Origin of the sequence: Serratia rubidaea (assembly GCF_016026735.1) — a bacterium.
Taxonomy (GTDB): domain Bacteria; phylum Pseudomonadota; class Gammaproteobacteria; order Enterobacterales; family Enterobacteriaceae; genus Serratia_B; species Serratia_B rubidaea.
This window is the reverse complement of record NZ_CP065640.1, coordinates 113,975-171,645: the sequence shown is the minus strand read 5'-3', so window position 1 is coordinate 171,645 and position 57,671 is coordinate 113,975. Positions and strand designations below refer to the sequence as shown.

Genomic DNA, 57,671 nt, shown 5'->3' with positions numbered 1-57,671 from the left:
GATCGTCATCAACTGCTGGCGCAGGCGGTGGCGCTGCTGGCCTGTTTTGCCAGCGTGTGGCTGTTTGGCGCCATCAATTTGCTGGCGATCCTGACCATTACGCTGTTGCTGAGTTATCTCTATGACCGATAGCCGCTATTTTTGGACCTTTATCCTATGCTGTGCGTTGATCTCTGCGCTATGTCGGTTACTACCGTTATTAATCAACGTCGAGACGCTGCCTGCGTCGCTGCAGTCGTTTATCACCCGGTTGGCGAAATATATTTCCGTGGCTCTGCTGGTCAATATTCTCGTGGCCGCGCTGTGGCAACTGGGGCAGTTGCAGGGGGCGCACTACCAGTGGATCATTCCGGTGGCGCTGGCGTGGCTGCTGGGTCTGACCCCGCTGAAATCGGGCTATGCTTTCCTGATCGCTCTGGCCTGCTGGGGCGGTCTGCTGTGGTGGTGAAACACGTGTGCCGCCTGCGCTTCAGAAGATTTGTCAGCTCTTACTCACGCGCTACGGCTTTCTGCCTGCCGGGGAGCAACGTGAGCAGCGCCAGCGCGACGGGGAACAGCGATCCCCACAATACCGCATTCCAGCCGAACAGATTCAGCAGCGCGCCGGAGGAGAAGGAGCCGACGATCATCACGCCGAACACCACGAAATCATTAAGCGACTGCACCTGGGTTTTCTCTTCCGGGCGGTGGAAATCAATGATCTTTGTCGACGCGCCGGTAAAGCCGAAGTTCCAGCCGATACCCAGCAGGATCAGGGAAAGCCAGTAATGGGCAATCTCGGTGCCGCTCAGCCCGACGACCACGGACAGCCCGGTCATCAGCAGCCCCGCGGCGGCCACGGGCATCGCCCCGAAGCGGTTAATCAGCCGGCCGGTAAAAAAACCGGGGCCGAACATGGCGATAACGTGCCATTGAATGCCCAGATTAGCCGCCTGCTGAGAGATGCCGTGCATATGCATTGAGAGCGGCGCGGCCGTCATCAGGAAATTCATGATCATATAGGTGACGGCGCCGCTGAATACCGTGCGCAGAAAGCCGGGCTGGCGCACAATTTCCCGCAGCGGGCGGCCGCCGCTTTTGGCAGCGGCAACCGGCTCGGTGGTTTTGACGCCCGTCAGCACCCAGGCGGAGAGCGCAGCGACCAGCGCTTGCGCAACGTAGGTGATGGCAAAGGTGTGGGGCGGCCAGAGATCCATGGTGCCGGTGACCAGCATCGGGCCGATAACGCCGGCCGCGACGCCGCCGCCCATCACCAGCGACAGCGCCCGCGCGCGCCGCGCTTTATCCACGCCGTCCGTCGCGGCGAAGCGGAATGACAGCGCCACCGCGGCGTAGGCACCCCCTAAAAAGGCGGCGAGGCAGAACAGGGCGAATGAGCCGATAACGACCGCCAGCGCGGCGGCCAGGCCGGTGACCATCCCGGCGCCGGTACCGGCCATAAAGGCCGCCTTGCGGCCATATTTGCGCGCCAGCACGCCAAACGGCAGGATACAGGCCGCCATCCCCAGCACGAACATGGTGATGGGGAAGGTGGCTAGGGAAGCGTTCGGCGCAATCGCGTTGCCGACAATCGCGCCGGTGGCGTAAAACACCACCGAGTTCGCGCCGGCCAGCGCCTGAGCCGTTGCCAGGCGCAGGATATTGCGCTGTTGGTCCTTGAGCGGCAATGTGCTCGCTGTCTGCATAAGGTTACCTTTCCTGGTTGATTGTCGGCGTGTCTCCGGTGCGCACGCGCTTTGCTTGCAGTTTCCACTAAAAATCGGCTTGTCGCACGCGTTATCAGCCATACTTCGGCTGGCAGCGAAGTATGGCCGGGTTCTTTGAGCCAGGATGTTTATCCCAAGGAAAAAGGAGCCCGTTATGTTTGCCATTAGCATCAACACCACCGCGTCCGCAGCGTTATTTCCCCTTATCGCCGGGGAGCGACATCATGACTGACTTTGATAGCGCCACGCTGCTGCTGAGCGGCGCGGTTTTCCTGCTGGCCGGGCTGGTGAAAGGCGTGACCGGCATGGGGCTGCCGACCGTGGCGATGGGGCTGCTGGGCGCGCTGATCTCGCCGGTCGCCGCAGCGGGCATGCTGCTGCTGCCCTCATTGGTGACGAATATCTTTCAGCTGGCAGGCGGCGGCAATACGGCGGCGCTGCTGCGCCGGCTGTGGCCGATGCTGTTGATGGTGACGCTGGCCACGCTCTGTACCAGTGGCTGGATCGCAGCAGGCAACAGCAGCCGCACGCAGCTGGCGTTAGGCGTGGCTCTGATTATTTACGGCTTATGGACCCTGTCAGGACGCATTTACGCCGTCTCCGCCCGCGGGGAGAAATACTTTTCGCCGGTTGTCGGGCTGGCCACCGGCATGCTGACCGGCGGCACCGGAGTTTTTGTTATGCCGGCGGTGCCCTGGCTGCAGGCGTTGGGGCTGGAAAAAGATGAACTGGTGCAGGCGCTGGGCATCTCTTTTACCTGCTCGACGCTGGCGCTGGCGGCGGGGCTATGGTGGCACGGCGCCTTCCAGGCCGGTTCGCTGGGGGCGTCAACGCTGGCGGTGCTGCCGGCGCTGGTGGGGCTGTTTGCCGGGCAGAAGCTGCGCCGGGTGATCTCACCGCTGCTGTTCCGCCGCTGTTTTCTGCTCTGCCTGATCGTGCTGGGCGTAGAGATGACGCTGCGGGCGCTCTGAAGGCGGCTGCTCGGTCGCGTTTATACCCGCAGATAGTCCGCCAGGCTGCGGGTATCGTCGGGGTTGACCCGGCGCGCCAGAACCGGGTCGAAAAACAGCGTATTACCCTGCGGATCGCTGAGTTTTAACACGGTATGGTTTTGCAGTTCGAATCTGGCATTTGGCTTCACGCCGGGAATGTCCGGGCTGTCGCCCATGGCGATGGACAGCGGCGTATCAATGGTATGCAGCTCAACCTGATGGTGGCCGGCGCTGTTTGCCAGCGTCTGAAACAGTTTGCTGATGGAGGCCGCGTCGGCCTGCTGTTCGAGAGCAATATCATAAATATCGCGCTGGCTTTCAGCCGGGTTGAAGCGGACGGCCTGGCTGCGTTTATTTTCGTCCGCTAATTTTTGCAGCAGGCTCAGGGTGCTCTCTTTGCCGTGGGTATGTTTGAACAACGGGGCGAATGCCCGCTGGATGTGCTGGCCCGCCTCCTGCTGTTTGGCCTCCAGCCCCGGTTCAGGGAAGGTGCTGATGCCCGCTCTCATCAGCGCATCCATAATGCCGCGGCCATACACGGCGGTTTCCTGCGGATGGCGCGCGCGAATATGGGCGGTTTCGTCGTTGGTGAGGGTGGCGGTGTTCAGGTAGTTTTCCATGCTGTCGCTGCGAAACGGGTTAACCGCGCGGCCCAGCAACGGATCGAAATAGCTGCTGTTGCCGTGCTCATCGCTGATTTTTAACACCGCGTGTTCGGTCAGACGATGATGTTCGCCAGGCTGGCCGGCCGAGGGCACGCTGAGATTGCCGGCGACGGGGAAGGCGTGGGTCTGCGCCTTAAAGCCTGCCGCCTGCGCCATGACCAGGTAGAAGCGGCAGGCCGCTTTGGCATCGCCGCGTTTTTCCTGCATGGCGGCCAGCAGGCCGCCCGGAAATGCCGGGTCGAAGCGGAAGGTTGCGGTTTTTTTGTCTTCCGCATGGAGTTTATGCAGCAGCTCCGCGGCGCTTTTTTCCTGCCCCGTTACGTGTTTGAACAGCGGCGCCATATTGCGCTGGAAGGTCTGGCCCATTCTGGTAGCGCTGGCGGCGTCGTGCGGGTAGGCGACCCCGCCTTCCCGCATCAGCCCGTCGAACACCTTGCGGCCAAACGCTTCCCGTGCGGCGCCAGCCGCCGGGTCCGGCCGCGTCAGTTCTTCTACCGGCTCGTTATCTTCGGTGATTGCCGGCCGTGAGGCGTGGGACGCGGCGCTGTTTGCTGCGGCAGCGGCTGGTTGGGGGGAAAAGGATTGCAGACGCTGTGCTGACGGCGCATCTGCCGTCGGGCGGCTTAGAGACGCTGGCGCTGTTTTGGCCGGGGACGCCGTCGGGGAAGCGTCCTCCTGCGCAGCGGCCGTCGTTGTATCGGCAGACGGCGGCGTTGTTTTGGCGTCCGTCGGCCGTTGCGGCTCAGCGTCGCCAGCAGGCGCCGGGTGGCTGACGCAGGCGGGGTCCTGCGTGCCGAGCTGACGCACTATCTCATCCACCACAATATTCAGCAGTTCGATCAGCGGCCCGCGCGGATGGGGTTTGCCATGCAGGCTTTCATGCTGCGGCAGTCCGGTCAGCCCTTCTAGCAGCGCGTGGAGCAGGGCGCGTCGCTTGCTCAACGGCTGTTGCCCCTGTTCGCTGGCGTAGCCGGGCGGGTTGCCGTTGAGCACCTCAAGCAGCAGCTTCAGTCCCAGCGTCTTGGCGGAGGGCTGATGCGCCGGCGTGGTGGTGGCAGCCTGTGGATTGATCTGCCAGTGAGGGGCATGGCCGCCGAATCTGACCTCGTCGCGATAGGCGTGGTTAAACGCCGCGCGGAAGGTGGCGCTGTGGGCGTAGGCCTCCTGCAGGCCGTGGGTTACCGTATGGTGCAATGCGCGCAGCGCGTTATTGCCCTGTTTGACGGCGGAGAGAAACATGTCCGGCAGTTCACCGGGGCGGAACTTATGCGTTGCGTCGCCGAGTTTGGCTGAGAATGCATGGCGCAGCGGGCTTGGCTGAGTAAATTGTCGCATCATTGCCTGAGAGTGCGCGCTTAGCAGCTGGTCGTGCGCGCGTCCCGCCATTTGGGACAGGCCGGCGAAGCCATGGCGCTGGTGGTGCAAACTTTGACTGATGCCTTTTACCGCCGCGCCAAGCAGCGCAGGATTTAACCCGACCATAAATTGCCCTCCGTTCGCTCCGCCAACGTTTCATCATTGCTATCATAGTGAGTAACCACTGCGCGGAGAGGGTTCCCTCATGGCGAAGATTTTGCGGGCCGGGCCGACTAGCTGGCGGCGCTGTGCAGCAGATAATAGGCGTCGTCGCCTTCTCCTCCCTGGCTGACAATATGCCAGCCGTGCCGCCGGTAAAACAGCAGGGCAGGTTCGTTACGGATCAGGCATTTTAACGCGCCGATGCCGCGGAAGGTGGATTCCGCCTGTTTGAGCAGGGCGCTGCCGACGCCGCGCGTTTGCTGGGTCGGATCCACAAACAGGTTGTGGATGAAATCCTCCGCCCGGTGAATGGAAACAAAGCCCAGCGGTATACCGTGCTCTTCAGCCACCCAAATCTCTTCCCCCAGCGTGGCGCGATCAAAATCTTTCGGTTGGTAATGGCGGGTATCCCGCCAGTGAAAGGCGGTTTTACGTGCTGCCAAATATATGCGGCGCAGAAAGGGACGATCGGATTGTTGGTATGGCCGTATTTGCATCATGCTCCCTCGGTGGCGGACGCGCGGAAATCGAGCAGCGTCGACACCTGAGTATGTCGGAATATCATGCCGTTGGCGAGAGATAGAAAAAAGAGCAAATATAACTATTTGCTCTTAAAATAAGACGCGTTACCGGGCGGTGAGCATGGTGCTGCCGGCCCGGTTGATATTGGCGACGTTACTTGGTGTAACGACCTTCCCAGAAACCACGGACAAGGTTAAATACGCCGTCGGTGAAGATCTTGCCTACGCCTCTGGCCGCATTGGTGATGCTGCCGAGGATGGATTCGGCGCCCTGGGTGAGAGAACCAACAACACCACCCAGGAGACCGCCGAAGATACCGTCGAGACCGGCGATACCACCTGATACTTCATTGACTTCAACGTTAGATAATTCTCTCATGGTTTGTCCTTAAACATTAAATGAGGTAGATAAAAAGGGCTGGGATAATTACGGCTTGGTAATGGCAGACGCACATTCATTCAGCTCTACGGGCTTGCTGGAGGAGGTGACGTTGCCGAATTTGTCAACGCAACCTACGGTCCGGTAGCAAACCAACCCTGAGGATGATGGCGATACGTTATGGCTGACTTTACATCCCCAAGCGCCGCCAATAACGCTCATTGCTTTGCCTTGCGCTAATTTTTGCATAACTCTTAGTTATCCTTGTTGGTTATTACGGCGACTGAGCGCCATCCGCGTCAGGCTGTGAGTAATTAGCGGCGAGCGGCTGCGCTTGGCGCGTCCGGCGCAGGCTGAGTAGGACGGTTCGGACGGAAAGCGTTGACGAGTTTGTCCAGGAAGCCCATGCCCAGGCCAATGGTGGTGCCGATAGAGTTGGCGATATTGCCGACGATGTTGCCTGCGATACCGGTCAGGGTATCAACGCCGGCGTTGATGATATTGCCGATAATACCACCGAAAATGCCGCCGGAAACCGCTTCAACTTCAACGTTAGATAATTCTCTCATGATAAATTCCTTTTTTATTGAAAATAAAAGATTGTGTGTATAAATACAACGGTGACACCTTGGCGAGAACAGCCAAGGTGTTATTTAATATTACCCTCTTTTTTAATCTTATAAATACTGTTTACAGCGTTTTGTTGGTTTTAAGGAAAATTCTTGTCAGCTGAAAATAAGCCCTCCGACTTTATCCTAAATTCATCACAATTATATTTATTTAAGTGATGTTAAAAATATTATTATCGAGATTATTGCAAGATTACCCGGCGCAGAGCGTTCTGCCAGCGTCATCGACATGCCGTTGAAAGATTTGAATCCCGAGTGGGGCGGAGTATGATGTGGGCGCAGTCGCTATCCCTGTGGGATGTGCTGCGGAGACTCGGGGTGCCCTTCACGACGCGTGAAGGCTGAGAAATACCCGTATTACCTGATCTGGATAATACCAGCGTAGGGAAGTCTTGGCGTCCTGACCGGCGCCCGCCTTCTTAACGCCGGTTGGGAGAACTATGATCGCTCGACCTGATGAATTGCCCGGCGCAACGGCCGCGGCCAGCTTACAGCTGCTCAAACAACATTCCCCGCTGATTCACTGCCTGACCAACGACGTGGTGCAAACGCTGACGGCCAACGTCTTGCTGGCGCTGGGCGCGTCGCCGGCGATGGTGGTTGAACCGTCCGAAGCGGCGCAGTTCAGCCGTCTGGCCGATGGCGTGTTGATCAATATCGGCACCCTGACCGCCGCCCGCGCGGAGTCAATGCTGGCGGCGGTGGAAGCCGCTAATCAGGCCGCGACGCCCTGGGTACTGGACCCGGTGGCGGTCGGCGGGCTGACCTTTCGCACCGAGTTTGCCCACCGGCTGCTGGCGCTGCGGCCGGCGGCGATCCGCGGCAACGCGTCGGAAATCATGGCGCTGAGCGGGCTGCAGGCTTCGGGGCGCGGCGTCGACAGCACGGCGGACTCCCTGGTCGCGCTGCCGGCGGCGCAGCAGCTGGCGCAGCGCAGCGGCGCGGTTGTGGCGGTTACCGGCGCGACCGACTATATCACCGACGGCCGGCGCAGTTGGGCGGTCAGCGGCGGCGATCCGCTGATGACGCGGGTGGTGGGCACCGGCTGCGCATTATCGGCAGTGGTGACGGCATTTTGCAGCCTGCCGGGCGAGCGGCTGGATCACGTCGCCGCCGCCTGCCGGGTAATGGCGCACTGCGGCGCGGTGGCCAGCAGGCAGGCCGGCGGACCGGGCAGTTTTACTCCTGCGTTTCTCGACGCGCTGTACCACTGGCAGGGGGAAGCGTGATGATGAAGCGTATTAACGCATTGACCATTGCCGGCACCGACCCGAGCGGCGGCGCCGGCATTCAGGCGGATCTGAAAGCGTTCTCGGCGCTCGGCGCCTACGGCACCAGCGTGATCACCGCGCTGGTGGCGCAGAACACGCGCGGCGTGCAGTCGGTGTATCAGATTGAGCCGGCGTTTGTTGCCGCGCAGCTGGATTCCGTGTTGAGCGACGTGCGCATCGACAGCGTGAAAATCGGCATGCTGGCCAATGCTGACATTGTACAGGCGGTCGCCGAGCGCTTGCGGCATTATCAGCCGCCGTTTGTGGTGCTGGATACGGTGATGCTGGCGAAAAGCGGCGATCCGCTGCTGGCGCCGGAGGCGGTGGCGTCGATCCGGCGTGAGCTGCTGCCGCAGGTGTCGCTGATCACGCCCAACCTGCCGGAGGCGGCGGCGCTGCTGGATTGCCCGCCGGCGGACAATGAGCAGCAGATGCGCGAACAGGGAAGGGCGCTGCTGGCGATGGGCTGCCAGGCGGTGCTGATGAAGGGCGGCCATCTCAGTGAAGACGAAAGCCCGGACTGGCTGTTCAGCCGCGGTGCGGAGCAGCGTTTCAGCGCGCCGCGCATTGCCACGCGCCATACGCACGGCACCGGCTGCACCCTGTCTGCGGCGCTGGCCGCCCTGCGTCCACGTTATGACGACTGGCCGCAGACGGTGGCGGCGGCGAAGGATTATCTGCAGCGCGCGCTGCAGCAGGCGGACAGCCTGGAGGTCGGCCAGGGCATCGGCCCGGTGCACCATTTTCATGCCTGGTGGTGAGCCAACTTTTTCGCGTTGCTGTGGTCTGAAGAGATCCACGCCTTTATTGATTCTCGAAGGGAGAATGACCATGACAGGAATGCATAAACTTCGTTATACGCTGTTGGGCGCACTGCTGGCCGTCAGCGCCGGCAGCTTTGCCCAGCAGGTGGTGACCACGGCGGATCTGGTTCAGCAGCCGGGTTACCAGAGCAGCTGGCAGCAAATGGTAAAAGGGCAGGCGCGGCTGCCGGGCTGGGCGCGTAAAGGCAGCGGCACTTCGACGCCGGCGGAAACGGTCAGCTGGCAGGGGCAGCAGTATCAGGTGGGCAATATCTGCAAGCCTCATGACTGCGGCAATAACTTTTTGATCGTCGCCTTCAAGGCGGACAAGTCGCAGGCCTGGGGCGTGCGGGTTGAAGTGGAAGATCGGCCGGAAGCGGTGGCGCACCCGAAAAAGTACGCCAAATACCAGTGGCTCGGCAAGCCGGACAGCAATATGCAGGCGCTGCTGCGCCAGCAGTTTGAAAACAGCCCGGACTGGCAGTAAGCGTAATTTGCAGGGACGGGCGCGCCCGTCCCCTGATGGTCAGCCGATGCCGGCCTGATGCAGGTCGTGCAGGTTCAGCGCGCCGACCAGCTCCCCCTCGACATTCACCACCGGCGCGGCGCTGATATGCTGTTCGTGCAGCGCTTCCAGCGCTTCTCCCGCGCGCCACTGTTCCGGCAGGCGATAGCCGGGACGGGTAATCGCCGGGCTTAGCGGATCCTCCAGCTTGTTCCCCTGTACCAGCCAGCGGCGCAGATCGCCGTCGGTGAAGACGCCCACCACCTTCTGCTGTTCGTCGCACACCGCCACCAGTCCCAGCCCGGTGCGGCTCAGTTCCAGCATTGCCGCCATCACGTCGGCGCTTTCCCGTACCTTCGGCAGCCGGTCGCCGGTGCGCATCAGATGGTGTACGCGGTTGAGCAGGCGCGCGCCGAGGCTGCCGCCCGGGTGTGAGCGGGCGAAGTCTTCGGCGTTGAAGCCGCGCTGGCGCATCAGCGCCATCGCCAATGCGTCGCCGATCATCAGGGTGTTGACCGCGCTGGAGGTCGGCGCCAGCCCCATCGGGCAGGCTTCACGTTCGACGCTGATATCCAGCACGCAGGCGGCGGCCTGCGCCAGCGGCGAGGCCTTGCCGCCGGTAATGGCGATCACCGGGATCCGGCTTTCGGCCAGCAGCGGCAGGATCAGATCCAGCTCTTTGGCGCGGCCGGAGTAGGAAATAAAGATCATCACGTCGTTCGGGCCGATCATGCCGAGATCGCCGTGCAGCGCTTCCGCCGGATGCAGAAAGAAGGCGGGCGTCCCGGTGCTGGCCAGCGAGGCGGCGATTTTCTTGCCGATATGGCCGGATTTGCCGATGCCGGAAATCACCGCCTTGCCGCGGCAGTTCAGCAGCAGTTCGCAGGCGCGGACAAAGTTGTCGTCCAGCCGGGCCAGCAGGCGCTTCGCTTCGGCCAGTTCAATCTCCAGCGTTTCACGGGCGAAGGTGAGCAGGGTGCTCGCGTTATCCATCAGTTTCTCCTGCTGAATGAATCAAGGCGGAAATATAGTGTGGTTTGCCGGAGGAAACACGCGATACGCCGATTTTTTTTAAACGGATCACAGTTTGCCGCATGGCGGCGGGAGGCGGAGAGAATGAAGCCGGGCGGTGCTGCCCGGCTTGTGCGGCGGCGTCAGGCGATGGTGACGCTGTCGTCGAGATAGGTATCCTGCACGGCGTTAATCAGCGCCACGCCGTCTTTCATCGATTTCTTAAAGGCCTTACGTCCCAGAATCAGCCCCATGCCGCCGGCGCGTTTGTTGATCACCGCGGTGCGCACCGATTCCTGCAGGTCATTTTCTCCGGCGGCGCCGCCGGAGTTAATCAGACCGGCGCGGCCCATATAGCAGTTGGCCAGCTGATAGCGCACCAGATCGATCGGGTGGTCGCTGGTCAGCTGGTCGTATACCCGGTCGTCGGTATAGCCGAAGTTGACGGCGCGGTAGCCGCCGTTATTTTCCGCCATCTTCTGTTTGACGATATCGGCGCCGATGGTGGCGGCGATATGGTTGGCCTGGCCGGTCAGATCGGCGCTGGAGTGGTAGTCGACGCCGTCTTTCTTGAACGCCGGATTGCGCAGATAGGCCCACAGTACGGTGACCATGCCCAGTTCGTGCGCGCGCTCAAAGGCGGCGGAGATCTCCTCAATCTGGCGGCGCGACTGCTCGGAGCCGAAATAGATGGTGGCGCCGACCGCCACCGCGCCCATCTCGAACGCCTGTTCAACGCTGGCGTACAGCGTCTGGTCGTACTGGGTCGGGTAGCTGAGGGTTTCGTTGTGGTTCAGTTTGACCAGGAACGGAATCTTGTGCGCATAGCGGCGCGATACCGCCGCCAGCACGCCGTAGGTGGAGGCGACGCAGTTGCAGCCGGCTTCGATCGCCAATTCGACGATGTTTTTCGGGTCGAAATAGAGCGGGTTGGCGGCGAACGAGGCGCCGGCCGAGTGCTCAATGCCCTGGTCCACTGGCAGAATGGACAGATAGCCGGTACCGGCCAGCCGGCCGTGGTTGAACAGGGTCTGCATCGAACGCAGCACGCTGTTGGGGCGGTTATTATCGATCATCACCCGGTCGACGAAGTCGCCGCCGGGCAGGTACAGATTCTCTGCGGGGATGGTGGTACAGCGGTGTTGCAACAGGTCTTCCGCTTCCTTACCTAACAACTGCGCAATATCAGTCATGGTGAACTCCCGTTAAAGCTAATCCCTGGGCCGGAAAGTCGTGCTGATGGTCACCGGCGTCGCGAAAAGCGGTGATTGAAACTGTAAGAACGATACTACTGAACTTGTATCGTCAGGGAGAAACAATAGATGCGATTGAGAGGAAATGCCATTTACGCGGCTCACGCGGCGGGGGGCGTGCGCCCCCGGAATTATTCGACCTCGAACCAGCTGCTGTTTTGCAGGGCGATCGGCGTGATGGAGTAAATCATCTCCTGCAGATGGTCATGGACGGCGCGTTCGGCGGCGTCCGGATCGTGCGCCTTCAGCGCGTCGAAAATGCGGTAGTGCTGCTGGATCAGCGTTTCCGGCGGCGACACTTCGCTCAGGCTGAGAAAACGCACCCGATCCATGGTGGCCTTGATGGTTTCAATGGTTTCCCAGGCCAGCGGACAGTTGGCGATCTGCGTCAGCAGGCGGTGGAACTCATCGTCCAGCAGCAGGAACTCCCGCGTCTGTCCGCCGTTGGCCGCCAGCGCCTGACGCTGCAGATTATGCTCCAGCAGCGCCAGCTGCGGCGGCGTAATGCCGGCGGCGGCGCGGCGCACGATGGCGCACTCCACCGCCTGACGGATAAAGCGCCCGTCCGCGACGCGTTTGGCGGAAATTTTCATCACAAAGGTGCCGCGCTGCGGCAGTATCTGCACCAGTCCCGCCTCGGCCAGTTTGATAAAGGCCTCGCGCACCGGCTGGCGCGACACGCTGAAACGGCTGGAAATCTCCTTTTCCGACAGCAGCGTGCCCGGCGCAATGGTGCAGTCGACGATATCCTGCCGCAGGAAGCGGTAGATTTGCTGATTCACCGGCAAGGTGTTGGTAAGGCTGTAGTTTTCAGACATGGTGCGATCGGTTATCTGCAATGATTCACATGCCACCATACTAGCAGATTATTGTGCAACGGCGGGGGGATAAATCCGCCCGCCGGAGGGGCGATCAGTGGTGCCAGTCCTGATACTCCTGCTGTCGCCGCCGCGGGGCGGTTTCCGGCATCAGCCACAGGCCGACGGCGGAGATCACGCCCAGCACCATCATATAGCCCGCCAGGCCGTAATAGTGGCCGCCGGTCATCTGCAGGATTTTTACCGCCAGCAGGCCGAGAATGCCGCTGCCGATCAGCGAGCCAATCTGCCAGATCAGCGCGATGCCGCTGCAGCGCACGCGGGTCGGAAACAGCTCCGGGAAGTACGACGCCTGCGGGGCATAGCACATGCTGTGGCCGAGGGTCAGCACCACGATCATCGCCAACTGGGTCAGCCAGAAGTTATCGACGTTAAGCAGCATAAAGAACGGCACGATGCACACCACCTGCAGCAGCGCGCCAGCGATGTAGACCGGTTTGCGCCCCAGCCGGTCGGACAGGTGCCCCATCAGCGGGATGGCGAAAATCTCCAGCACCACCGCGACGATCATCGTCTCCAGCAGAATGCTTTCGCTCAGCTGGTTGGCCTTGCCGTAGGCCAGCACGATCACCGTGAACATGGCGAACGCGCAGGCTTCGATCAGTTTGGCGCATACGCCCTTGCCGATCAGGCCCGGATAGGCGCGCGCCACTTCCACCACCGGCCGGCTCTCCACCGCCTTGGTGGCGCGGATCTGGGCGAACACCGGTGATTCGTCGATCTTCAGGCGGATAAACAGCCCGACGATCACCAGCAGCAGGCTGAGCAGAAACGGGACGCGCCAGCCCCACGCCAGCATCTGCGCCGGCGACAGCAGGGCGGTCAGCAGGGCGAACAGGGCGGAGGGCAGCAAAAAGCCGGCCGGCGCGCCGATCTGCACCCAGCTGGCGTAGAAGCCGCGCCGCCGGGGCGGGGCGTATTCGGCGGTCATCAGCACCGCGCCGGCCTGTTCACCGCCGACGCCGAAGCCCTGCAGCACGCGGATCAGGATCAGGGCGATCGGCGCCCAGATGCCGATCTTGTCGTAGGTGGGCAGCAGGCCGATGCAGAAGGTGCCGAGGCCGACGATCAGAATGGTGATCACCAGCGCCTTTTTACGGCCGACCTTATCGCCGATATGGCCGAAGACAATGCCGCCCAGCGGACGCGCCAGAAAGCCGACCGCGTAGGTGGCGAAGGCCGCCAGCGTGCCGACCAGCGGATCGGCGCTGGGGAAGAACAGCTGGCCGAAAAACAGCACCGCGGCGGTGCCGTAGGCGAAAAAGTCATAGTATTCCGCCGCCGTGCCGATGGCGGAGGCGCTGGCGACGCGTTTTAACAGCGGTTGCGGGTCGCCGGCGTCGACGTCGTGCGTGGTGGTGGTCATCAGGTGCTCCAGGGTCAGTGGGCGGACGGCGCTGCGGGGCGCCGTTCTCTTTTTTAAGGTTTTAAGGTGTGCGGCTGCGCCAGCGGGCGCGGCGCGCGCACCACCAGCAGCACCAGCAGCGCGCCGAGCGCGGCGATGCCGCCGGCCAGAACAAAGGCGCTGTCGAACTTGCCGGTGTGCTGCACGATGTAGCCGGTGACGATCGGGCCGACGATGCCGGAGACGCTGCCGACCAGATGAATAAAGCCGCTGGCGCCGCCGACGCGGGAGGCATGCACCACGTCCTGGATGATCGCCCAGTAGATGGCGCCGGTGATATACAGGAAGAAGATCGACACCGACATCAGCAGCACCGCCGGCATCACGCTGCTGACGGTGCCCGCCAGCGCTACGCACGCGGCGGCGGCCAGCAGGCTGACCACCAGCACAATCTTGCGCGACAGCAGCAGCTTGCCGGTGATGTTGAAGATCTTGTCGGAAATGTAGCCGCCGAGCGCCAGGCCGACAAAGCCGACGATCCACGGGATCACCGTGGTCAGGCTCATCTCTTTGATATTCAGGCCATGCGCCTGCACCAGATAGGCGGGGAACCAGCTGAGGAAGAAAAACAGGATGTAGTTGTAGCAGAAGAAGGCGAAGGCGGTCGCCAGAATGATCGGCTGTTTCAGGTAGTAGCCCAGACCATGCGCGTCGGCGCTGAGCGCCTCTTCCGGGTGGTGGGCTGCGGCTTTCTGCGCGTTGACCAGCGCCCGCTCTTCCTCACTGACGCGTTTGCTTTTCTCCGGGCTGTCCGCCGCGATAAAGAACCAGACCAGCATCCAGACGATGCCGACCGAACAGATAATCAGAAACGCCGGCCGCCAGCCGAACGCCAGCGCCAGATAGCCGACGATCGGCCCCGCTACCGCGCCGCCCAGCGGCGAGCCGGCGCTGAGCAGTCCCATGGCGGTCGCCGCCTGCTTCTTCGGGAACCAGCCGTTGATCATCTTGTTGGCGGAGGCGCAGATCGGGCCTTCCGCCATGCCGAACAGCACGCGCAGGATCAGCATTGAGTAAAAGCCGTTGGCGAACGCCGTCATGCCGCAGAAGATGGACCACAGCCCGACCGCCAGCCCCATCACCAGCGTCGGGCCGAACCTGTCCACCGCCAGGCCGCCGACGAAGTTGAAGATCGCGTAGCCGAAGAAAAAGCTGCCGAAGATGATGCCGAACTGTTCGGCGTTGAGCAGCAGATCCTGCTCGATCATCGGCACGGTGATCGACAGCGCCACCCGATCGAGATAGTTGATCATGTAGACCAGAAACAGCAGGAGTACGAGGGTCCAGCGTAAGTTCTTAACCATGGCAAACACTCCACTTGGTGTCGTTTTAATCGTGTGCGTTGTGGTCCATTTCGGTATGTCGGGCATTATCAGCCGAACTGCAGCAGTACCTTGCAGCAGGTTTGGCGACCGTGTTCAAACAGGTGCAGCGCCGCTTCTACGTCGTCTGCCGCCACGCTGTGGGTGATCAGCCGCTCCGGCGCGATACGCCCCTCGGCCATCCAGTCAATCACCTGCGGGAAGCGGGCGCTGTTGAGGCGCGAGGAGAAGATCGACAGCTCTTTAGCGGTGATGCTCTGCTGGTTGATTACGCACGGCTCGGCGGAAAACCCCATAATGCCGATGCGCGCCGCCGGCGACGCCAGCTCGATGGCCTGCGGCAGAATATCGGGGTGGCAGGCGGCGTCGATAATCAGCGTCGGGCGGATACCGCGCTGCGCCAGCACCTCCGCCAGCGGTGTCTGCTGGTTATCGACCACCTCGTCGGCGCCGTTGGCGAACGCCATTTCCAGCCGCGCGGCGATGCGGTCGGCGACAATCACCTGACGGACGCCGTACACGCCTTTCAGCACCTGAATAGCCGTCAGCCCCATCGGCCCCGCGCCGTAGATCAGCGCCACGTCGCGTGCGGTCGGCTGCAGGTGGGCGGTGATATTGGCGGCGATGGTGAACGGTTCCACCATTGCCGCCTGCCGATCGCTGAGCGCGTCGGGGATGCGGTAGGCGTTGGCGGCCGGCACGCAGCTGAAATCGCTGAAGCCGCCGTCGCGGTGGACGCCGATCACCTGCAGCTGATGGCAGACGTTCGGCCGGCCGACCGAGCAGGGGTAGCAGTGGCCGCAGCTGACCACCGGATCAACCGTCACGCGCTCGCCGATGCGGGCGGCATCGACGTTTGCGCCGACGGCGTCAATCACGCCGCAGAACTCGTGGCCGATGACCCGCGGATAGCGGGCGAACGGGTTATGGCCGTGATAGATATGTACGTCGGAACCGCAGATGCCGGCGAGCCTGACCCTGACCCGCACTTCGTCGTCGGCGGGCTGCGGCAGCGGGCGCTGGGCCAGCGTCAGGCGGCCCGGCTGTTCAATCACTACGCTTTTCATGCTGATGCTCTCCGTTACCAGTTCCACAGGGTGCCGTCTTCCAGCCGTGCGACCGGCAGATAGGCCGGATCGTAGGGGTATTTGGCCGCCAGCTTTTCGTCGAATTCAATGCCGATGCCCGGCTGGTCGCCCGGGTGCATATAGCCGTTGTCGAAGCGCCAGCTGTGGGGGAACACCTCCAGCATCTGCGCCGAATAGCCCATATACTCCTGCACGCCGAAGTTCGGCACCCACAGGTCAAAGTGCAGCGCCGCCGCCATGCAGACCGGCGACAGGTCGGAAGGGCCGTGCGAACCGGTGCGCACCTGATACAGCGAGGCGAAATCGGCGATGCGCCGCATGCCGGTGATGCCGCCGGCGTGGGTGAGCGTGGTGCGGATATAGTCGATCAGCTGCTCTTCAATCAGCTGCTTGCAGTCCCAGATGCTGTTAAACACTTCGCCGACGGCGATCGGCGTTACGGTGTGCTGACGGATCAGCCGGAAACAGGCCTGATTTTCCGCCGGCGTCGGATCTTCCATCCAGAACAGGCGGTAAGGCTCGACGCTTTTGCCGAAGCGGGCGGCCTCGATCGGCGTCAGGCGGTGGTGCATGTCGTGCAGCAGGTGTTGGTCGAAGCCAAATCTGTCGCGCACCGCCTCGAACAGCTTCGGGGTGAAGTCGAGGTATTTCTCCGTCGACCACAGCTGCTCTTCCGGCCAGTGGCCCTTAGTGGCCGGCTCATAGGCCTGGCCTTTGCCTTTCGCCATGCCGTAGGTGGTTTTCATGCCCGGCACGCCGCACTGTACGCGGATCGCCTTAAAGCCCATTTCCTGGTGACGGGCGTAGTCGTCCAGCACTTCGTCGATGCTGTGGCCGGTGGTGTGGCAATAGACCATCACGCCGCTGCGCGACGCGCCGCCGAGCAGCTGGTACAGCGGCATCCCGGCCGCCTTGGCCTTGATGTCCCACAGCGCCATATCGATGGCGGAAATGGCCGACATGGTCACCGGGCCGCGGCGCCAGTAGGCGCCCTTGTAGAAGAACTGCCAGATATCTTCGATCCGCTGCGCATCGCGGCCGATCAGCTGCGGGCACAGGTGGTCGCGCAGATAGGAGGCGACCGACAATTCGCGGCCGTTGAGCGTGGCGTCTCCCAGCCCGGTAATCCCCGCGTCGGTAGTGATTTTCAGGGTGACGAAATTCCTGCCGGGGCAGGTGACAAACACTTCGGCATTGATAATTTTCATCGCGTGCGCTTTCCGTTATTCAGGCTGTATGATGGGCGAACATATGCCATGAACTAACTACCATACAAGTATGAATTGCGCATTTTGCGGGCGGCGATCACATTTCATCGCGGTGCGGATACAGTGTAAAAAGGGGGGAAGGGCGAAGCAGATCGCCCTTCAGAGGAGGGTTAGCCGAGCAGCTGGCAGTTAGGCGGCAGGCGGCACAGGATGGCGTCCGGCAGCACCTCAATGCGGAAATGTTTACCTTTCAGCGGCTCGCCGTCGAGGTTAAAGGTCATCTCATGCGGCGCGTCGATCTCCAGCCAGGGCAGCGCGGCGCTGATGATGTTCTTGTTGTCGTCCTCGTTGAACAGGCTGGCGACCAGCGCCGGCAGCAGTTCGCCGGCGATCAGCAGGCGCAGCTGCAGCAGGCCGTCGTTGATCAGCGCATCCGGGCACAGCTGCTGGCCGCCGCCGGCCTGTTTGCCGTTGCCGATGCCGATCACCAGCGCCTCGCCGCGCCAGGTGAAGTCCGGCCCGCGGATTTCACAGCGGTCGGCCTTCAGGCTCTCCATGCGCAGCAGGCCGTGGATAAAGTAGGAGACGCCGCCCAGCGCCGCCTTGAGCTTTTCCGGCGTTTCGGTGGTGATGCGCGTGCCGAAGCCGCCGGTGGCCATATTGATAAAATAACGTTCGCCGTTGACGCAGGCCAGGTCGATCGGCACCGCGCGTCCTTTAATCGCCAGATTCAGCGCCTGTTCCGGCACCAGCGGGATATTACAGGCGGTGGCGAAGTCGTTGGCGGTGCCGAGCGGCAGAATGCCGAGAACCGGACGCTGTCCGGCCGGCACCTGCGCCAGCGCCGCGGCCACTTCGTTGATGGTGCCGTCGCCGCCGCCGGCGATCAGCGTGCCGACGCCCAGCTGCAGCGCCTCTTTCACGTAGCGGGCGGCGTCGCCGCCTTCCCAGGTGACGCGTACGTGCAGAATATCGCCTGCGGCCCGTAGTTTTTGCACCGCGGCGCGCACCAGCTCATCGCCGGCGCCTTTACCGTTAATGATTAGTAATGTTGGCGCGTGTTGACTCATCTCTGTTGTCCTGCCTTGCTGAAATCCGTTGGTTATCAACGATAGACTACCGGCAATACGGAAGCCATAAGAATATTCAGTTAAGGATATCGCATAGTAAAACGCATTTTCCGGTTTTATTGTGCGTTGCTGGGATATTGTTTTTGATGCGTTATAAAAGCGTGGGCGATATATTACTTAATCATGCCTGTATATATATTTTTACTGCCGATGGTTTTAGTAATAAATATAAAAAGTGAATAAAAGAAAGCGTGATATTAAACGTCGCGGCGGGCACAAAAGAAAAAGCCAGCCCAAGGGAGATTGGGCCGGCCAAGGAGGTGGTTCCTAGTATTGCTATGCAAATATTCTCGTTCTTTATTTTAGCGGTTTGATAGTAACGAATTTTTCCGCCGATTGGTGTGATCCAATTCTAATATTTGCACATGTCTGACTTTTATTTTGTGCGCCTCCCCTCCAGTTTAGGATTTTTCCCGCAAATGGAGGGGATATTGCCATTCAACGTTGGCGTTTCGCGCGCGTTATTTTTCCGCTGCGTCGTTTGCCTGCGGTAAATTACGAATCAGCAGGGCGTAGCTGAGGTCGACGTCCGGCGGGATCGGCAGATACACCAGGTGGCCGTTGCCCGGCGCCACCGTTATCGCCTCGTCTTTTTTATTGCGCATCTCCGCCAGCGTAAACTGGATGTTGCCGCCCGGCGTCATCAGCTCCACGCTGTCGCCGCAGGAGAATTTGTTTTTCACATCAACCTCCGCCCAGCCGTCGCGGTGTACGCCGGTGAACTCGCCGACGAACTGCTGCCGCTCGGAAACGGAAGAGCCGTAGTCGTAGTTCTGATGCGCGTCGTGGGTGTGGCGGCGCAGGAAACCCTCGGTATAGCCGCGGTGCGCCAGGCCCTCCAGCGTGGTGAGCAGGCTGGCGTCGAACGGTTTACCGGCGGCGGCGTCGTCGATGGCGCGACGGTAGACCTGCGCGGTGCGGGCGCAGTAGTAGAAGGACTTGGTGCGCCCTTCAATTTTCAGCGAATGCACGCCGAGCTGCGTCAGACGCTCCACGTGCTGAATGGCGCGCAGATCCTTGGAGTTCATGATGTAGGTGCCGTGCTCGTCTTCGAAGGCGCTCATATATTCGCCCGGCTTCTGTGCTTCGGACAGCATAAACACCTTGTCGGTCGGCGCGCCGATGCCGAGCGTCGGCTCCACGGTCTGCACCGCAATCGGCTCATGCAGATGCACGATGTTGCCGGCGTCGTCCTCTTTGCCCTCTTCGGCCTTGTACTGCCAGCGGCAGGCGTTGGTGCAGGTGCCCTGATTCGGGTCGCGCTTGTTGATATAGCCGGACAGCAGGCAGCGGCCGGAGTAGGCCATGCACAGCGCGCCGTGCACGAAGACTTCCAGCTCCATCTCCGGCACCTGGCTGCGGATTTCGGCGATTTCATCCAGCGACAGCTCGCGCGACAGGATGACGCGCGTCAGCCCCATCTGATGCCAGAACTTCACCGTGGCCCAGTTCACCGCGTTGGCCTGCACCGACAGGTGGATCGCCATCTGCGGGAAGGCCTCGCGCACCAGCATAATCAGGCCGGGGTCGGACATGATCAGCGCGTCCGGGCCCATATCCACCACCGGCTTCAGGTCGCGCAGGAAGGTTTTCAGTTTGGCGTTATGCGGTGCGATGTTGACCACCACATAGAATTTTTTGCCCAGCGCGTGCGCCTCGTTGATGCCCTGCGCCAGGTTCTCGTGGTTGAATTCGTTATTGCGCACCCGCAGGCTGTAGCGCGGCTGGCCGGCGTAAACCGCATCGGCGCCGTAGGCGAAGGCGTAACGCATATTTTTCAGCGTGCCGGCCGGGGAGAGGAGTTCCGGTGTAAACATAGTGATTCTCAATCTGATTTCAAGTCAGCGGCGCGCCACCTGATGGCGCGACGAAAGCGGGGATTGTAGCGACAGTGCGCGCGGAAATCAGCAAGTAACCGGAGTTTTTTCGGGGGAATTGATTTATATCATGGTGAGACGCGCAGCGCGGACGCTGCGCGGGGGAAATCAGCCGGCGCTGAGGTCGCGCACGTCGGTGGTCGGGCCGTTTTTAATCACCGACTGAATGCCGTTTTTCGCGGCGCTGTCGGAGCTGTACATCTGGCTGGTGCCGATCACCTGATGGTTTTTGGCCTTCAGCACGAAGTAGGGTTTGCCGTTGCTGCTGACTTTGCTTTCATACTGCGCTTCATGCGGAGAGTTGGTCTGCACCGAGGCGATGCCGTTTTCCGCCGACGCCTTGCTGGTGTACATCTCGCTGGAAAGAATAATTTCGCCGTTGCTGGCTTTTAACGTGAAGTGAAACTGTCCGTTGCTGCCGGATTTTTTTAATTCATAGTGGCCGTTTGCCATGGGTCCTTCTCCTGTAGGTTCAGACATACGAGTAGCCGCCGTCTCTCAGCGGCGGCGCAGGGCCGCTGCTGAAAGCTGCTGCTACTAAGTGTAGCCAAAGCCTTGAATGTCGGAGCGTTGAAGTCGTGCAAAACACGCAGGGCGGCGACGCGCGCGGCTCAGAGGCCGTTCACCAGCCGGCAGGGTTCGGCCTCCCAGCGGTAGCCGACGCCGTAGACGGAGCGGATAAACGCCTTGTCGCCGTCGAGCAGCTCCAGCTTGCGGCGCAGGTTTTTAATATGGCTGTCGATGGTGCGGTCGGTCACCACCCGGTAGTCGTCGTAGAGGTTGTTCAGCAGCTGCTCGCGCGAGAACACATTGCCCGGCTGGCTGGCCAGGGTTTTCAGCAGGCGGAACTCCGCCGGCGTCAGATCCAGCATCTGGCCCTGATAGCTGGCCTGAAAGCGCGGCTCGTCGATATGCAGCAGCGCGTCGTCCTGCCCCTGCTCGCCGGGGCGGTGGCAGCGCCGCAAAATGGTTTTCACCCGCGCCACCACTTCCCGCGGGCTGTACGGCTTGCAGATGTAGTCGTCCGCGCCGATCTCCAGCCCCAGCAGGCGGTCGATCTCTTCGATTTTCGCCGTCACCATCATCACGGGGATATCGCTGAAGCGGCGCAGCTCGCGGCAGACCGTCAGGCCGTCGCTGCCCGGCAGCATCAGGTCCAGCAGGATCAGCGCCGGCGGCTGCTGCTGCACCGCCGGCACCACCTCGCTGCCGTTGGTCAGCCAGCGGGTGGCGTAACCGGCGGCCTGCAGATAATCCACCAGCAGCTGGCCCAGTTTGGGTTCGTCTTCCACGATCATGATCTGTAACGGTTGGTTGAGCGTTTCCATCAGGGGGCCTTGTTCTTTACCGGGGAGCTGGGATAAGGGAATTCTAGCGCAATGCGCACCCCGCCCAAAGGCGAGTGCTGCGCATAAATGCGTCCGCCGTGGGCTTCAGCGATATTCTGGCAGATCGACAGCCCCAGCCCGGAGCCGCCGCTGGCGCGGTTGCGCGAGCCTTCGGTGCGGTAGAAGCGTTCAAGGATGCGCGGCAGCTGATCGTCATGCACGCCGGGGGCGCTGTCCTGCCAGTACAGCAGCAGGCTGCCGGGCTTCACTTCGGCGCCGATCTCCAGCGTGCCGCCGGCGTCGGTATAGCGCAGGCTGTTTTCCAGCAGATTGTTAAACAGCTGGTGGAGACGATCCGGGTCGCCGAACAGCGGCGCGCGCTCCGGCAGGTGGGTGACGATCTGCAGCCCCTTGGCGTGGAAGCGCTCACGGAAGGCGGCGACCGACACCTGCAGCAGATGGACGCAGTCCACCTGCGATTTGCGGTAGGCCAGCGCGCCGAGGTCGGACAGCGACAGCTGGTGCAAATCATCCACCAGTTTGGTCAGCGTGGCGACTTCCGCCTGCAGCGAGCCGAGCGAATCCGGCGTCGGCTGGCGCACGCCGTCCTGCAGCGCCTCCAGTTCGCCGCGCAGCACCGCCAGCGGGGTGCGCAGCTCGTGGGAGACGTCGGCCATAAACGCTCGGCGCATGCGTTCGTTTTTTTCCAGCGAGGTGGCGAGCTGGTTAAAGTCCTGCGCCAGCCGCCCCAGTTCATCCTGGCTGCTGACCGCGACGCGGGCGCTGAAATCGCCGGCCGCCAGCCGGTGGGTGCCGGCCACCAGACGCTTGACCGGCGCCAGCAGGCCGCGCGACATCAGCAGCGTGGCGGCGGCGGCCAGCAGCGCCGACAGCGCGGCAATCAGCCAGCTGGTGCGTTTCTGCTGACGATCGAAGTTGATGTCGGCGTTGCGCGTCAGCCGCTCCGGCGGCGTGGCGATCACCCAGCCGACGATCTGATTGTTATAGCGGATCGGCTGCCGGGTGCCCTCTTTGGGGAGCGGGCCGCTGTGGCCCACCAGACGGCGGAACTGGCTGTCGACCACCCAAAACTGCGTGCGCCAGCCCTTCGGCGGCAGGTTATGGCTGCTGTCGCTGCTCTGCTCAAACGAACGCATAATCTGGTACACCACCCGATCGTTGTTGCGCAGAAACGCCCAGTTGCCGTGGCGGCTGTACTGATCTTCCAGCGCGTCGCTCAGCATGGCGATGCGCTGCTCGTTGCTGTGCTTGATGTAGTCGATAAAACCGCGTTCAAAGCTGAGGCGCACGCCCCAGTGCATGGTGAGCAGCACCAGCATACAGGTGGCGAAGATGGCCAGGAACAGCTTGCCGGTAATGCCTATTTTCATTCAATCCTCGTTGCGCGTGTCTGGCGCGCGGTTCTGGGTTTACGGCGCTGCGCTACTCCGGCAGCGGCTGCAGTTTCTTGCCGCGGCGCAGGCGCGTCTGCAGGCGGTCGAAATAGAGATAGACCACCGGCGTGGTGTACAGCGTCAGCAGCTGGCTCATCAGCAGCCCGCCGGCGATGGTGATCCCCAGCGGCTGACGCAGCTCTGCGCCGTCGCCGCTGGTCACTACCAGCGGCAGCGCGCCGAACAGCGCCGCCAGCGTGGTCATCATGATCGGCCTAAAGCGCAGCAGGCTGGCCTGGAAAATCGCCTCGCGCGCGCTGATGCCGCCGCGGCGCTGCGCGTCGAGCGCAAAGTCGACCATCATGATGGCGTTCTTTTTCACGATGCCGATCAGCAGCATGATGCCGATCAGCGCAATCAGGCTGAAGGCCGCGCCGAACAGTTCCAGCGCCAGCAGCGCGCCCACCCCGGCGGAGGGCAGGGTGGAGAGAATGGTCAGCGGGTGAATATAGCTCTCATACAGCACGCCGAGCACGATATACACCGTGGCGATCGCCGCCAGGATCAGGAACAGCTGCGAGCGCAGCGTCTCCTGATACAGCTGCGCAGTGCCGGCGAAGGCGCCGCGCACCGTCGGCGGTACGCCGAGCCCGGTCATCGCGCGCTCAATGGCCGCGGTGGCGTCGGACAGGCTGCCGCCGTCCGGCAGGTTGAACGAGATGGTCGACGCCGCCGTCAGGCCCTGATGGTTGACCGACAGCGGCGCGTTGGCCGGCCGCCAGCTGGCGAAGTAGGAGAGCGGGATGGCCTTGCCCTCTTTGTTGATCACAAACATCTTCTCCAGCGCGCTGACGTCCTGGGTATACGGCGGCGCGACTTCCATCACCACCTTGTACTGGTTGAGCGGCTGATAGATGGTGGAGATCTGCCGCTGACCGAAGGCGTTGTTCAGCAGGTTATTGGCGTCGCTGACGGAAATGCCGAGGCGCGCCATGGTTTCGCGGTCGTAGACCAGATCCAGCTCCGAGCCTTTGTCCTGCTGATCGGAGTTTACGTCCGCCAGCGCCGGCAGTTTCGCCAGCGCGGCGCGGATCTTCGGCTCCCATTCGCGCAGCGCGCCGAGATCGTCCGCCAGCAGCGTGTACTGGTAGCTGGCGTTGGCCTGGCGGCCGCCGGCGCGGATATCCTGCACCGCCATCAGGAACAGGTTGGCGCCCGGCTCTTTCGCCAGCTTGCCGCGCAGGCGGGCGATCACCTGCTGGGCGCTGCTGCTGCGTTCGGAGAGCGGCTTCAGCGAGATAAACATCGAGCCGGAGTTGGTGCGTGAACCGCCGGTAAAGCCGGTGACGTTATCCACGTCCGGGTCTTCACGCACGATTTTCATAAAGTCTTCCAGCTTGCTGCGCATCGCCTGGAAGGAGATGCTCTGGTCCGCCTGAATAAAGCCCATCAGCCGGCCGGTGTCCTGCTCGGGGAAAAAGGTTTTCGGGATGCTGACGTACAGCCAGACGTTGAGGGCGATGGTGGCGAGAAACAGCGCCAGCACCCAGCGCGCATGGCCCAGCACCCAGTTGAGCGAACGGCCGTAGCCCTGCTGCAGCGCGTTGAGCAGGCGTCCGAAGCCGCGCGTGCGGCGCTGGGCGCGCGCCGGCTGGTGGCGCAGCAGATAGGCGCACATCATCGGCGTCAGCGTCAGCGAGATAATCAGCGACAGGCCGATGGACACCGACAGCGTGACGGCGAACTCGCGGAACAGCCGGCCGGGCAACCCCTCCATCAGCAGCAGCGGAATAAATACCGCCACCAGCGACACGCTCATCGACAGCACGGTAAAGCCGACCTCACGGGCCCCCTGTAACGCGGCGTTGATCGGCCTGACGCCGGCTTCAACGTGGCGCGAGATATTCTCCAGCACCACGATGGCGTCATCCACCACAAAGCCGGTGGCGACGGTCAGCGCCATCAGCGACAGGTTGTTCAGGCTGAAGCCGCACAGGTACATGGCGGCGAAGGTGCCGATCAGCGACACCGGCACCGCCACCGCCGGGATCAGCGTGGCGCGGCCGGAGCGCAGGAAGATAAACACCACCAGAATCACCAGCGCGATGGCGATCGCCAGCGACTGCTCCACCTCCGCCAGCGAGGCGCGGATGGTCGGCGAGCGATCCTGCGCGATATTCAGCTGGATCGACGCCGGGATATTCTCCTGCAGGTCCGGCAGTTCGGCGCGGATGCGGTCGATGGTGGCGATAATATTGGCGTCCGGCGCGCGGCTGACGGTCATGATGATCGCCGGTTTGGCGTTGGTCATGCCGGCGTTGCGCACGTTCTGCACCGAGTCTTTCACCTCGGCCACGTCGCCGAGGCGCACCGCCGAGCCGTTGTTGTAGTGAACGATCAGCGGCTGATAGTCGGCGGCGGTTTTCAGCTCGTCGTTGGTCTGCAGTTGCCAGCGCTGCTGCGGATTTTCCAGCGCGCCCTGCGGCTTGCGCACGTTGGCGCTGCTGATGGCCTGGCGCACGCTGTCGAGCGACACCCCCTGATTGAACAGCGCGCCGGGATTGAGCTCGACCCGCACCGCCGGCAGCGAGCTGCCGCCCACCGACACGTCGCCGACCCCTTCGGTCTGGGCGATGCGCTGCGCCAGCTGGGTGGAGGCGAAATCATACAGCTGCCCCTGACTGTAGGTGTCGGAGGTCAGCGTCAGGATCATGATCGGCGCGTCGGACGGGTTGACCTTGCGATAGCTGGGACGGCTCGGCATGCCGCTCGGCAGCAGGCTCTGCGCCGCGTTAATCGCCGCCTGCACGTCGCGCGCCGCGCCGTTGATATCGCGATCCAGATCGAACTGCAAAATCACGCGGCTGCTGCCGAGCGAGCTCATCGAGGTCATTTCATTCACCCCGGCGATGCGCCCCAGCGCGCGCTCCAGCGGCGTCGCCACCGACGAGGCCATGGTCTCCGGCGAGGCGCCGGGCAGCGAGGCGCTGACCACGATCACCGGGAAATCCACCTGCGGCAGCGGCGAGACCGGCAGCAGGCGAAAGCCCATCACGCCGGCGATGGCGATCGCCAGCGTCAGCAGGGTGGTGGCCACCGGGCGATGAATAAACAGCGCAAAGAATCTCACGGCAGCTCCTGCGCGTCCGGCCGGCGGCGGGTGTTGCGCGCCAGTTTGTCAAACAGCAGGTAGATCACCGGGGTGGTGAACAGCGTCAGGATCTGGCTCATCACCAGGCCGCCCACCATGCAGACCCCCAGCGGCTGACGCAGCTCCGCGCCGACGCCGGTGCTGAGCATCAGCGGCAGCGCGCCGAGCAGCGCCGCCAGCGTGGTCATCAGGATCGGCCGAAAGCGCAGCAGGCAGGCCTGATAGATGGCGTCGTACGGCGTCATGCCCTGTTCGCGCTCCGCCGCCAGCGCAAAGTCGATCATCATGATGGCGTTTTTCTTCACGATGCCGATCAGCAAAATAATGCCGATGATGGCGATCACGTCCAGATCGTTGCCGGCCATCATCAGCGCCAGCAGCGCGCCGACGCCGGCGGTCGGCAGCGTCGACAGGATGGTTACCGGGTGGATAAAGCTTTCATACAGCACGCCGAGCACGATATACATCGCCACGATCGCCGCCAGAATCAGCCACAGCGTGCTGCCGAGCGCCGCCTGGAACGCCAGCGTCGCGCCCTGGAAGCGGGTGCTGATATCTTTCGGCAGGTTGAGGCGCGCCTCCGCCTGGGTAATGGCGTCCACCGCCTCGCCGAGCGAATAGCCGTCGGCGACGTTAAACGACACCGTCGCCGACGGGAACTGGTCGAGATGGTTGACCGACAGCGGGCCGAAGCGCTCCTCCACCCTGGCGATGCTGCGCAGCGGCACCATGGCGCCGTCGCTGCCGGCCAGCCGGATATCGTCCAGCGCCGCCAGGCCCGGAGTCTGGCTGACGTCGTGCTCCAGCACCACGCGGTACTGGTTGGCCTGGGTGTAGATGGTGGAGATCAGCCGCTGGCCGAAGGCGTTGTACAGCGCGTTATCGACATCGCTCATGCTGACGCCGAGGCGCGCGGCCGAATCGCGGTCGACGTTGACGTAGGCCACCAGCCCGCGGTCGAGCCAGTCGCTGGTGACGTCGGCCAGCTGCGGCGCCTGCTTCAGTTCGTTCATCAGCTGCGGCACCCACAGGCTCAGCTCATCCAGCGACATCGCCTGCAGCGTCACCTGATACTGGGTGCGGCTCACCTGGGTGTCGATGGTCAGATCCTGCACCGGCTGCAGGTAGAGCTTCACGCCGGGGATGTTGGCCGTTTGCTGCTGCAGGCGGCTGATTACCGCCGGGATCCGTTCGCTGCGCTCGCTGAGCGGCTTCAGGTTGATCTGCAGCCGGCCGCTGTTGAGCGTGGCGTTGCTGCCGTCGATGCCGACGAAGGAGGTCAGGCTTTCGACCGCCGGATCCTTGAGGATTTGCGCGGCGACCTGCTGCTGACGCTCGGCCATATTGCTGAAGGAGACGCTCTGCGGCGCCTCCAGCGTGCCCTGAATAATGCCGTTGTCCTGCACCGGGAAGAAGCCTTTCGGGATCAACAGGTACAGCAGCACCGTCAGCGCCAGCGTGGCGCACGCCACCCCCAGCGTCAGCCACGGGTGGTTCAGCACGCTTTTCAGCCACACGCCGTAACGGGCGATCACCCGTTCGAAAAAGCGTTCGCTGGCGGCGGAGAAGCGGTTCTGTTTACGCAGCGACTCGTGGCTCAGCATGCGCGCGCACATCATCGGCGTCAGCGTCAGCGACACCACGGCGGAGATCAGAATCGCCACCGCCAGCGTGACGGCGAACTCGCGGAACAGGCGGCCGACGATATCGCCCATAAACAGCAGCGGGATCAGCACCGCCACCAGCGAGAAGGTGAGGGAGATAATGGTAAAGCCGATCTCGCCGGCGCCTTTCAGCGCGGCGTCCAGCGGCTTCTCGCCTTTTTCGATATAGCGCGAGATATTTTCGATCACCACGATGGCGTCATCGACCACAAACCCGGTGGCGATGGTCAGCGCCATCAGCGTCAGGTTATTGACGGAAAAACCGAGGAAATACATGGCGGCGAAGGTGCCGACCAGCGACAGCGGCACCGCCACGCTGGGAATGATGGTGGCCGGCACGTTGCGCAGGAAGACGTAAATCACCATCACCACCAGCGCGATGGCCAGCAGCAGCTCGGACTGCACGTCGCTGACCGAGGCGCGGATGGTGGTGGTGCGGTCGGTCAGCACTTTCACGTCCACCGATTTCGGCAGGCTTTTCACCAGCGTCGGCAGCATCTCGCGAATGCTGTCGGCGGTGGTGATCACGTTCACTCCCGGCTGGCGCTGAATATTCAGCACGATGGCCTGATCCTTATTGGCCCAGGCCGCCAGTTTGCTGTTCTCGGCGCCCTGTTCGACGGTGGCGATATCCCGCAGGCGGATCGCCGCGCCGTCTTTGTAGGCGACGATCAGCTGGCGGTAGTCGTCGGCGGACTTCATCTGGTCGTTGGCCGACAGCGTGACCGAGCGGGTAGGGCCGTCCAGGCTGCCTTTGGCGGAGTTGACGTTGGCGTTGCTGATGGCGCTGCGCACCGTTTCGCTGTCCAGCCCGTAGGCCGCCACCGCCGCGGCGTTCAGCTTGACGCGCACCGCCGGGCGCTGCCCGCCGGACAGGGTGACCAGCCCGACGCCGGTGACCTGCGAGATTTTCTGCGCGACGCGGGTTTCCACCATATCTTCCACCTGCGTCATCGGCATGGCGCTGGAGGTGACCGCCAGCGTCATGATCGGCGGGTCGGCCGGGTTGACCTTGCTGTAGATCGGCGGGTAGGGCAGGTCGTTCGGCAGCAGGTTGCTGGCCGAGTTGATGGCCGCCTGCACTTCCTGTTCGGCCACGTCGAGCGGCAGCTCCAGCTGGAACTGCAGCGTCACCACCGACGCGCCGCCGGAGCTTTGCGACGACATCTGTTTCAGCCCGGACATCTGGCCGAACTGCCGCTCCAGCGGCGCGGTGATCGCCGAGGTCACCACGTCAGGGCTGGCGCCGGGGTACAGCGTCACCACCTGAATGGTGGGGTAATCCACTTCCGGCAGGGCGGATACCGGCAGCGCGCGGTAGCCGATGATGCCCGCCAGCAGGATGGCCACCATAAAGAGCGTGGTGGCGACCGGACGCAGGATAAACAGGCGGGACGGCCCGCCGTTAGCCTTATGCGGCGTCGGCTGCATCAGGATTTCCCCTGAACTTGCGGCTGGCGGCGCGGCGTTGCGGCCGCCGGCGTTTCCTGCGGCGTCAGCACTTCAACCTGAATGCCGTCGGTCAGACGATCGATGCCGTCGGTGACCACCCGGTCGCCGGCGCTCAGGCCGGCGGTGACCACCACCTGACTGCTGTCCTGCACGCCGGTAGTGATGCGGTGTTTGCTGACGGTGTTGTCATCCCCCAGCGTCCAGACGAAGTTGCCCTCATTGTCCATCTGCAGCGCCGCGGTCGGGATTACCACCGCGTTGTGCAGGGTGTCCACCTTCAGCCGCGCGTTGACGAACTGATTGGGGAACAGCGCGTCGTCCTGATTGTTAAAGCGCGCCTTGAGCTTGATGGTGCCGGTGGCGGTATCGATCTGGTTATCCAGACTCAGCAGGCTGCCGGTCGCCAACTGCTGTGAATTGGTGCGGTCCCAGGCTTCGACCGCCACCGCGCCGGCTTTCTGCGCTTTGAGCAGATCGGCGATATTGCCTTCCGGCAGGGTAAACACCACGTCGATCGGCCGGGTCTGGGTGATCACCACCAGCGGCGTGCTGCTGCCGCTGGTGATGTAGTTGCCGACGTCAACCTGCTTGAGCCCCACGCGGCCGTCGATCGGCGCGGTGATGCGGCTGTAGGTGATCTGCAGTTTGGCGCTGTCCACCGCGCCCTGGTCGGCCTTGATCGCCCCTTCGGTCTGGCGCACCAGCGCCCGCTGCGCGTCCAGCTCCTGGCGGGAGATCAGATTGGTTTTCACCAGCTGCTGATAGCGCGCCAAATCCTGTCTGGCGTTGGCCAGCGTCGCCTGGTCTTTCGCCAGCTGGCCTTCGGCCTGCGTCAGCTGCACCTGGAACGGCCGCGGGTCGATCTCCGCCAGCAGATCGCCGGCTTTCACCTGTTGGCCTTCGGTGAAGTGAATGGCCATCAGCTGCCCGTCGACCCGGCTGGTGACGGTGACGGTATTCGCCGCGCTGGCGGTGCCGAGGCCGGACAGGTAGCGCGGCACGGTCTGCTGCATGGCGGTCGCCGCCTGTACCGGCGACATCGGCATCTTGCGCCGGCCGCCGTTACTCGCCTGTTTGCCGGCCGCCTGACGGGCGGATGGCAGCGGTTCAACGGGGGCGGCGGCGAAGAAGTGTCGCCAAATCAACACGGCGGCGATAACCAGCAGCGCGAGAACGACAAGGCGCAGGATCAGGGAGCGGCGTTGAGGTTTTGCATTCATGACGATGAAAATACTCCAAAGGCGGGCAACAAGCCGAAAGGCCAACTTCTTATAGGATACTAGTTTACCGGCCGCGACCGGGATAAAAATGGAGGAAAAATGGAGGAATCGTCAGTTTTCCATGAAGAGTACGCGGTTTTCTCCGGTTTTGCCGATGCGTGGCGCTACTGAAGCGCCTTCCGGGCGAGGGCTGGTCATGTGATGATGGAAATTCGGGCCGGGCTGATGAAGCTGAAAGCGAACTCCGTCAGCCCGTCTGCGCCTGCCACTGCTGCCGGCTCAGGCGGTACACAATGTGTTTGCGCAGGCGGTGGCCCGGCGGCAGGCGCGGATGCTCAAAATACTCGTCGGCGCAATGCATGCCGATGCGCTCCATCACCCGGCGCGAGGGGAGATTGACGGTGGCGGTAAACGACACCACTTCCGGCAGCTGCAGCTGGGTAAACGCATGATGCAGCGCCGCGCGCGCGGCTTCGCTGGCGAAGCCTTGTCCCCAGTGGGCGGCGGCCAGACGCCAGCCGATCTCCACGCACGGGGCCAGCGGCAGGTCGTCGCCGACCTGCGCCAGGCCGACAAAGCCGATAAAGGGGGCGATGCCCGGCCGCTCGACGGCCCATAATCCCCAGCCGTGCTGCTGCATAAACCGGCGGAACGTGGCGGCCTGCGCCCTGCTGGCCTCTGCCGACAGCGGCGCGGGGAAGTAACGCATCACCTGCGGGTCGGCGTTCAGCGCGGCGAAGGCGGGCAGATCCTCATCGCGCCAGGCGCGCAGACGTAAACGTTCGGTATTCAGCGTGACGACAGGCATCGTGGTTACCTCTGTAGGGGGCGCGACGCTGGCGTCGCGCCCGAGGGCGATGTTAACGGAACAGCGTCTGCGCCCAGCGCGCCAGCCCGGCGGTGACCGAGCCGAAATCATTGCCGCCGACGATCGGAATGCCGGGCAGCTGTTGCTGCAGCGCCGCGCGCAGCAGCGGCGAACGGGCGCTGCCGCCGGTCAGGTAGATAACGTCCGGCTGCGTCTGGCTGGTGGCCAGCGCGGCGGTGACCTGCTCCTGAATACGCTGCAGCGGCTGGGAGATTGCGTCCGCCAGCTGTCCCTGGCTGATGATTTCCGCCAGCTCCGGCTGGACAAACGCCAGCGGCACGCGGGTGGTTTCCTCGCCGGAGAGGGCGATTTTACTCTCTTCCGCCGCGCGCACCAGCCGGTAGCTCAGGCGCTGACGATACACCTGCAGCAGACGCCGCACCTTTTCCGGCTCCGCCGCATCGCGGATCAGATCGTTCAGCAGCCTGGCGTTGGCGCTGCTGTAAAACTCATTCTGCGCCGGCACGTCGTTGGTGGCGACCGCATTCCAGTATGGCAGCGCCGGCAGGGCGATGCCTTTTTCAGTTTCGCCGCCCATGCCGAACAGCGGCATCAGCTGCTTGAACGCCAGCATGATATCCAGATCGTTGCCGCCGACGCGGCAGCCGCTGTGGCCGATCAGGCTCTGCTGGCGCTCGGCGCTGTCGCGCCACTGCGGCCCCATCAACAGCACCGAGCAGTCGGTGGTGCCGCCGCCGATATCGACCACCAGCACGGTTTTCTCTTCTTGCAGCGTGGCTTCAAAATCCAGACCGGCGGCCACCGGCTCAAACTGGAACTCAATCTGTTTAAAACCGGCGCGCTGGGCGGCGCGCAGCAGGATGCCCTGCGCCTGGCGGTTGGCCTCTTCGCCGCCGGTGCCCTGGAAGTTGATCGGCCGGCCGATCACCGTCTGCTCGATCTGCTGCTGCAGCACGCCTTCCGCCTGCCGTTTGATATGGAACATCATGGCGCAGACCAGGTCTTCAAACAGCGCGATTTGCTGCGCCTTCAGCCCGTTGGCGCCGAGGAATGATTTCGGCGAGCGGACGAAGTACACCTCTTCCGGGTCCTCAACGTACTGCGCCAGCGCCTGCAGGCCGAACTGCAGGCTGTCGGCGTTGACCGGAATATCCTCTTCGCGGTTGAAGCTGACGGCGCGGCGCAGCAGCTGCTGATTTTCTTCGCTGCCGGTCGGCACCTGCCAGTGGCGGTGCAGACATTCGCTGACCGCCTCGCGGCTCGGCGCGCACAGCATCGACGGCAGATACGGTTCGTTGTTTTCCAGCGCCAGCAGTTCCGGGCCGTTTTCCCGCATTACCGCAACGGAACAGTTGGCCGTTCCGTAGTCAAATCCTATAAACATTTTCGTTCCCCATGCCAATGAAGGGGGGCGACTTTACCCGAGAGCGGGCGTCCGGGCAATGCAGCGCGTGCCGGACGGCGAAAATTTTAGCGATGGCGGTAAGGAGATGCTTAACTAAGCCTATCTTGATGTCCGAATTCCGCACGTCAGTCCGCAGCCCGAGCGCCATAATGATGAAAAAACTGACACCGAGCGTAGCCATGAGTGAACACCAGGCGTTATATGCCGCGCTGAGCGCGCGAGACCGCAAATTCGACGGCCGTTTCTTTGTCGGCGTTTCATCGACCGGCATCTACTGCCGGCCGGTGTGCAGCGCCCGCACGCCGAAAAGCGAGAACTGCAGCTTCTACCCGAGCGCCGCCGCCGCCGAACTGGCGGGCTTTCGCCCCTGCCTGAAGTGTCGGCCGGAGCTGGCGCCGGGTCTGGCGCTGATCGATCTGGGCAACCGCTATGCGCAGGTGGCGGTGCAATTGATTGAACAGGGCTACCTGTCCGAGCACGGCTGCGAGGCGCTGGCGGCGCGGCTGGGCATTTCCGATCGCCATCTGCGGCGCATTTTTGCCGAGCAGTTCGGCGCTTCGCCCATCGACTATGCGCAGTCGCACCGGCTGCTGCAGGCCAAGCGGCTGCTGGCGGACACCGATATGCCGCTCAGCGAGGTGGCGTTCGCCGCGGGGTTCGGCAGCCTGCGGCGCTTTAACGAGCTGTTTAAGCAGCGCTATCGCCTGAGCCCGTCGGCGCTGCGCGACAGCAGCGGCCGGCAGACGCGCGCCGCCGCCGGCGGGCTGGTGTTTCATCTGGGCTATCGCCCGCCGTACGACTGGCCGCGCATGCTGAGTTTTTTGCAGGCGCGTGCGGTCAGCGGCGTGGAGAGCGTCGAGGACGGGCGCTATTACCGTTCGATGGCGGTGACGCTCGGCGGCGAGACGCATCAGGGCTGGGTCAGCGTACAGCCGGAAACGGCGCGCGACCGGGTGCGGGTGGAGATTGCGCCGTCGCTGAGCCGGGTGACCACCGAGGTGCTGCGGCGGATACGCCAGCTGTTCGATCTGGACGCGGCGCCGGACATTATCGCCGCCGCGTTAGGCTCGCTGGTGACCGACCCCGGCCTGCGGCTGCCCGGCTGCGTCAACAGCTTTGAGCAGGCGACGCGCGCGGTGCTGGGGCAGCTGGTCAGCGTAAAAATGGCGGCGGTATTCGCCGGGCGGATGGCGGAGCGCTGGGGGACGCCGCTGGCGCAGCCGCACGCCGGTATTACCTATGTGTTTCCGCAGGCCGGGCAGATTGCCGCGCTGCAGCCGGAGATGCTGCGGCCGCTCGGCATTCAGCTCAAGCGCGCCGCGGCGCTGATCGCTCTGGCGCGCGCGCTGGAAGAGGGGCGGTTGGCGCTGGATAATGTGCTGGATATTGAACAGGGCATCCGGGCGCTGACCGCGCTGCCGGGCATCGGCGACTGGACGGCGAACTATATTGCGATGCGCGCCTGGAGCTGGCCGGACGTGTTTCTGAGCGGCGACTACCTGATTAAGCAGCGCTTTGCCGGCATGACGCCGCGGCAGATTGAGCGCTATGCCGAACGCTGGCGGCCGTGGCGCTCTTACGCCACCTTGCATCTGTGGCATCACGACGGCTGGCAGCCGGAGGCATAAACAGACGGGCCGGCGCAGGCCGGCCCGGAAGGTTACAGCAGGAACAGGCTGGCGAGGCCGAGGAAGATGAAAAAGCCGCCGGTGTCGGTCAGGGCGGTGATCAACACGCTGGAGCCGACCGCCGGGTCGCGCCCCAGCTTCAGCATCACCATCGGGATCACCACGCCCATCAGCGCGGCGACCAGCAGGTTGAGGATCATCGCCAGCGTCATCACGCCGCCCAGCGCCCAGTCATCGTACAGCAAATAGGTCACCAGCCCCATAATGCCGCCCCAGACCACGCCGTTGATGATCGCCACTCCCAGCTCTCTGAGCAGCAGGCGGGAAATATTGCCTTCTTCAATCTGGTGCAGCGCCAGCGCGCGCACGATCATGGTAATGGTCTGGTTGCCGGTATTACCGCCGATGCCGGCGACGATCGGCATCAGCGCGGCCAGCGCCACCAGCTGCGAGATGGTGTGCTCAAACAGGCCGATCACCCGCGAGGCGATAAAGGCGGTGCACAGATTGATGGCCAGCCACGCCCAGCGGGTTTTTACCGCCTTGCTGACCGGCGCAAATACGTCCTCTTCCGGGCTCAGGCCCCCCATGCGGCGCAGGTTGTTGTCGCTCTCTTCATTGACCACGTCGACGATCTCTTCGATGGTCAGACGCCCCATCAGTTTGCCCTGTGCGTCGATCACCGGGGCGCTGATCAGGTCGTAGCGTTCAAACGCGCCGGCCGCCGCCTCGGCCTTGTCTTCCGGCTGGAAGCTGGTGGGTTCGCTGTCCATCACGCTGGCGACCTGCGTTTGCGGGTCGTTCAGCAGCACCGCCGTCAGCGGCAGCTCACCGAGCAGGGTGTTTTTACGGTCGGTGACGAAGATTTTATCGGTGGCGTCCGGGATGGTTTTACGCTGGCGCAAAAAGCGGTGCACCGCGCCCAGCGTCACGTCGGGCCGCACCGTGACCAGCTCAAAGTCCATCATCCAGCCGACGGTCTCTTTGCCGTAGTGCATCATCTCGCGCACCTGCGCGCGCTGCTCCGGCTCCAGCGAGGTCAGCAGGCGCCCCATCAGGTTGCGCGGCAGGAACTGCGCCAGATAGGCCTGTTCGTCGATATCCAGCGTTTTAATCGCCCTGAGCAGGTCTTTATCGCTCATCTCTTCGATCAGGCTGTCCCACACCGGCTCGGCGACTTCCACCAGCGTTTGGCCGCGGCGCGGCGGATCCACCAGCCGCCACAGCGCCAGACGCTCATCCTGCGGCAGCGCCTCCAGCAGGTCGGCGAGGTCGGCGGCGTGCATCTCTTCCACCAGCGCGCGAATTTCGGCGGTCTGGTCCATCAACGCCTGCCGGCTGAGCGGCCGATCGTCATCCGGCCGGCCGAGAATACCGTCGACCAGCGCTTTATTGTTCAGTAACAGGGACAGGATGTGCTGACGGTGTTCAGCCACCTTTTTGACATTATGTGTTGCGGCAGACATGGCATTCCTTAACGCTTGGCACGCAGAGCTCCTGAGTTATAACTTGTACAAGATAGAACATCGCAGAGTATGGCGTCATTTTTATGATAGGGACGATGCGCGGCCAGGAATGGGTAAAGCGTCTGTGGACAGACGGCTTACCCATTCGGCGGCCCGCGCGGTTACGGCGCGTCAGAGGCGCTGTCCCGGGATGAATTAAGCGGTTGACTGACGTGCTGTTCCTGAGCGGAAAGCTGTTTTTCCTGATGGTGGGGAATGGCGGCGATGGCGGTATACAGCAACCGGCCTATCAAAATGATAAAACTTACCAGCAGCACGATTTTGGTCATTTGTCCGGTGGTTCTTTTACGCATAGTGGGTCCGCAGGTCTCGCTTCCTTATGGCGCAGCCGGTGGCCATGCCCGTTATTTCCCCTTGGGTGAACTAATTTTAGTGGCGGCCGGCAAAACTTGTCCATGTATTTCACCGGAAAGAAAAATTATCCCGTTGTGCGTTGAATATTGGTTTGATTTTCTCCGGCGGCGCGGCGCGATTTTTTTATCGCATCAATGTTATGATTATTTTTAACCGGCAATCAGCTGTTAATTGATCTAAATCAATTTTTAACCCGCCGTAGCGCATAGAATTCGTGACCAGCTGTAAAATTTGCTGATTTTTTCATCATTATTACCCTGGCCATCGGAGATGAGCGGACGCCGCTTACTGACAGGCCGCTAAAGTCTGGATGATAAATAGCTTCGCGCGTCGGCGAAGATACTCACTTCATAATGGTTAAATTGAAACTCTGGAATAATTTACGCCACCGCTGGTGGGGCCAGCCCCTGCTCTGGAGCCTGGTGTTTATCCCGCTGGCCGGCTGGCTCTCCCCGCGCATTATGCTGCCGGAAGGGAAGGTGTATCTGGTCTATCTGCCGCTGGCGGTGTGCATTTCGCTGTTGATGGTGTACGACTGGATGGCGATCCCCGGCATTGTCATCGCCATCATGATCCGTTACAGCGCCCGGCTGGGGCCGGAAATCGGCATCATCATGACGCTGCTGTATCTGTTCTGCCTCGGCGTCTGCTGGCTGGGCTACCGCTGCCAGACGCAGCGCGACTGGTGCGCGCGCATTAACGTGCTGGGGTTTACGCCGCCGCGGCTGATCTGGCTGCTGGCGTTTCCGCCGCTGCTGTTTATCCTCAGCCTGCAGCTGATGATCGGCATGGGGCTGCTGCCGGATGAGATGGGCATGGTGTTCGGCAGAGCCAACCTGATGCATACGCTGGTGAATTTCCACGCGCTGCTGATCGCCGGCCTCTCTTCCACGCCGCTGTTCTATTTTGTGCTGCGGGTGCTGAATAATCCGCGCTTTCTGCGGACGCTGCGGCGCCGCTTCCGTCTGGAGGTCGCGCCGGGGGTGAAAACCGGCGAGACGCTGCTCTGGCTGTTGCTGCTGGCCGGCATGGTGTTTGCGCTGTGCTATCCCACCGGCGTCGGGCAGAAGGAGTTTTGGATCGACTACAGCCTGACGCTGCTGCTGCCGCTGATGCTGTACGGCGCGGTGCGTTTCGGCTATCACCTTAACTGCATCGCCTGGTCGGTTGCGCTGCTGGCGCTGTTTTTCAACTATCGCAGCTATGTGCGGGTGGACGGACGCCTGCACGATCTGGCCGTCGTTTCCTCGATGATGCTGGTATTTACCCTCAGCGTATTCCTGCTGTCGGCGATCAATTCCCGCCAGCTGGCGCTGTTCGCCAAAATGAAGCGCGCCTCGCTGCAGGACCCGATGGTCGGCCTGCCGAACCTGCGCGCCCTGAAGCGGGATTTGGCGCTGGCGCCGCGTTCGACGCTGTGCTTCCTGCGCATTGCCGAGCTGGACCTGCTGAGCCGTCATTACGGCATGCAATTGCGCATTCGCTTCAAACAGCATCTGGCCAGCACCCTGCGTAAGGGGTTGGCGGCGGACGAAGACGTGTATCAGCTGCCGGGCTACGATCTGGTGCTGCGGCTGAACGGCTACGATGACGAGGCCAAAGTGGCGGAGGTGCACGCTACGCTGGAGAACTTCCGGCTGGTCTGGAACGGGCTGCCGATTCACCCGCCGCTGGGCGTCAGCTACTGCGGCATCGCCGGGGAAGTGGAGCACCTGCATCTGCTGCTCGGGGAGCTGAGTTCGCTGGCCGAGCTGTCGCTGACCAGCGGCGAGCCGGAGAGCATCCGCAACGACCGTCAGGACGTGCAGAACGAGGTGAAGCGCAAGGTGCGTCTGCTGCACCGGGTGCAGCGGGCGCTGGACAGCGACGGCTTTATCCTGATGGCGCAGCCGATCCACGGCGTGCGCGGCGACAGCTACCATGAAATTCTGCTGCGCCTGCCCGATGACAAGGGCGGTACGCTGTCGCCGAACGAGTTTTTGCCGGTGGTGCATGAGTTCGGCCTGGCGTATCAGCTGGATCTGTGGGTGCTGAACAACACGCTGAAGTTTATGGATCGCCACCGCGATACGCTGCCGAGCGCGCGCTTTGCGGTGAATATCTCGCCGCCGACGCTGTGCCGCCCGACGCTGAGCCGCGATGTGCGGCAGGCGCTGCAGCAGTACGCGATTGAACCGTACCAGCTGATTCTGGAAATTACCGAATCGCACCTGATGCAGGACATCCACTATGCGGCCACCACCCTGCGTGAGCTGCGCGAACTGGGCTGCCGCATTGCGATAGACGACTTCGGCACCGGCTATGCCAGCTATAACCGCCTGCGGATGCTGGAGGTGGATACGCTGAAAATCGACGGCAGCTTCGTGCGTAATATGCTGAACGATCCGGTGGATCACCAGATTATCGCGTCCATCTGCAAGGTGGCGTTAATGAAGCGGTTGCATATCGTGGCGGAATACGTGGAAAGCGAAGAGCAGCAGATGGCGCTGCGGGCGCTGGGGGTCGACTATATGCAGGGCTACCATATCGGCCGGCCGGTGCCGCTGACCTCGTTGGCGGCCGACACGCAGGCCGAGCCGGCGTGACGGCAGGCGGCCCTCCGCGCAGGCGAAGGGCCGCAGAGTACGGCGTCAGGCGAGGCGCTGCTCGTCCTGCTGCGCGTCCTCTTCCTCAATGATCAGTTTCCAGCCGACAACATCTTTCCAGTACTCCTGCTCGCGCTCCAGATCCAGCTGCACCAGCGTATTCTGCGCCAGATAGCCGGCCGGGAAGCGCAGCGTCCAGTGATTGTCATCGGTAACCAGGCGCAGGGTTTCCGGCGTGGTGGTGGACTGCCGCTGGTTGTTCAGCAGCGCGCTCAGGCGCAGGAGCTGTATCAGCGGCAGATAGTGTTTTTTCTTGAACAGATTCAGGCGCGGCAGCTCTTCCAGCTTGATGGCTTTACGGTGGAAGCGCACCAGCGCCGCCAGCAGCAGCTGCTGTTCCTGATTAAAGCCCGGCAGGTTGGTGTTTTGCAGAATATAGGCGGAGTGCCGGTGCATGGCGCTGTGGTTGATGCTCAGCCCGACCTCGTGCAGCATGGCGGCCCATTTCAGCAGCGCTTCCAGCTGCGGGTTGACCAGCTTGGTGTTTTGCGCCATCCACTGGGCGTACAGCAGCTCGGTGGTCGCCAGCACCCGGCTGGCCTGATCGCGATCGATATTGTAGTGCTCGGCCAGGCTTTTGGCGGTGCGGCTGCGGATATCCTGATGGCGGAAACGGCCCTCCATCTCGTACAGCACCCCTTCGCGCAGCGCGCCGTCGGACAGGCGTAAATCGCGGATCGCCAGCGCGTCGAACACGCCGCATAAAATGGCCAGCCCCGGCACAAACACCGCCTGACGCTCCTCCGACAGCCCCGGCAGGCTGAGGGCGCTGAAGTTCTTGAACTGCAGCACCTGTTCGCTCAGCATCTCCAGCCGCTCGAGGGTGATCAGGCCGTCCTTTTCTCCCATCGCCACCAGCACTTCGTGCGCCGCCTTAATCGAGCCGGAGGCGCCCAGCGCGTATTGCCAGCCCTGAATGCGGTATTGCCAGGCCAGGGTTTCCAGCTTTTGCGCCGCCGCCAGCCGGGCGCGGCGGAAGTTGGTGCGGTTGATTTCACCGTCAGGGAAAAAGATATGGGCGAAGCTGACGCAGCCCATGCGGCGGCTTTCCGCCAGCAGAGGTTCGAAATCTTCGCCGATCACCAGCTCGGTGGAACCGCCGCCGATGTCGATCACCAGCTTGCGGCCCTTTTCCGGCTGGGTGTGTTCCACGCCCATAAAGATCAGGCGCGCCTCTTCCTGCCCGGAGATGATCTCGATCGGGTAGGGGATCACCTCGGCGGCGCGCTTCAGAAAGGCTTCGGCATTCACCGCCTGACGCAGCGTATGCGTGCCGACGATGGTGACGTTCTCCTCCGGGAAGCCTTGTAACCGTTCGGCAAACAGGGCCAGGCAGGCCAGACCGCGTTCTATTGCTTCTTCACTGAGCACATTGTTGGCATCCAGGCCGTCGGCAAGGTGAACCCGCTGTTTTAAGCGGCCCAATACCTGCAGGGCGCCGTTGACGACGCGGGCTATCACCATATGGAAGCTGTTCGAGCCGAGGTCGATGGCGGCGATTTCCAATGGCTTATGAGTGGCGGTGCTGTTTAGCGGCATAGTTACTGGCCTAATTTCCTGGTTGTTCCAGAGCTTTTAAGTAGTCGTAAATGGCAATCTGCGAACGTACTTTACGGCGGTTGCCGCGCGGCACGTACTGGTTGCTCAGCTCTTTATCAATATAACGGGCTTTGACGGTGTCGCTGAACTGGATCGCCAGAATATCCAGCACGCGCTGTTTCAGCGCCGGGTCCAGCAGCGGCGTCGCCACTTCGATACGGTAATCTATATTGCGGGTCATCCAGTCGGCGGACGACAGGAAGACCTTGGTGTCACCTTGATTTTCGAAAACGTAAACGCGATCGTGCTCCAGATAGCGGTCGACGATGCTGATGGCCTGAATATTGTCGCTGATCCCCGGCAGATTGGGAATCAGCGAGCACATGCCGCGCACCAGCAGGCGCACCTTCACGCCGGCGCCGGATGCGGTATATAACCGATCCACCAGCCCTTTATCCACCAGATTATTCAATTTCAGCGTAATGCCGGCCGGTTTGCCCGCCAGCGCGCTGGCGATTTCATGGTCGATCAGGTCATACAGCATGCGGCGCGAGTTCTGCGGCGACACCATCAGATAGTCGAAATGCACCGGACGGTAGGGGTTTTCAATAAAGTTGAACACCCGGCGCACTTCGTTGGTGATGCGCGCATCGGCGGTCAGCAGGGAGTAGTCGGTGTATACCCGCGCGGTTTTTTCGTTGAAGTTGCCGGTGCCGATATGGGCGTAGCGCACAATGGCGTCGCCTTCGCGACGCGAAATCAAAAACAGCTTGGCGTGGATCTTCAGGCCGGGGGCGGAGAAGATCACGTGCACGCCGGCCTCCGTCAGGCGTTTGGCCCAGTGAATATTGGCCTCTTCGTCGAAGCGCGCCTGCAGCTCGACCACCACCGTCACTTTCTTGCCGTTATGCGCCGCGTGGATCATGGATTCGATAATGCGCGAATCTTTCGCCACCCGGTAAATATTGATTTTTATCGCTAGCACGCTGGGGTCGAACGACGCCTGCCGCAGCCACTCCAGCACGTGCTCGAAGGTGTGATACGGGTAGTACAGCAGCACGTCTTTTTCCCGGATGGCGTCGAAGCCGTTGCGGAACCGGTCGAACCAGATATGGCGCAGACGCGGCAGCGGCCGGTTGACCAGGTTGCTTTTGCCGACGTTGGGGAAGCTGATAAAGTCCTTGAAGTTGTGATAGCGGCCGCCGGCGATCACCGAGTCGTAGTTGGAGATGCCCAGCTTTTCGCGCAGCAGCTCCACCATTTTGTTCGGCATATCGCGCTGGTATACAAAGCGCACCGGCTCGGCGGTCAGGCGCTGCTTCAGGCTGGAAGACATCAGCTCCAGCAGGCTGGATTCCATCTCCGTCACCAGATCGTATTCCGCATCGCGCGTCATCTTCATCGAATAGGCGTTGAGCGCATCGTAGTCGAAGAAGCCCTTGAAGATGTCATCCAGGCAGTAGCGCAGAATGTTGTCCAGCAGGATCATCGGCTTGCGGCGACGCGGTGCTTCCGGCGGCAGATTGACGAAGCGCGGCACCTTGTCGGACGGGATCTCCAGCAGCGCATAGTCGATATGGCTGCCGCGGATAATTTCCACCGCCAGATAGGTGTAGTCATCTTTCAGAAACTGCACCAGATTGGTGTCGTGATTGATCAGGATCGGCGTAATGTGCTGGCGTAGATGCTGCCTGAAGTACTGACGCAGCCAGATTTGCTGATTCTCGGAGACCTGGCGCTCATTGATCAGAAAGATTTGATTGCGCGCCATTTCCAGCAGCAAATCGTTATACAGGGTGTCGAATTCCTGATCGGTTTTTAACACCTTGGTCTGGATTTTCTTCAGCAAATGGCGCGAGGCGCCGGCAGAACCCTGTTCTTCGCTGATCAGGATGCGCCGTTTCAGATCGGCAAAGCGGACTTTGTAGAACTCATCGAGATTATTGGAGTAAATGCCCAGGAAGCGCATGCGCTCAATCAGCGGATTGTTCTTATCTGCGGCTTCCTGCAACACGCGCTCATTAAAGGATAACCAGCTTAGTTCTTTTTCGATGTAGAGCTTTTCCTGACCCATTATTACTCCGGTTAAATCATGGGAAAAATCGAATGGCATTCCCCTATGCCGGCCCAGGCCGCCTGCCGCGGAGGCGGATGGAGGCACCGTCGCCCGTCGCTCACGCCGCCTGGATGCCGCTCTAATGTCCTACAACATTATTGCGAGAGATTGACAGTAATGTCCAACAGATCTGCCGGCCGGGGGCGGTAAACTTTGTCATGCAAACGACATTAATCTGACATAAGATGCCCGGTTATCTTTTGGCGTAAGCCTGCCCTGCAACAAAGACAGAGACAGATGGTACAGACAACGGCAAATCAACTTCCCCGCGATCGGCGGCGCGCACGCATCGACCGCGGCGTACAGGCCATGGTGACCGTCAGCGGCCTGCTGGTGCTGATGATGCTGATGTTAATTTTCGTTTACCTGCTGTTCGCCGTACTGCCGCTGTTTAAGCCGGCCTCCGTCGACGCCTCGCCGGCGCTGAGGCTGAACCACGCGTCGCCGGCCCTGGCGCTCGGCATGGACGTTCAGCAGCGGGTGGGTTACCGCATTGACCGGCAGGGCGAAGGGCAGTTTTACCGGCTGACGGCACGGCAGGGGCAGGCGGCCGGCACGCTGCTGGCCAGCCAGCGGCTGCTGCCGGCGCCGACGCTGCTGGCCCGGGCGGTTGGGGCGCGCGATCTGTTTGCGCTGGCGCAGGCCGACGGGCGTTTTATTATCGCGCAGGCGGATTTCGCCGCCGCGCCGCAGCAGAAGCCGCACTGGAGTTTGCCGCTGGGTGCGCAGCCGCAGGCCCTGTTGCCGCATGCCGGCGCGCTGACGCAGCTGGCGCTGACGCCGGCGCGCGAGGCCGGAGCGTATCTGGTGGCGGCGGTGACCGAGCGGCGACAGCTGCTGTTGGCCCGGGTTGCGGCGCGGCAGCCGGCTGCGGTTAGCGCCATCGTGCTGAGCGACGACGTGCAGCAACTGGTGCTGGCGCCGGATGGCCGCCAGCTCTATCTGCTGAGCGGCAACCGGCTGGCGCGCTATCAAATCGACGGGACGCAGCTGCGGCTGCAGGAGACGCAAACGCTCGGTGAGCAGGCGCCTTACCGCCTGACGGCGCTGCCGGGCGGCAGCGCGCTGATTGTGCATGCCGCCGACGGCACGCTGCAGGAGTGGTTCGACGTGGAGAAAAACCAGCGCTGGCGCCTGACCCCGGCGCAGCAGTTCACGCCGCAGCCGGCCGCGGGCGCCGCGGTGATCGCCGAGCCGTTCCGCCGGGTATTCGCTGCGCTGCAGCCGGACGGCGCGTTTGCGCTCTATTCCAGCATCCAGTCCCGGCCTCTGTTGCACGCCCGGCTGGCCGCCGGCGTACAGCAGGCGGCGTTTGCGCCGCGCGGCGACGGCCTGCTGCTGGAGACCGCGCAGGGCTGGCAGCAATATCGGCTGAATAATGATTACCCTGACGTGACCTGGCGCTCGCTGTGGCGGAAGGTCTGGTACGAGAATTATCCGCAGCCGGCGCTGGTGTGGCAGTCCACCTCCGGGGAGGACAGCTATCAGGCCAAGTTCAGCCTGATGCCGGTGATTTTCGGCACGCTGAAGGCCGCCGGCTACGCCATGCTGTTCGCCATACCGTTGGCGCTGGGCGGCGCGGTCTATACGGCCTGCTTTATGTCGCCGGCGCTGCGGCGGCTGGTGAAACCGGCGATTGAGGTGATGGGCGCGCTGCCGACGGTGGTCATCGGGCTGGTGGCTGGCATCTGGCTGGCGCCGGTTATCGAGCGTCATTTACTGGCAATACTGGCGTTGCCGCTGCTGCTGGCCGGCGCGGTGTTGCTGTGCGGCATAGCGCAGCAGCGCTGGCGGCCGGGCCGGCTGAGTCCGGGCGGCGATTTACTGCTGCTGTTGCCGGCGCTGGCGCTGACCGTCTGGCTGGCGATGGCTCTCGGCCCCTGGCTGGAGACGCAGCTGTTCGGCCAGCCGATGCACTTCTGGCTGGGGGATGACTTCGACCAGCGCAATACGCTGGTGGTCGGCGTGGCGATGGGCTTTGCGCTGGTGCCGGTGATTTTCTCGCTGGCGGAGGATGCGCTGTTCAGCGTGCCGACCACACTCACCCAAGGCTCGCTGGCGCTGGGCGCTACGCCGTGGCAGACGGTGGCGCGGGTGACGCTGCCGGCCGCCAGCGCCGGTATTTTCTCGGCGCTGATGATCGGCTTCGGCCGGGCGGTGGGGGAAACCATGATCGTGCTGATGGCCACCGGCAATACGCCGATCGTCGACGGCAGCCTGTTCCAGGGGCTGCGCGCGCTGGCGGCGAATATCGCCATTGAAATGCCGGAGGCGGTGTTCGCCAGCAGCCACTATCGGGTGCTGTTCCTGACCGCGCTGGTATTGTTCGTGTTTACCTTTATCGTCAATACGCTGGCCGAGGCGATCCGCCAGCGCCTGCGTGAGCGCTATAGCCAGAATCAGGAGGCGCCATGAGAGCCTGGTTAAAGTCGGGTTCCCCCTGGGTATGGCTGACCGCCGGCTCGGTCAGCGTCAGCCTGCTGGCGCTGCTCGGCATTTTGCTGCTGCTGGCGGGGCAGGGGATGCGCTACTTTTGGCCCAGCCCGGTCTATCAGTTTGAGCTGAATCAGGCGGCGGCCGGCCCGGTCACGCTGATTGGCGAGCTGTATCAGCAGCAGACGATTTCGCGCCAGCAGCTGCTGGAGGCGGGCGTGACGCCGCCGGGCGAGGCGGCGCAGCTCACCCGCTACCTGATTAAGGTCGGCAACCGCGAAAGTGAAGGGCAGGATTTCCGTACGCTGCTGGCCAGCGATGTGCGCCGCCAGAGCGCGCCGCGCGACCTGCTGGTGCTCGAGCGCAACAGCAACGGCACCGCCTATGGTTTTCTGGCCGGCCTGCTGGAGGACGGCCAGCCGCTGACCGGGCGCGATCTGAATCAGGCGCTGCAGCAGCGGCTGCCGCAAATAGCGGCGCTGTCGCGGCAGGCGCATGATATTCAGATTCACCAGATGGCGCGGATTAATGAGCAGTTTGCGGCGCTGAATCTGCGTGAGAAAAAGCTCCGGCGCGACCAGCGTTTTGATGCCCGCGCCCAGGCGCAGATGAAGGCCGAGCGGCTGGAGCTGCAGCGCCAGTACCGTCAGATGGCGGAGCAGCTGGACGGGCTGAATCGCGATCGTCAGCGCGATGCGCTGCTGCTGCGGGATATGCGCGGTCAGGTGCATACCATCCCCCTGAGCCAGATTCGCGATGCCTGGTTCCCCAATGCGATGTCTCTGGGGCAGAAGGTGGCGCACTGGGGCGAACAGGTGAAAAAGTTTCTGAGCGACAGCCCGCGTGAGGCCAATACCGAGGGCGGCGTGTTCCCGGCGATTTTCGGCACCGTGCTGATGGTGGTGCTGATGTCGGTGGTGGTGATGCCGTTCGGGGTGATCGCCGCCGTTTATCTGCATGAGTATGCCGGCAAGAACCTGCTGACGCGGCTGATCCGCATTGCAGTGGTCAACCTGGCCGGGGTGCCGTCGATCGTCTACGGCGTATTTGGCCTGGGCTTTTTTGTCTATTTGATCGGCGGCAGCATCGACCGGCTGTTTTATGCCGAATCCTTGCCTAACCCGACCTTCGGCACCCCCGGCGTGCTGTGGGCCGCGCTGACGCTGGCGCTGCTGACGCTGCCGGTGGTGATTGTCTCGACCGAAGAGGGGCTGTCGCGCATACCGGCCACGCTGCGTCAGGGCTCGCTGGCGCTGGGCGCCAGCCGGGCGGAAACCCTGTGGCGCATTGTGCTGCCGATGGCGGCGCCGGCCATGATGACCGGCCTGATTCTGGCGATTGCGCGCGCGGCGGGTGAAACCGCGCCGCTGATGCTGGTCGGCGTGGTGAAGTCGGCGCCGGTGCTGCCGGTGGACGATATTTTTCCGTATTTGCATCTGGAGCGTAAGTTTATGCACCTGAGCTTCCAGATTTACGATATGGCGTTCCAAAGCCCCAGCGTCGAGGCGGCCAGGCCGCTGGTGTTCGCCACCGCCTTCCTGCTGGTGGCGATCGTCGTCGGGCTGAATCTGACGGCGATGGGCATCCGCCATTCGCTCAGGGAGCGTTACCGGGTATGGGAGCAGTAACAGTGAGAATGAGTGTGGGGACCGCTTCATGGGATTAAAAACGCCGGGCAGCTTGCCCTGGCTGGATGTGCAGCAGCTTGGCGACCAGGATACGGCGCTGGCGGCTGACGGACTGCAGCTGTTTTACGGCGACAAACAGGTGCTGCATGATATTTCGCTGCGTATTCCGAAGCACCGGGTCACGGCGCTGATCGGCCCCTCCGGCTGCGGTAAGTCCACGCTGCTGCGCTGCTTTAACCGCATGAACGATTTGGCGGACAACTGCCGCATAGACGGCGAACTGCAGCTGAACGGCGAACGGATTTCCGGTGCGGAGATTGACGTGGCGGCGCTGCGGCGGCGGGTGGGGATGGTGTTCCAGCGCCCCAATCCGTTCCCGAAATCGATCTATGAAAACGTGGTGTACGGTCTGCGTCTGCAGGGGATCCGCGAACGGCGGGTGCTGGACGAGGCGGTGGAGCGTTCGCTGCGCGCGGCGGCGCTGTGGCATGAGGTGAAAGATCGGCTGCGGGAAAACGCCCTGCGGCTGTCCAGCGGCCAGCAGCAGCGGCTGGTGATTGCCCGCGCCATCGCCATCGAGCCGGAAGTGCTGCTGCTCGATGAGCCGACCTCGGCGCTGGATCCGATCTCCACCCTGACCATCGAAGAACTGATTTCGACGCTGAAGCAGCGCTACACGGTGGTGCTGGTGACGCACAATATGCAGCAGGCGGCGCGCGTTTCGGACTATACGGCGTTTATCCACCAGGGACGCCTGGTGGAATATAACGATACCGATGCTATTTTTACCTCGCCCCGCCAGCGGCGGACGGAGGATTACATCACGGGCCGCTACGGCTGAGGCTACTTGGCCTGCTGCGGCTCCGGCAGCGGCGGGGTCGCCTCGGCAGGGGCGTGGCGCGCGGTTTTCAGCGCCGTCACCTTGCCGGCGCCGGCGGCCGTTTGCGGCATCAGCTGAGACTGCCCGACAAACACGCCGCCTTTCTCAATGGAAAACTCGTCGGTAAAAATATCGCCGCGCATATGGCCCTTCGGCTGGATGGTCAGGCTGTCGGCGTGGCAGCTGCCTTCGACGGAGCCGTTGATCATAATATGCTGGGCGTGAATTTCGCCTTTCACCTGGCCGGTCGGTTCGATGCGCACCTGGTGGGAGCAGGTCAGGCTGCCTTCGATCACCCCTTCGACAATAATATTGCCCTGGCCTTCGATGGTGCCGGTCAACTGGGTGCCCTGTGAGACAAAGGTGTCCTTGATAGCTTTGACCGGTTTGGCGCTTTCCATCAGCTCCGGTAATGGTGGCGGAACGGGATCGGCCTTGGCCGGTTCTTTCATTTCAGAGTGCGAAGAGCTGGCGTCCTCCGGTTTTCTGCTGCGCTTCTCTGTGGGATTTTTCTTGGATTTGTTAAATATCTGCATGGGGTCCTTCCTGTATATGCTATATATCGCTTGAATAATAAGTAATGAACAGAAGACGGCAGCCGTCACCAATATCGGATTCATCCCGTTATTTAAGAGAATATCCCAAGATAACCAGATAATGATTAACAGCGCCCATAAAATCCAGACATACCAAAGTCTATTGTATTTTCGCATCTTTCCTGATTAAGATAATCCATGCTTAAGTAATGTTTATTAATAAGCGGCAACAGCGTACGGCAGACACGATGTTGTCATTATCATTGATGGCGGTCAATAATGAATCATACCCGACATCGGCGGATTATTCACGGATATTACGGGCTGTTATTGTCGTTGGTGATTTATTGCCGATATCCATTATATTAAATTAGAGTATCGGCAATAGTGAGATTTTATTTAACTAAATTTTCTGCTTTGGGCGCGGTTTTGAATTTTGCCAGGTATTGCGGCTGGAAAATGCACATGCGCAGCACGGTGCGGTACTCGCCGTTGACAAAGAACTCGTCAATCAGCTCCCCCTCCACCTCGAAGCCCAGTTTGCTGTAGATGTGGATCGCCTTGGGGTTTTCTTTATCGACGATCAGGTACAGCTTATACAGGTTCAGGACGGAGAAGCCGTAGTCCATCGCCAGCTTGGCGGCGGTGCTGGCATAGCCTTTGCCCTGGTGCGTCGGGTCGATAATAATCTGGAACTCCGCCCGGCGGTGAATATGATCGATCTCCACCAGCTCGACCAGGCCGACCTTCGCCCCTTCGTGCTCGATGATAAAGCGCCGCTCGCTCTGGTCATGGATATGTTTATCGTACAGGTCGGACAGTTCGACAAAGGCCTCATAAGGCTCTTCGAACCAGTAGCGCATTACGCTGGCGTTATTGTCCATTTGATGGACGAAGGTTAAATCATCCCGCTCCAGTGGGCGTAAGCGGACGCTGGCGGAACCAGACATGTGCATTCTCCTATGTGACTGACATACGCGAAAGTATAACGCCGCACCGGGTGGGAGAGGAAAAAAAACGGCGCCGCAGGGCGCCGTTGGAGGATGTGGGCGGGGAGACGCGCTCAGTCGGCGGCGTGTCCCTGCTCCGGCAGGCGTTCGCCGTCCAGCCAGGCGGCGTTGTCGCGCATCGCCAGACGGCCGTCGATAAACCAGCTGACCGCCAGCGGATAGATGGTGTGTTCCTGCGCCAGCACCCGCTCAACCACCTCATCTTCCTCGTCGCCGGGGAAGATAGGCACCTTGGCCTGCAGAATGACCGGCCCGCCGTCGAGCTGTTCGGTAACGAAGTGCACCGAGGTGCCATGTTCATCATCGCCGTTGTCGATCGCCTGGCGGTGGGTGTGCAGACCCGGATATTTCGGCAGCAGAGAAGGGTGGATATTCACCATCCGGCCGGCATAACGCTGGACGAACGGCGCGCTGAGAATGCGCATATAGCCGGCCAGCACCACCAGATCCGGCTGGTACTGGTCGATGGCGTCCGCCAGCGCGTCGTCAAACGCCTGACGGTCGGCAAAGGCTTTGGCATCCAGCGCGTGGGCGGCGATGCCCGCCGCCTCGGCGCGTTGCAGGCCATAGGCCTGCGCCTTGTTGCTGAATACCGCGACGATCTCGGCGGCGATCCGCCCCTGCTGGCAGGCGTCGATCAGCGCCTGGAGATTACTCCCCTGGCCGGAGATCAACACCACAATCTTTTTCATCACTGAATGACCACTTGCTGTTCGTCGGAAGATGCAGTGAGTTTACCGATTTTCCAGGCTTTTTCACCTGCCGCGTTCAGCAGGGCGATGGCGGCTTCCACTTCGCTTTCCGGCAGGGCGATCAGCATGCCGACGCCGCAGTTAAAGGTGCGGTACATTTCGTGGCGGCTGACGTTGCCCGCCTGCTGCAGCCAGTTGAACACCGCCGGCCACTGCCAGCTGGATTCATCAATCACCGCCTGGATGCCTTCCGGCAGCACGCGCGGGATGTTTTCCCAGAAGCCGCCGCCGGTCAGGTGGGCGATGGCGTGCACCTCGCGGTTGGCGATCAGTTCCAGCACCGACTTAACGTAGATTTTGGTCGGCGCCAGCAGGTGATCGGCCAGCGGTTTGCCGTCCAGTTGGGTGGTGGTCGGATCGGTATTGCTGACTTCCAGGATTTTACGCACCAGCGAGTAGCCGTTGGAGTGCGGGCCGGAAGCGCCCAGCGCGATCAGCGCGTCGCCGGCCTGAACCTTGCTGCCGTCGAGGATTTCAGACTTCTCGACCACGCCGACGCAGAAGCCGGCCACGTCGTAGTCGTCGCCGTGGTACATGCCCGGCATTTCAGCGGTTTCGCCGCCTACCAGCGCGCAGCCGGACTGCTTGCAGCCCTCGGCGATGCCGGTGATAACGCTGGCGGCGGTGTCGACGTCCAGCTTGCCGGTGGCGTAGTAGTCCAGGAAGAACAGCGGTTCTGCGCCTTGCACCACCAGGTCGTTGACGCACATGGCCACCAGGTCGATGCCGATGGTGTCGTGACGCTGCAGATCCATGGCCAGACGCAGTTTGGTGCCCACGCCGTCAGTGCCGGAAACCAGCACCGGTTCGCGGTATTTCTGCGGTAACGCGCACAGCGCGCCGAAACCGCCCAACCCTCCCATCACTTCCGGGCGACGGGTCTGTTTTACTACACCTTTAATACGGTCTACCAATGCATTGCCAGCATCGATATCGACACCTGCGTCTTTATAGCTGAGAGAGGTTTTGTCGGTCACTGCGCGATCCCCACGACGGTTTGCGGATTGAAAAACGGGGTTTCCGGCCTTTATCTCCGGAACCCGGCGCGGCAATTCTAACAGTGCAGGCAAACGTTTGCGAGCGGCTTGTGAGGCCGATCTACATTTTCATCCCTATACTGATAATCATACTTTTGTTGATCCCGATCGGGCTATTGTAGGTGGCGCAGGGGGGAAAAGGCGGTATAATCCCGCGATTTTTTTGGCCGTCAACCACCTTAATAGGAGAAAAATGATGAAGATCGTTGAGGTGAAACACCCGCTGGTAAAACACAAGCTTGGCCTGATGCGCGATCACGAAATCAGCACCAAACGCTTTCGTGAGCTGGCTTCAGAAGTGGGTAGTCTGTTGACCTATGAAGCGACCGCCGATCTGGCTACCGAGACGGTGACGATTGAAGGCTGGTGCGGGCCGGTTGAAGTTGAACAGATTAAAGGGAAAAAGATTACCGTCGTGCCAATTCTGCGCGCCGGCCTCGGCATGATGGAAGGGGTGCTGGAGCACGTGCCTAGCGCGCGTATCAGCGTGGTCGGCGTTTATCGCGACGAAGAAACCCTGGAGCCGGTGCCGTATTTCCAGAAGCTGGTGTCCAATATTGAAGAGCGCATGGCGCTGGTGGTTGACCCGATGCTGGCGACCGGCGGTTCGATGATCGCCACGATCGACCTGCTGAAGAAAGCCGGCTGCAGCAGCATCAAGGTGCTGGTCCTGGTGGCGGCGCCGGAAGGGATCAAGGCGTTGGAAAAAGCGCACCCTGACGTTGAGCTGTATACCGCGTCCATCGATCAGTGCCTGAATGAGCACGGTTACATCGTACCGGGTCTGGGCGACGCCGGTGACAAGATATTTGGTACCAAGTAACTGATTAGCCGACTTAGCGAGTCGGCTTTTTTATGCGCCCAGTCCTGCACGCGACGCCGTTGCCGTGCGGGCCATTGCGCATAGAACGCTGGGCTTGCATCACGTATAACGACCAAGAGGAACCCCCATGACCCGTCGCGCCATTGGCGTCAGCGAGCGACCGCCGCTGCTGCAGACCATTCCGCTCAGCCTCCAGCATCTGTTCGCCATGTTTGGCGCCACCGTGCTGGTGCCTATTTTATTTAACATCAACCCGGCGACGGTGCTGCTGTTTAACGGCGTCGGCACGCTGCTGTACCTGTTTATCTGTAAAGGCAAGATCCCGGCCTATCTGGGCTCCAGCTTTGCCTTTATTTCGCCGGTGCTGCTGCTGTTGCCGCTGGGCTATGAGCTGGCGCTCGGCGGCTTTATCGTCTGCGGCCTGCTGTTTTGTCTGGTGGCGCTGATCGTCAAGAAAGCCGGCACCGGCTGGCTGGACGTGATGTTCCCGCCGGCGGCGATGGGGGCGATCGTGGCGGTGATCGGCCTGGAGCTGGCGGGCGTGGCGGCCAATATGGCGGGGCTGCTGCCGGCTGACGGCGCGGCGGTGGACGGCACCACCATCACCATTGCGCTGGTGACGCTGGGCGTCACCATCCTCGGCTCGGTGCTGTTCCGCGGTTTTCTGGCGATTATCCCGATTCTGATCGGCGTGCTGGTCGGCTATGCGCTGTCGTTCTTTATGGGCGTGGTCGATCTGACGCCGATTCGCGAAGCGCACTGGTTCGCGCTGCCCACCTTCTATACGCCGCGTTTTGAGTGGTTCGCCATTTTCACCATTCTGCCGGCGGCGCTGGTGGTGATTGCCGAACACGTGGGGCATCTGGTGGTCACCGCCAATATCGTTAAAAAGGATCTGATCCGCGAGCCGGGCCTGCACCGTTCGATGTTCGCCAACGGTATTTCCACGGTGATTTCCGGCTTCTTCGGCTCGACGCCGAACACCACCTACGGCGAGAACATCGGCGTGATGGCGATTACCAAGGTCTACAGCACCTGGGTGATCGGCGGCGCGGCGATTCTGGCGATCCTGCTCTCCTGCGTCGGTAAGCTGGCGGCGGCGATTCAGGCGGTGCCGGTGCCGGTGATGGGCGGCGTCTCGCTGCTGCTGTACGGGGTGATCGGCGCATCGGGCATCCGCGTGCTGATTGATTCAAAGGTGGATTACAACAAGGCGCAGAACCTGATCCTCACCGCGGTGATCCTGATTATCGGCGTCAGCGGCGCCAAGGTGCATATCGGTGCGGCGGAGCTGAAGGGCATGGCGCTGGCGACCATCGTCGGCATCGGTCTGAGCCTGCTGTTTAAGCTGATCAGCCTGTTCCGTAAGGAAGAAGAGGTGATCGACGCCGAAGAGGGGCTGGAGCAGAAATAGCGCGCCATCCGGCGTTGAAGTGATAAAAGGGCGACGCGTCGCCCTTTTGTTTTGATGGCCGTTGTTTATTGCAGCTCTTGCTGGGTAACGACAATCCAGTTTTTATCGGCGGTCGCCGGTTGGCCCAGCGCCTGCTGCTGCTTGACCGCCTGCTGCTGCAACAGCTGCAGTTTTTGCTGGGTTTCAGCTTTACGGCCAATCCATAACTTTTTACCGTGCTGCGGATCGGTGCTGTTCAGCAGCATATAGGTATCGGAATACAGCGTATCGCCGCCGACCAGAATCGGTTTTCTCCACTGGTCGATATAGCCCAGAATGCTGCCGGCTTTGCCTTCAAACCAGGTCATCGGGTTGACGATATACGGGGTAATGGTCAGCTGCTGGTTATTTTCCGGCACGTAGTCGCCCGCTTTGATCTGCTTGCGTGCGGTGGTGAGTTCGCCGGTTTGCGTATTGCGCAGCAGCGTATTGACGCCGATGACGTTTTGCGGTTTGACGTTATAGCCATATTTGGGATTGCTGGCGACCATGCGCACCAGTTCTTCGTGCGCCGCGCTCATGATATACACCTCAATGCCGTTTTCCTGCAGCCTGGCAAACAGTTGCTGCATGCCTTTCATCACGCGCGGCGGTTCAACGTTGCCGTTATGCAGTTTATTGTCCTTGATATATTTAACCGGTATTTTTTCTTTCAAAGCCATCAGTTCATCAACCTGCTGGCTGAGTTCCTGCAGCGTAAAGCCGGCGAATATCTGCGCCGCCCAAGGGTAGCAGATTAAATCATCGACTTCACACAGGCGGTGATAGTAGCTGTATAAGCTTTCCTTTTCGCCCAGGCTGTCATTGAACGGGATCAATACCAAGGAGGCCGGAATATTTTCCCGCTTCAGCAGACCCTTATTTTCCAGGTACGGAATAAGCGACTCTTCCAGATCGTTTTTATAGGTGGTGTTGTCCATATCAAATACGGCGAAGTCGCCTTTATTCGCCCGCTCGGCAATCAGCGTATTTAATTCCTGTGCCTGCTCTTGCGGCCAGGAGGTTAATTCCGTGGCATTTGCCATCAGGCAGGACAGCCCGGTGAATAATACTGCGGTGATTCCCATTGTTTTTCTAATGCCAAACATTAAGTTATCCTCTGTTGTTATTTTCCCCACGCTGATTATAAATAATCAGCCGTTAAAAAAATGGGGAGAGGTCGCATTTTGGCCAATATAAAACGTTGACCATCAATATAATATTGCCTGTTAAATACTATAGGTGCGAAGTTTGGTTTTCAATTTATAGGATGTGAATTTACCGTTGCGGGTAATTGGAGGCGAGCGACGTGGCGGACGCTATTTTCGGCAGCGGGGGGACGGTTGTAAACGGCGGACGTGAGAGAGGCGGCGGTTAAAAAAACGGCGTGAGCCGGCGCCGATGGCGTTGTTATCAACGTCAGTTCAACTGTACGCGTTTTCTATGTTAAACTGATGCCGTTTTCCTGCCAGTTTTGGTTGAGGTGCTTCTGAATACGCCGGCACAGCTTTCACTGCCACTTTATCTTCCCGATGATGAAACGTTCGCCAGTTTTTATCCGGGGGAGAATCCGTCCCTGTTAGCTGCGATCCAGTCTGCCGTTAGTCAGGAACACGGTAGCTATATCTATTTCTGGTCGCGCGAGGGCGGCGGACGCAGCCATCTGCTGCATGCGGCCTGCGCCGAGATGTCGCAGCGCGGAGAGGCGGCAGGCTATGTGCCGCTCGACAAGCGCGCCTATTTCGTGCCGGAAGTGCTGGACGGCATGGAGCAGCTGGCGCTGGTCTGTATCGACAACATCGAATGCATCGCCGGCGATGAAGAGTGGGAAATGGCCATCTTCAACCTCTATAACCGCATTCTGGAAACCGGCCGCACCCGGCTGTTTATCACCGGCGACCGTCCGCCGCGCCAGCTGAACCTGCAGCTGCCGGATCTGGCGTCGCGTCTGGACTGGGGACAGATCTATAAACTGCAGCCGCTGTCGGACGATGAGAAACTGCAGGCGCTGCAGCTGCGCGCCAAACTGCGCGGCTTCGAGCTGCCGGAGGACGTGGGCCGTTTCCTGCTTAAGCGGCTGGATCGCGAGATGCGCACGCTGTTTATGACGTTGGATCAGCTCGATCGCGCGTCGATCACCGCCCAGCGCAAGCTGACCATTCCGTTCGTCAAAGAGATCCTCGGTTTATAACGGGGCCGCGTGCCGGCCCCGCATCCCTTACAGAATATCCAGTACCTGCTCCGGCGGGCGGCCGATGCGCGCCTGCTGGTCTTTTACCACGATCGGGCGTTCAATCAGTTTCGGGTTTGCCGCCAGCGCCTGCAGCAGCTGCTGCTCGCTCAGGCCGTCGTCCGCCAGATTCAGCGTTTTGTAGAGCTCTTCTTTTTTGCGCATCAGATCGCGGGCGGAGCTGAAGCCCAGCTGTTGCAGCAGCGTGGCCAGCTGTTCGACCGAGGGCGGGGTGTCCAGGTACAGCACCACCTCGGGCTGGACGCCGTGCTGCTCCAGCAGGGCCAGCGTTTCACGGCTTTTGGAGCAGCGCGGGTTGTGGTAAATGGTGACGTTTTTCATCTGTTTCTTCCTTAAAAATCAGCTGCGCTGGTATTGACGGAACCGCTGCTGCAGCTGACGGAGTTGATCGATACGCGCATCATAGCGCGCCTGCTTCAGGCTGCCGAGTTTTTGCAGGGCGCTGGCGTTGCTCAGCAGGCCGATGGCCTGATCGAGCCGTCCCCCCAGCGCCAGGCTTTCGGCGCGGGCGGACAGCTCTTCATCGCGCAGCCCCTGCGCCGCGCTGGCCTGCGCCAGCAAGTCCCAGCCGTTGGGATCGTCGGGATGGGCGAAGGTATAGCGGTTGAGTATTTTCGACGCCTGCGCCGGCTGGCCGCCTTCGACATAGGCATTGGCCAGATTCAGCTGCAGCACCGGATTGTTGCTCTGCGCCGCGTTGGCGGCCTGCAGGCGGGAAATCGCCTGGGCGGCGCGTTTTTGTCCCAGATCGATATCGGTCATCAGATCCAGGAACCAGACGTTATCGCGGTCTTTATCCAGCAGCGGCTGGATCAGCCGGCGCGCGGCGTCGTACTTTTTCGCCTCGTAGAACAGGATGGCGCGCCCGTATTTGGCGGCGGTTTGCTGACGCACGTTGCCTTTTTCGTAGGCGCCGAGCACGTCTTCCGTCAGGCCGTAGCCCGCAGAGCTGTACATGCCGAGCGCGCGCACTTTCGCCATATAGTAGTCCTGGGTGGACTGGGTAATGCGGCGCGCCATTTGGTTGGCGCGGTTGCGGGCGTCGGAGAGGCGGCTGTCCGGCAGCGGGTGCGTCAGCAGCATTTCCGGCGGCTTGGAGGCATAGCGCGACTGATCGGCCAGCTTCTGCAGGAAGTCCGGCATCGCTTCCGGATCGAAACCGGCGCGCTGCAGCACCTGAATGCCGATGCGATCGGCCTCCTGCTCGTTGGATTGGGTAAAGCTGATCATTCCTTGCTGGGTGCCGGCCATGGTGCCGCTCAGCGCCGCCATGCCCATGGTCGGGTTGGCCATCGCCAGCAGGATGGAACCGAGCGCGCCGACCCAGGTCAGCGGGGCGTTGCGCTGCTGGTTCTCCATCGCGCGCGCCAGGTGGCGCTGCGTGACGTGCGAGATTTCGTGCGCCAGCACCGATGCAAGCTGACTTTCATTGTCGGTTTCACGGAACAGCGCCGTGTGCAGCACCACGTTGCCGCCGAAGAAGGCGAAGGCGTTGATTTCGTCGTTGCGCACCAGGAAGAAATGGAACGGCGTACGCACGGAGTAGGCGTTAGCCACCAGCCGGTTGCCCAGCTGGTTGATGTAGGTGCTTAACAGCGGGTCATTGACCAGCGGCGCGCTGGCGCGCAGCTGACGGACATAAAAATCGCCCATCGCCATTTCCTGACCGATGCTCAGGGTGCCGCCGGCGGTGGTGCCCATATCCGGCAGCTGATCCTGACTGGCCGCCATGGCGGGGGGCAGGGCGCTCGCGTTGAGCGTGCCGAGCAGCAGAACGGCGATCGCTTGTTTGGTCAACCGGGTGGTCATAGTCAGGGGTATCCCTCGTCATATCGTAGTAACTAGGACGTTTATCGGGCGCAAGAGTTCGGCCTCTTGCGCACAGAGTTCTTCTTCCGTGCCGAACTCTCCAGTACAATCAGCGCGCAGGTGAGTCAGCTCACAAAAATAGCGGCAGAGCGCGCGGCGCTGACCCATCTCATCATAGACAGCCGCCGGCCGCAATGAAACCTTTGCCCGAGGAAATCCGGGCTAAGATTGTGTTACAACAAGCATTCTGTTTTCCCGCTGCGCTGCCACGGAACGGCAGCCAACGATCCTCTGTTATGGAACCAAGGAGCAATCTCTGATGTTGGAGATGTTATTACAATGGTATCGGCGCCGTTTCACCGACCCGCAGGCGATAGCCCTGCTGGCGATCCTGGTGGCCGGATTCTGTATCCTCTATTTTCTGCATGGCATTCTGACACCGCTGCTGGTCGCGATTGTGCTGGCCTATCTGCTGGAGTGGCCGACCGCGCGTCTGCAGCGCATCGGCTGTTCCCGCAGCTGGGCGGCGAGCCTGATGCTGCTGGTGTTTGCCGGTATCGCCATGCTGCTGGTGTTCGTGGTGGCGCCGACCGCCTGGCAGCAGGGCATGAACCTGATGACCGATCTGCCGGGCATGGTGAATCAGTTCTATAACTTTGCGGCGACGC

General features: G+C 61.8%; 48 protein-coding genes and 1 riboswitch (2 of these 49 running past the window's edge). Of the genes, 15 read left to right on the top strand and 33 right to left on the bottom strand.

The annotated features are described in order from the left end of the window. Together I6G83_RS00790 and I6G83_RS00785 are read left to right on the top strand one after the other, a co-directional pair. On the top strand, positions 1-132 hold the 3' end of the coding sequence (locus I6G83_RS00790) for an AzlC family ABC transporter permease (protein WP_054305296.1). 570 nt of this gene lie to the left of the window's left edge; only the last 132 of its 702 coding nucleotides appear in the window; the start codon falls outside the window, past its left edge; the stop codon is at positions 130-132. Next, positions 122-448 (top strand): hypothetical protein, encoded by a 327-nt coding sequence (locus tag I6G83_RS00785; RefSeq protein ID WP_128143644.1) that lies wholly within the window; start codon positions 122-124, stop codon positions 446-448. The genes I6G83_RS00790 and I6G83_RS00785 overlap by 11 nt, the downstream gene beginning before the upstream one ends. A gap of 40 nt (positions 449-488) precedes the next feature. Here I6G83_RS00785 and I6G83_RS00780 read toward each other — a convergent pair whose 3' ends face one another. Further along, entirely contained in the window at positions 489-1,685 is a 1,197-nt protein-coding gene (locus I6G83_RS00780; protein WP_054305298.1) for an MFS transporter, read from the bottom strand. 245 nt (positions 1,686-1,930) lie between these two features. Here I6G83_RS00780 and I6G83_RS00775 point away from each other — a divergent pair, with 245 nt between their 5' ends. Next, the gene (locus I6G83_RS00775; protein ID WP_054305299.1) at positions 1,931-2,677 is read left to right on the top strand and encodes a sulfite exporter TauE/SafE family protein; all 747 of its coding nucleotides are present in this window, start codon (positions 1,931-1,933) and stop codon (positions 2,675-2,677) included. Between the two features lie 20 nt (positions 2,678-2,697). On the opposite strand, the gene I6G83_RS00770 is transcribed toward I6G83_RS00775, so the two are convergent. From I6G83_RS00770 to I6G83_RS00750, 4 genes are all read right to left on the bottom strand, one after another. Beyond that, the gene (locus I6G83_RS00770) at positions 2,698-4,845 is read right to left on the bottom strand and encodes a PipA/GogA/GtgA family type III secretion system effector (RefSeq protein WP_054305300.1); all 2,148 of its coding nucleotides are present in this window, start codon (positions 4,843-4,845) and stop codon (positions 2,698-2,700) included. A gap of 107 nt (positions 4,846-4,952) precedes the next feature. Further along, complete coding sequence (locus I6G83_RS00765) at positions 4,953-5,378, bottom strand: GNAT family N-acetyltransferase (protein WP_054305322.1); 426 nt, start codon at positions 5,376-5,378, stop codon at positions 4,953-4,955. Between the two features lie 178 nt (positions 5,379-5,556). After that, entirely contained in the window at positions 5,557-5,781 is a 225-nt protein-coding gene (locus I6G83_RS00760; RefSeq protein WP_126531702.1) for a hypothetical protein, read from the bottom strand. Positions 5,782-6,095: 314 nt separating this feature from the next. Further along, the gene (locus tag I6G83_RS00750) at positions 6,096-6,350 is read right to left on the bottom strand and encodes a hypothetical protein (protein WP_054305302.1); all 255 of its coding nucleotides are present in this window, start codon (positions 6,348-6,350) and stop codon (positions 6,096-6,098) included. A gap of 364 nt (positions 6,351-6,714) precedes the next feature. Beyond that, positions 6,715-6,815: riboswitch (TPP riboswitch) on the top strand. A gap of 35 nt (positions 6,816-6,850) precedes the next feature. On the opposite strand from I6G83_RS00750, the gene thiM reads away from it, so the two are divergent. From thiM to I6G83_RS00735, 3 genes are all read left to right on the top strand, one after another. Next, positions 6,851-7,639: a hydroxyethylthiazole kinase gene (gene thiM / locus I6G83_RS00745; RefSeq protein WP_054305303.1), complete on the top strand. Its 789-nt coding sequence runs from the start codon at positions 6,851-6,853 to the stop codon at positions 7,637-7,639. Positions 7,640-7,641: 2 nt separating this feature from the next. Beyond that, positions 7,642-8,442, top strand: coding sequence for a bifunctional hydroxymethylpyrimidine kinase/phosphomethylpyrimidine kinase (gene thiD, locus I6G83_RS00740; RefSeq protein WP_054305323.1), 801 nt, complete (start codon positions 7,642-7,644; stop codon positions 8,440-8,442). 70 nt (positions 8,443-8,512) lie between these two features. Next, on the top strand, positions 8,513-8,971 hold the full coding sequence (locus I6G83_RS00735; RefSeq protein ID WP_054305304.1) for an inhibitor of vertebrate lysozyme family protein: 459 nt from the start codon (positions 8,513-8,515) through the stop codon (positions 8,969-8,971). A 39-nt stretch (positions 8,972-9,010) separates the two neighbouring features. Here the strand turns inward: I6G83_RS00735 and gutQ are convergent, their stop codons facing one another. The 17 genes from gutQ to yegD form a co-directional block, all read right to left on the bottom strand. Further along, the gene (gutQ, locus tag I6G83_RS00730) at positions 9,011-9,982 is read right to left on the bottom strand and encodes an arabinose-5-phosphate isomerase GutQ (protein ID WP_054305305.1); all 972 of its coding nucleotides are present in this window, start codon (positions 9,980-9,982) and stop codon (positions 9,011-9,013) included. Positions 9,983-10,143: 161 nt separating this feature from the next. Next, positions 10,144-11,193 carry a class I fructose-bisphosphate aldolase gene (gene fbaB, locus I6G83_RS00725; RefSeq protein ID WP_054305306.1) on the bottom strand — a complete coding sequence of 350 codons (1,050 nt, stop codon included), beginning with the start codon at positions 11,191-11,193 and terminating at the stop codon, positions 10,144-10,146. 191 nt (positions 11,194-11,384) lie between these two features. Further along, positions 11,385-12,071: a GntR family transcriptional regulator gene (locus tag I6G83_RS00720; RefSeq protein ID WP_054305324.1), complete on the bottom strand. Its 687-nt coding sequence runs from the start codon at positions 12,069-12,071 to the stop codon at positions 11,385-11,387. 94 nt (positions 12,072-12,165) lie between these two features. Further along, complete coding sequence (locus tag I6G83_RS00715; protein ID WP_054305307.1) at positions 12,166-13,497, bottom strand: MFS transporter; 1,332 nt, start codon at positions 13,495-13,497, stop codon at positions 12,166-12,168. A 53-nt stretch (positions 13,498-13,550) separates the two neighbouring features. Continuing rightward, the gene (locus I6G83_RS00710) at positions 13,551-14,840 is read right to left on the bottom strand and encodes an MFS transporter (protein WP_054305308.1); all 1,290 of its coding nucleotides are present in this window, start codon (positions 14,838-14,840) and stop codon (positions 13,551-13,553) included. Between the two features lie 68 nt (positions 14,841-14,908). Next, complete coding sequence (locus tag I6G83_RS00705; protein WP_054305309.1) at positions 14,909-15,925, bottom strand: Zn-dependent oxidoreductase; 1,017 nt, start codon at positions 15,923-15,925, stop codon at positions 14,909-14,911. Between the two features lie 14 nt (positions 15,926-15,939). After that, the gene (gene manD / locus I6G83_RS00700; RefSeq protein ID WP_015673369.1) at positions 15,940-17,154 is read right to left on the bottom strand and encodes a D-mannonate dehydratase ManD; all 1,215 of its coding nucleotides are present in this window, start codon (positions 17,152-17,154) and stop codon (positions 15,940-15,942) included. A gap of 170 nt (positions 17,155-17,324) precedes the next feature. After that, complete coding sequence (gene yegS / locus I6G83_RS00695; RefSeq protein WP_054305310.1) at positions 17,325-18,224, bottom strand: lipid kinase YegS; 900 nt, start codon at positions 18,222-18,224, stop codon at positions 17,325-17,327. Positions 18,225-18,745: 521 nt separating this feature from the next. Beyond that, positions 18,746-20,101, bottom strand: coding sequence for a prephenate-dependent tRNA uridine(34) hydroxylase TrhP (gene trhP, locus I6G83_RS00690; protein ID WP_054305311.1), 1,356 nt, complete (start codon positions 20,099-20,101; stop codon positions 18,746-18,748). Between the two features lie 168 nt (positions 20,102-20,269). Continuing rightward, entirely contained in the window at positions 20,270-20,614 is a 345-nt protein-coding gene (locus I6G83_RS00685; RefSeq protein WP_054305312.1) for a YegP family protein, read from the bottom strand. A gap of 158 nt (positions 20,615-20,772) precedes the next feature. Further along, entirely contained in the window at positions 20,773-21,489 is a 717-nt protein-coding gene (gene baeR, locus I6G83_RS00680) for an envelope stress response regulator BaeR (RefSeq protein ID WP_054305313.1), read from the bottom strand. Continuing rightward, a complete protein-coding gene (gene baeS, locus I6G83_RS00675; RefSeq protein WP_054305314.1) occupies positions 21,489-22,880 on the bottom strand; it encodes an envelope stress sensor histidine kinase BaeS in 1,392 nt (463 codons plus the stop codon). Before baeS ends, baeR begins: the two co-directional genes overlap by 1 nt. Positions 22,881-22,932: 52 nt before the next feature. Then, positions 22,933-26,013 carry a multidrug efflux RND transporter permease subunit MdtC gene (mdtC, locus tag I6G83_RS00670; RefSeq protein ID WP_054305315.1) on the bottom strand — a complete coding sequence of 1,027 codons (3,081 nt, stop codon included), beginning with the start codon at positions 26,011-26,013 and terminating at the stop codon, positions 22,933-22,935. Further along, positions 26,010-29,129 carry an MdtB/MuxB family multidrug efflux RND transporter permease subunit gene (locus I6G83_RS00665; RefSeq protein ID WP_015673362.1) on the bottom strand — a complete coding sequence of 1,040 codons (3,120 nt, stop codon included), beginning with the start codon at positions 29,127-29,129 and terminating at the stop codon, positions 26,010-26,012. Before I6G83_RS00665 ends, mdtC begins: the two co-directional genes overlap by 4 nt. After that, entirely contained in the window at positions 29,129-30,370 is a 1,242-nt protein-coding gene (locus I6G83_RS00660) for an MdtA/MuxA family multidrug efflux RND transporter periplasmic adaptor subunit (RefSeq protein WP_054305316.1), read from the bottom strand. The genes I6G83_RS00665 and I6G83_RS00660 overlap by 1 nt, the downstream gene beginning before the upstream one ends. Before the next feature lie 247 nt (positions 30,371-30,617). Then, a complete protein-coding gene (locus I6G83_RS00655) occupies positions 30,618-31,178 on the bottom strand; it encodes a GNAT family N-acetyltransferase (RefSeq protein ID WP_054305317.1) in 561 nt (186 codons plus the stop codon). A 52-nt stretch (positions 31,179-31,230) separates the two neighbouring features. After that, the gene (gene yegD, locus I6G83_RS00650) at positions 31,231-32,583 is read right to left on the bottom strand and encodes a molecular chaperone (RefSeq protein WP_015673359.1); all 1,353 of its coding nucleotides are present in this window, start codon (positions 32,581-32,583) and stop codon (positions 31,231-31,233) included. Positions 32,584-32,753: 170 nt separating this feature from the next. On the opposite strand from yegD, the gene alkA reads away from it, so the two are divergent. Beyond that, the gene (gene alkA / locus I6G83_RS00645) at positions 32,754-34,232 is read left to right on the top strand and encodes a DNA-3-methyladenine glycosylase 2 (protein WP_054305325.1); all 1,479 of its coding nucleotides are present in this window, start codon (positions 32,754-32,756) and stop codon (positions 34,230-34,232) included. 32 nt (positions 34,233-34,264) lie between these two features. On the opposite strand, the gene mgtE is transcribed toward alkA, so the two are convergent. Together mgtE and I6G83_RS00635 are read right to left on the bottom strand one after the other, a co-directional pair. After that, positions 34,265-35,698 (bottom strand): magnesium transporter, encoded by a 1,434-nt coding sequence (gene mgtE, locus I6G83_RS00640; RefSeq protein ID WP_054305318.1) that lies wholly within the window; start codon positions 35,696-35,698, stop codon positions 34,265-34,267. Positions 35,699-35,859: 161 nt separating this feature from the next. Then, positions 35,860-36,051 (bottom strand): YfgG family protein, encoded by a 192-nt coding sequence (locus I6G83_RS00635; protein WP_054305319.1) that lies wholly within the window; start codon positions 36,049-36,051, stop codon positions 35,860-35,862. A gap of 414 nt (positions 36,052-36,465) precedes the next feature. On the opposite strand from I6G83_RS00635, the gene I6G83_RS00630 reads away from it, so the two are divergent. Further along, positions 36,466-38,697, top strand: a complete 2,232-nt coding sequence (locus I6G83_RS00630; protein WP_054305320.1) for an EAL domain-containing protein — start codon at positions 36,466-36,468, stop codon at positions 38,695-38,697. Positions 38,698-38,742: 45 nt separating this feature from the next. Here the strand turns inward: I6G83_RS00630 and ppx are convergent, their stop codons facing one another. Then, positions 38,743-40,296, bottom strand: coding sequence for an exopolyphosphatase (ppx, locus tag I6G83_RS00625; RefSeq protein ID WP_054305321.1), 1,554 nt, complete (start codon positions 40,294-40,296; stop codon positions 38,743-38,745). A gap of 10 nt (positions 40,297-40,306) precedes the next feature. Beyond that, on the bottom strand, positions 40,307-42,370 hold the full coding sequence (gene ppk1 / locus I6G83_RS00620) for a polyphosphate kinase 1 (protein ID WP_062779194.1): 2,064 nt from the start codon (positions 42,368-42,370) through the stop codon (positions 40,307-40,309). A 279-nt stretch (positions 42,371-42,649) separates the two neighbouring features. Here ppk1 and I6G83_RS00615 point away from each other — a divergent pair, with 279 nt between their 5' ends. Genes I6G83_RS00615 through pstB form a run of 3 tightly spaced genes read left to right on the top strand, consistent with a single transcriptional unit; the run spans position 42,650 to position 47,314 of the window. Next, the gene (locus tag I6G83_RS00615; RefSeq protein WP_062779191.1) at positions 42,650-44,827 is read left to right on the top strand and encodes an ABC transporter permease subunit; all 2,178 of its coding nucleotides are present in this window, start codon (positions 42,650-42,652) and stop codon (positions 44,825-44,827) included. After that, on the top strand, positions 44,824-46,473 hold the full coding sequence (gene pstA / locus I6G83_RS00610; RefSeq protein WP_054306925.1) for a phosphate ABC transporter permease PstA: 1,650 nt from the start codon (positions 44,824-44,826) through the stop codon (positions 46,471-46,473). The genes I6G83_RS00615 and pstA overlap by 4 nt, the downstream gene beginning before the upstream one ends. Positions 46,474-46,501: 28 nt before the next feature. Continuing rightward, complete coding sequence (gene pstB, locus I6G83_RS00605; RefSeq protein WP_054306924.1) at positions 46,502-47,314, top strand: phosphate ABC transporter ATP-binding protein PstB; 813 nt, start codon at positions 46,502-46,504, stop codon at positions 47,312-47,314. Positions 47,315-47,316: 2 nt separating this feature from the next. Here pstB and I6G83_RS00600 read toward each other — a convergent pair whose 3' ends face one another. From I6G83_RS00600 to purM, 4 genes are all read right to left on the bottom strand, one after another. Further along, a complete protein-coding gene (locus tag I6G83_RS00600) occupies positions 47,317-47,889 on the bottom strand; it encodes a bactofilin family protein (protein ID WP_054306923.1) in 573 nt (190 codons plus the stop codon). Between the two features lie 395 nt (positions 47,890-48,284). Continuing rightward, positions 48,285-48,839 (bottom strand): spermidine N1-acetyltransferase, encoded by a 555-nt coding sequence (speG, locus tag I6G83_RS00595; RefSeq protein ID WP_015673348.1) that lies wholly within the window; start codon positions 48,837-48,839, stop codon positions 48,285-48,287. Between the two features lie 113 nt (positions 48,840-48,952). Continuing rightward, complete coding sequence (gene purN, locus I6G83_RS00590) at positions 48,953-49,591, bottom strand: phosphoribosylglycinamide formyltransferase (RefSeq protein WP_054306922.1); 639 nt, start codon at positions 49,589-49,591, stop codon at positions 48,953-48,955. Further along, positions 49,591-50,628: a phosphoribosylformylglycinamidine cyclo-ligase gene (purM, locus tag I6G83_RS00585; protein WP_054306921.1), complete on the bottom strand. Its 1,038-nt coding sequence runs from the start codon at positions 50,626-50,628 to the stop codon at positions 49,591-49,593. Before purM ends, purN begins: the two co-directional genes overlap by 1 nt. A gap of 256 nt (positions 50,629-50,884) precedes the next feature. On the opposite strand from purM, the gene upp reads away from it, so the two are divergent. Further along, positions 50,885-51,511, top strand: a complete 627-nt coding sequence (gene upp, locus I6G83_RS00580; protein WP_015673345.1) for a uracil phosphoribosyltransferase — start codon at positions 50,885-50,887, stop codon at positions 51,509-51,511. A gap of 127 nt (positions 51,512-51,638) precedes the next feature. Continuing rightward, positions 51,639-52,925 carry a uracil permease gene (gene uraA, locus I6G83_RS00575; RefSeq protein WP_054306920.1) on the top strand — a complete coding sequence of 429 codons (1,287 nt, stop codon included), beginning with the start codon at positions 51,639-51,641 and terminating at the stop codon, positions 52,923-52,925. A gap of 65 nt (positions 52,926-52,990) precedes the next feature. Here the strand turns inward: uraA and I6G83_RS00570 are convergent, their stop codons facing one another. After that, positions 52,991-54,031 (bottom strand): HAD family hydrolase, encoded by a 1,041-nt coding sequence (locus tag I6G83_RS00570; RefSeq protein WP_054306919.1) that lies wholly within the window; start codon positions 54,029-54,031, stop codon positions 52,991-52,993. Between the two features lie 395 nt (positions 54,032-54,426). Here I6G83_RS00570 and hda point away from each other — a divergent pair, with 395 nt between their 5' ends. Beyond that, a complete protein-coding gene (gene hda, locus I6G83_RS00565; RefSeq protein WP_015673342.1) occupies positions 54,427-55,134 on the top strand; it encodes a DnaA inactivator Hda in 708 nt (235 codons plus the stop codon). A 27-nt stretch (positions 55,135-55,161) separates the two neighbouring features. Here hda and arsC read toward each other — a convergent pair whose 3' ends face one another. Together arsC and bepA are read right to left on the bottom strand one after the other, a co-directional pair. Further along, on the bottom strand, positions 55,162-55,515 hold the full coding sequence (gene arsC, locus I6G83_RS00560; RefSeq protein ID WP_054306918.1) for an arsenate reductase (glutaredoxin): 354 nt from the start codon (positions 55,513-55,515) through the stop codon (positions 55,162-55,164). An 18-nt stretch (positions 55,516-55,533) separates the two neighbouring features. Beyond that, entirely contained in the window at positions 55,534-57,003 is a 1,470-nt protein-coding gene (bepA, locus tag I6G83_RS00555) for a beta-barrel assembly-enhancing protease (RefSeq protein WP_054306917.1), read from the bottom strand. 319 nt (positions 57,004-57,322) lie between these two features. Between bepA and I6G83_RS00550 the strand changes: the two genes are divergently transcribed. Further along, positions 57,323-57,671: the 5' end (the start) of an AI-2E family transporter gene (locus I6G83_RS00550; protein WP_054306916.1), read on the top strand. It continues 722 nt past the right edge of the window; only the first 349 of its 1,071 coding nucleotides appear in the window; its start codon is at positions 57,323-57,325; its stop codon lies off the right edge, out of view.

Excerpts from the sequence above, each read along its gene's own strand:
- I6G83_RS00785 (WP_128143644.1), top strand. The coding sequence starts at position 122 with ATGACCGATAGCCGCTATTTTTGGACCTTTATCCTATGCTGTGCGTTG.
- I6G83_RS00780 (WP_054305298.1), bottom strand. The coding sequence starts at position 1,685 with ATGCAGACAGCGAGCACATTGCCGCTCAAGGACCAACAGCGCAATATC.
- I6G83_RS00775 (WP_054305299.1), top strand. The coding sequence starts at position 1,931 with ATGACTGACTTTGATAGCGCCACGCTGCTGCTGAGCGGCGCGGTTTTC.
- I6G83_RS00770 (WP_054305300.1), bottom strand. The coding sequence starts at position 4,845 with ATGGTCGGGTTAAATCCTGCGCTGCTTGGCGCGGCGGTAAAAGGCATC.
- I6G83_RS00765 (WP_054305322.1), bottom strand. The coding sequence starts at position 5,378 with ATGCAAATACGGCCATACCAACAATCCGATCGTCCCTTTCTGCGCCGC.
- I6G83_RS00760 (WP_126531702.1), bottom strand. The coding sequence starts at position 5,781 with ATGAGAGAATTATCTAACGTTGAAGTCAATGAAGTATCAGGTGGTATC.
- I6G83_RS00750 (WP_054305302.1), bottom strand. The coding sequence starts at position 6,350 with ATGAGAGAATTATCTAACGTTGAAGTTGAAGCGGTTTCCGGCGGCATT.
- thiM (WP_054305303.1), top strand. The coding sequence starts at position 6,851 with ATGATCGCTCGACCTGATGAATTGCCCGGCGCAACGGCCGCGGCCAGC.
- thiD (WP_054305323.1), top strand. The coding sequence starts at position 7,642 with ATGAAGCGTATTAACGCATTGACCATTGCCGGCACCGACCCGAGCGGC.
- I6G83_RS00735 (WP_054305304.1), top strand. The coding sequence starts at position 8,513 with ATGACAGGAATGCATAAACTTCGTTATACGCTGTTGGGCGCACTGCTG.
- gutQ (WP_054305305.1), bottom strand. The coding sequence starts at position 9,982 with ATGGATAACGCGAGCACCCTGCTCACCTTCGCCCGTGAAACGCTGGAG.
- fbaB (WP_054305306.1), bottom strand. The coding sequence starts at position 11,193 with ATGACTGATATTGCGCAGTTGTTAGGTAAGGAAGCGGAAGACCTGTTG.
- I6G83_RS00720 (WP_054305324.1), bottom strand. The coding sequence starts at position 12,071 with ATGTCTGAAAACTACAGCCTTACCAACACCTTGCCGGTGAATCAGCAA.
- I6G83_RS00715 (WP_054305307.1), bottom strand. The coding sequence starts at position 13,497 with ATGACCACCACCACGCACGACGTCGACGCCGGCGACCCGCAACCGCTG.
- I6G83_RS00710 (WP_054305308.1), bottom strand. The coding sequence starts at position 14,840 with ATGGTTAAGAACTTACGCTGGACCCTCGTACTCCTGCTGTTTCTGGTC.
- I6G83_RS00705 (WP_054305309.1), bottom strand. The coding sequence starts at position 15,925 with ATGAAAAGCGTAGTGATTGAACAGCCGGGCCGCCTGACGCTGGCCCAG.
- manD (WP_015673369.1), bottom strand. The coding sequence starts at position 17,154 with ATGAAAATTATCAATGCCGAAGTGTTTGTCACCTGCCCCGGCAGGAAT.
- yegS (WP_054305310.1), bottom strand. The coding sequence starts at position 18,224 with ATGAGTCAACACGCGCCAACATTACTAATCATTAACGGTAAAGGCGCC.
- trhP (WP_054305311.1), bottom strand. The coding sequence starts at position 20,101 with ATGTTTACACCGGAACTCCTCTCCCCGGCCGGCACGCTGAAAAATATG.
- I6G83_RS00685 (WP_054305312.1), bottom strand. The coding sequence starts at position 20,614 with ATGGCAAACGGCCACTATGAATTAAAAAAATCCGGCAGCAACGGACAG.
- baeR (WP_054305313.1), bottom strand. The coding sequence starts at position 21,489 with ATGGAAACGCTCAACCAACCGTTACAGATCATGATCGTGGAAGACGAA.
- baeS (WP_054305314.1), bottom strand. The coding sequence starts at position 22,880 with ATGAAAATAGGCATTACCGGCAAGCTGTTCCTGGCCATCTTCGCCACC.
- I6G83_RS00665 (WP_015673362.1), bottom strand. The coding sequence starts at position 29,129 with ATGCAGCCGACGCCGCATAAGGCTAACGGCGGGCCGTCCCGCCTGTTT.
- I6G83_RS00660 (WP_054305316.1), bottom strand. The coding sequence starts at position 30,370 with ATGAATGCAAAACCTCAACGCCGCTCCCTGATCCTGCGCCTTGTCGTT.
- I6G83_RS00655 (WP_054305317.1), bottom strand. The coding sequence starts at position 31,178 with ATGCCTGTCGTCACGCTGAATACCGAACGTTTACGTCTGCGCGCCTGG.
- yegD (WP_015673359.1), bottom strand. The coding sequence starts at position 32,583 with ATGTTTATAGGATTTGACTACGGAACGGCCAACTGTTCCGTTGCGGTA.
- alkA (WP_054305325.1), top strand. The coding sequence starts at position 32,754 with ATGATGAAAAAACTGACACCGAGCGTAGCCATGAGTGAACACCAGGCG.
- mgtE (WP_054305318.1), bottom strand. The coding sequence starts at position 35,698 with ATGTCTGCCGCAACACATAATGTCAAAAAGGTGGCTGAACACCGTCAG.
- I6G83_RS00635 (WP_054305319.1), bottom strand. The coding sequence starts at position 36,051 with ATGCGTAAAAGAACCACCGGACAAATGACCAAAATCGTGCTGCTGGTA.
- I6G83_RS00630 (WP_054305320.1), top strand. The coding sequence starts at position 36,466 with ATGGTTAAATTGAAACTCTGGAATAATTTACGCCACCGCTGGTGGGGC.
- ppx (WP_054305321.1), bottom strand. The coding sequence starts at position 40,296 with ATGCCGCTAAACAGCACCGCCACTCATAAGCCATTGGAAATCGCCGCC.
- ppk1 (WP_062779194.1), bottom strand. The coding sequence starts at position 42,370 with ATGGGTCAGGAAAAGCTCTACATCGAAAAAGAACTAAGCTGGTTATCC.
- I6G83_RS00615 (WP_062779191.1), top strand. The coding sequence starts at position 42,650 with ATGGTACAGACAACGGCAAATCAACTTCCCCGCGATCGGCGGCGCGCA.
- pstA (WP_054306925.1), top strand. The coding sequence starts at position 44,824 with ATGAGAGCCTGGTTAAAGTCGGGTTCCCCCTGGGTATGGCTGACCGCC.
- pstB (WP_054306924.1), top strand. The coding sequence starts at position 46,502 with ATGGGATTAAAAACGCCGGGCAGCTTGCCCTGGCTGGATGTGCAGCAG.
- I6G83_RS00600 (WP_054306923.1), bottom strand. The coding sequence starts at position 47,889 with ATGCAGATATTTAACAAATCCAAGAAAAATCCCACAGAGAAGCGCAGC.
- speG (WP_015673348.1), bottom strand. The coding sequence starts at position 48,839 with ATGTCTGGTTCCGCCAGCGTCCGCTTACGCCCACTGGAGCGGGATGAT.
- purN (WP_054306922.1), bottom strand. The coding sequence starts at position 49,591 with ATGAAAAAGATTGTGGTGTTGATCTCCGGCCAGGGGAGTAATCTCCAG.
- upp (WP_015673345.1), top strand. The coding sequence starts at position 50,885 with ATGAAGATCGTTGAGGTGAAACACCCGCTGGTAAAACACAAGCTTGGC.
- uraA (WP_054306920.1), top strand. The coding sequence starts at position 51,639 with ATGACCCGTCGCGCCATTGGCGTCAGCGAGCGACCGCCGCTGCTGCAG.
- I6G83_RS00570 (WP_054306919.1), bottom strand. The coding sequence starts at position 54,031 with ATGGGAATCACCGCAGTATTATTCACCGGGCTGTCCTGCCTGATGGCA.
- arsC (WP_054306918.1), bottom strand. The coding sequence starts at position 55,515 with ATGAAAAACGTCACCATTTACCACAACCCGCGCTGCTCCAAAAGCCGT.
- bepA (WP_054306917.1), bottom strand. The coding sequence starts at position 57,003 with ATGACCACCCGGTTGACCAAACAAGCGATCGCCGTTCTGCTGCTCGGC.